Below are 55568 nucleotides of genomic sequence, written 5' to 3'. Positions count from 1 at the left end.
GTGGGCCACCTGGCTGATGCTGCTGATGCCGGTGATGGAGCTCGCCGACTGCGACCCGGGCAAGCTCCCGGCGCTGGAACGGCGGGCGCGGGAGTGGTTCGGACTGGGGCCGGAGGAGGGGCCGGTGCGGCCCGCGGCGGTGGCGCGGGTGGAGTCGGCGAGCGAGCGGCGCGGCCGGGAGCTGCTGGCCGGGCCCTCGCTCGACCCGGTGTGCCGGGAGCTGGTCGCGGGCATCCACGCGGGCGCCACCCCGGACCGCCCGGACCGGCTCTTCCCCGGGGACGTGGCCGGCTTCGCCGACGGCGGGACGGGCGTGTCGCACGGCGCGGCCGGGGTGCTGTACGCGCTGCACCGCGCCGGGGCCGACTGGCCGCAGGAGTACGCGGACTGGCTGGTCGCGGCGGTGCGCCGACGGGCCGACCGCCCGGCCGCCGGCGGGCTGTACGACGGCCCGCTCGGCATCGCGCTGGCGCTGGCCCGGATCGGCCGGACGGAGGCGGCCGAGGAGCTGGCCGGGCGCGCCCGTACGGCCCTCCCGGCGCGCGCGGCGGGCCTGTTCGGCGGCCGGGCCGGCGCGGCGCTGGCCCGGCTGCGGCTGGCGGACGCGCTGGACAGCCCCCGGGAGCTGGCCCACGCGCTGGACGACGCACGGGAGTTGGCCGCGGTGCTGGGCGGCGGGCCGGTGCCCGGGCTGGACGAGCCCGCGGCCGCCGGGCTGCTGTACGGGCTGGCGGGCGTCGCGCTGCTCCAGCTGCGGCTGTACCGGCGGACCGGGGAGCGGTGGCTGCTGGACTCCGGGCGGGTGGCGCTGGAGCGGGCGGTGGCGCGGTGCGTCCGGGTGCCCGACGGGTCCGCGCAGGTGCTGGAGTCCGGGCGCAGGCTGGCCTACCTGGACCGGGGCAGCAGCGGGATCGCACTGGTGCTGCGGGAGTACCTGGAGCACGGCGAACTGCCGGGCGGGGAGGCCTTCCTGGCCGACGTGCGGAAGGTCTGCGCGCCCGGGTTCATCCGGGAGCCGGGGCTGTTCCGGGGCCGGGTCGGGCTGACGCTGGCGCTGGACCGGCTGGGCGGGGCGCCGGCCCGGGAGGCGGTGCTCGGGCAGGTGGGCCGGCTCCAGTGGCACCTGGTGGCCCGGCCGGAGGGGCTGCTGGTGCCGGGGATGCGGCTGCGGCGCTTCTCGGCGGACCTGCACACGGGGGCGGCCGGGGTGCTGCTGGCGCTGTCCGGGCTGACGGAGGGGCGCGGGGCGGAGCGGGCGGACGTGCTGGACCTGCTGACCCTGGGGTGAGCGGGGCCCGGGGCTGTCACACGGGTTCCGGGGACCGCGCGGGCGCCGCGACGGCGGTCTGCGGTGCCCCGACGGCGGTCTGCACCGCCCGCTCCCGGGCGTGCAGATGGGTCAGCCGGGGCAGGGCGTACAGCGCGGCGTGGGCGGTGACCTCGCCGGTGGGGGAGGTGACCGCCCCGGTGTCGGTGAGCGCCTCCAGGGTGCGCAGGGCGAGCCGCTCGGGCCGGCCGAGGGCGGCGGCGGCCTCCGGGAGGGTGAAGAGCAGGGCGAGCGGCAGGGCGGCGAGCCGGGCCAGGGCGAGCCGGCCCTGGTCGGTGAGGTCGCGCCAGCCGGAGTCCAGCCGGGCCCGGACGGTGACGTCCCCGGCAACCAGTTCGTCCAGGGCGCCCGCCGGGTCCTCCAGCCGGGCCGCGTACTCGGCCAGCGGGAGGTGGCGCAGCACGGCCAGCCGGGTGCCCGCGACCCGTACGGCGAGCGGCAGCAGCCCGCAGGCGGCCGCGATCCGGGCGGCGGCCGCGCGGTCGGCGCCGGTGCGTCCGGTGCCGACGATGCGGCCGAGCAGGTCCAGGGCCTCGGCGGGGGCGAGCGGCGGGACGGCGATGCGGCGCACCGAGGCGAGGCCGGCCAGCTGGCCGCGGGAGGTGACCAGGACGGCGCTCGGGCCGAAGCCCGGCAGCAGCTCGCGGACCACGGCCTCGCCGGGGGCGTCGTCCAGGACCAGCAGCAGGCGGCGGCCGGCGAGCGAGGCGCGCCAGAGCGCGGCGGCCCGGGCGGTGTCGGCCCGGGCGGTGTCGGGCTGGGCCGGGTCGGCGGGGCCGGGGGCGGTCCGGTCGGCCCCGGCCGGTGCGGCGCCCGGGCGGCCGGTGAGGGCGGCGAGTTCGGCGAGCACCTCGGGCAGCGGGCGGGCGGCGCCGTCCTCGGTGCGCAGCCGGACCAGTACCCGGCCGTCCGGGAAGCGGTCGGCGAGCAGGTGGCCGGCGTGTACGGCGAGCGCGGTCTTGCCGCTGCCGGCCGGGCCGGTGAGCACCGCGACGCGTCCGCCGCCGGAGCCCAACTCGTCGACGAGCTGGCGTAGTTCGTCGGTTCTTCCGGTGAAGTCGGCGGTGTCGGCGGGCAGCAGGGAGCCGCCCGGGCCGGTGCCGCGGTCCGGGCGGGCGGCGGTGGGCAGGGAGCGGCCGCGGGCGAGCAGTTCGCGGTAGCGGGCGGTCAGCGCGGGGCTCGGCTCCAGGCCCAACTCGCGGGCGAGCAACTGGCGGTGGGTGTCGTAGACGGCGAGCGCCTCGGCCTGCCGGCCGGAGAGGTGGAGGGCGTTCATCCGGGCGGCCTGGAGGCGCTCGCGCAGCGGGTGGCGCTCGGCGAGTTCGGCCAGGTCCTCGGCGACGGCGCCGGCGTTGCCGAGCTCCAACTCGGTCTCCGCCCAGTCCTCGTGGACGCCCAGGCAGCGGGCCTCCAGCCGGTCGGCCTCCGCCGCGACGGCGGGGGAGCGGCGCAGGTCGGCGAGCGGCGGGCCCTGCCAGAGGTCGAGGGCCTGGCGCAGCAGCCGGGCGGCGGGGGCGAGCGCCCCGCCGTCGGCGGCGGCCCGGCCGGCCCGGGCGAGGGCCCGGAACCGGAGCAGGTCCAGCTCGGGCTCGGCGACCCGCAGCAGGTAGCCGGCGGCCGAGTGCGACAGCCGGTCGGGCCCCTCCTCGCGGCCGAGCAGGGTGCGCAGGGTGCAGATGTAGACCTGGAGGTTCTTCCGGGCGGTGCGCGGCGGCTCCTCGGGCCAGACCGCGTCGGTGAGCAGGTCGACCGGGACGGCGGTGTTGGCGCGGCTCAGCAGGACGGCCAGGACCAGCCGCTGCTTCAGCGGGCCGAGGGCCAGCGGGCGGCCGCCGGCCTCGCCGGTGAGCGGGCCGAGGACGGCGAAGCGCAGCCGGGTGGGGGTGGCGGGCTGGGCCAGGGGCATCGGCGTACCTCCGAGGCGTGGGCGGCGGCAGTGCGGCGGTGTAGCAGGTGGTGGGGGGCGTGCGGTGGTGGGCGCAGGCTACTTGACGGCCGATCGGCGCTGAAGGCCACGGAATCGACCGGCTTCGGTCACATCGGCCGCACAACCGGGGTGCCGGAAGCTGGGATCGACGGGGGGTTTCGTACGACTGTGCGGACGGCGTTCCGGCAGGTCGAGCCGGGTGGCGGGAGCCGGCCGGACCGGGCGGACGGACGCCGCGCGGGGCGCCGCCGGACGGGTGCGCGGGGCGGTGGGGAGGGGCGCGTTCCGGCGGTTCTCGACCGGGGCTCAGCGCCGCGGCGAGCGCGGCCCGAGCGGGCGGCGCGGTCGCGGGCGGCGGCCCGACGGCCGGTCAGGAGGCCGCGGGCGAGCGGACGGCAGGCGGTGGGCGAGCGGACAGGAGGTCCCGGTCGCGCGGTCGGGAGGTCCCGGTCGGGGGCCGGGAACTCGGGCCCAGCGGCCCCGGACGGGCGGGCCGAAGGGCCCTGGGGTGCGGAGGCGGCCTGTTCGGATCATGGAGCGCCACCCATTCGCACGACGTTCCGAAGGAGTGCGTCCTTGAGCGCCACCCAGGCACAGGGCGACCCCACCTCACCGCCGACGACCCTCCCCGCAGGGGCGGTCAGGGCCAGGAGGCCCGGTTCGGCCCTGGTCAGACTGCTGACCACCACCGACCACAAGACGATCGGCACCATGTACCTGGTGTCCTCGTTCGCGTTCTTCCTGATCGGCGGCATCCTCGCCCTGGTCATGCGCGCCGAACTCGCCCGGCCCGGAACGCAGATCCTCTCCAACGAGCAGTTCAACCAGGCGTTCACCATGCACGGCTCGGTGATGCTGCTGCTGTTCGCGATGCCGCTGTTCACCGGCTTCGCCAACTGGATCATGCCGCTCCAGCTCGGCGCGCCGGACGTCGCCTTCCCGCGGCTGAACATGCTGTCCTACTGGCTGTTCATGTTCGGCTCGCTGATCGCCGCGGCCGGCTTCGCGACCCCGCAGGGCGCCGCCGACTTCGGCTGGTTCCTCTACGCGCCGCTGTCCGACGCGATCCACTCGCCCGGCGTCGGCGCCGACATGTGGATCATGGGCGTGACGCTGTCCGGCTTCGGCAGCATCTTCGGCGCCGTCAACTTCATCACCACCATCATCTGCATGCGCGCGCCCGGCATGACCATGTTCCGGATGTCCATCTTCTGCTGGAACGTGCTGCTGACCTCGGTGCTGGTGCTGCTGGTCTTCCCGGTGCTGGCCGCCGCGCTGCTGGCGCTGGAGTGCGACCGCAAGTTCGGCTCGCACGTCTTCGACCCGGCCAACGGCGGGGCGATGCTCTGGCAACACCTGTTCTGGTTCTTCGGCCATCCCGAGGTGTACATCCTGGCGCTGCCGTTCTTCGGCATCGTCTCGGAGGTCATCCCGGTCTTCAGCCGCAAGCCGATGTTCGGCTACTCCGGCCTGATCGCGGCCACCATCGCGATCGCCGGCCTGTCGGTGACGGTGTGGGCGCACCACATGTACGTCACCGGACAGGTACTGCTGCCGTTCTTCTCCTTCATGACCTTCCTGATCGCCGTCCCGACCGGTGTGAAGTTCTTCAACTGGGTCGGCACCATGTGGAGGGGCTCACTGAGTTTCGAGACCCCGATGCTCTGGACGGTCGGCTTCCTGGTCACCTTCCTCTTCGGCGGCCTGACCGGCGTGCTGCTCGCGGCCCCGCCGATCGACTTCCACGTCTCCGACTCGTACTTCGTGGTCGCGCACTTCCACTACACGCTGTTCGGCACCGTGGTCTACGCGATGTTCGCCGGCTTCCACTTCTGGTGGCCGAAGATGACCGGCAAGAAGCTCGACGAGCGGCTCGGCCGGATCACCTTCTGGACCCTGACCGTCGGCTTCCACGCGACTTTCCTGGTCCAGCACTGGCTGGGCGCCCAGGGCATGCCGCGCCGCTACGCCGACTACCTGGCCTCGGACGGCTTCACCACCCTGAACACCGTCTCGACCATCGGCTCGTTCCTGCTCGGCCTGTCGATCCTGCCGTTCCTCTACAACGTCTGGAAGACCGCCAAGTACGGCGAGAAGGTCACCGAGGACGACCCGTGGGGCTGGGGCCGCTCGCTGGAGTGGGCGACCTCCTGCCCGCCGCCGCGGCACAACTTCGTCAAGCTGCCGCGGATCCGCTCCGAATCCCCGGCCTTCGACCTCCACCACCCGGACATCGCGGCCCGGGACGTCCTGGAGCACAGCGGCAAGCCCGCCACGCACCTGGGCGACGTGGAGCCGGCGAAGTACGACCGGCCGCTGAGCCGGGCCGACCGGGCGCGGGTGGCGTCCGCCTCCACCGACTCGCCCTCCTCGGACGGCTGAGTCCGCTCCCCCCGAACGCCGTCCCCGCCCGCGTCGCTGCCCCCGGGCGGGCGGGGACGGCCCCGTCCGCTCCGCTCCTCACCCTCCTCACCAACCCCTTCGTGACCAGGAAGGCCGGGTCGTGAACCACACCGTTCTCGCCATCGGCACCGCCGCCCTCACCGCGAGCGGCTGTGTCTGGTACCTGCCCGCCATCGCCGACCTCCAGGCCGGCGCCGACCGGCCCCGCTCCACCCGTACGGCCGCCGCGGCCTGCGTGCTCTGGTGGGCCGGGCTCGCGCTCGCGGGCGGGCTGCTGCTCGTCCTGTCGGACTGGCGGCCCGCCGCCCAGATCGCGCTCGCCGGACTGGTGGGCGGCGCGGCGCTGCGGGTGCGGGCCCTGGTGGACCGCCGCCGGGAGGTACGGGAGACGGCGGTCCGCTGGGCCGCCCTGGACGCGGGGCCCGCCCCGCGCTCCCAGCGGCCGCCGGCGCTGGCCCTGGCGGGCTGGCTGGTGGTCGGTGCGGCCGTCGCCCTGCTCGGAGCGGCGGCCATCCTGCTGTCCGGCGGCGGCGAGGTCGTGCCCCGGGTGGTGCTCGCGGCGGTCAGCGGCGCGGGCGTCGCGCTCGCCTTCCTGCTGATGGGGCTGGGGAACGTCCGGCGGCAGGGGCGCTGAGGGCGCCCGGACCGGCCCGGTCGAGGTCGGGGCCCGTACGGGCCCTGCGGCCCGGTCCGAATGGGGCCGTTGGGCCCTGGGCCCGCGGCCGGTCGCGGGGGGATGATGCCCTGGGCCCCGCTGGGAGTGTGCGGGGGTGACGAAGGTGGAGCCGCGTGATGGCGACCAAGACGGAGGGTGCCGAGGCTTCGGCACCGGTCCGGGTGTTCCTGCTGGACGACCACGAGGTGGTGCGCCGCGGGGTGCACGACCTGCTGGACGGCGAGCCGGACCTGGAGGTGGTCGGCGAGGCGGCGACGGCCGAGCAGGCGCTCGTCCGGGTGCCGGCCCTGCGGCCCGACGTGGCCGTGCTGGACGTCCGGCTGGGCGACGGCGACGGCGTCTCGGTCTGCCGTGAGCTGCGCTCGCGGATGCCCGGGCTGGCCTGCCTGATGCTGACCTCCTTCGACGACGAGGAGGCGCTGCTGGACGCCGTGATGGCGGGCGCCGCCGGGTACGTGCTCAAGCAGATCAGCGGGACCGACCTGGTCGCCGCCGTCCGCACCGTCGCCTCCGGGCGCTCGATGCTCGACCCCGGCGCCGCGACCCGCCTGCTGAACCGCCTGCGCAGCGACGCCGAGCCCGCCCAGCCGGTCACCACCGGACCGGGCCTGACCGTGCGCGAGCAGGAGGTCCTCGAACTCATCGGCGAGGGCCTGACCAACCGGCAGATCGGCGAGCGGCTCTACCTCGCCGAGAAGACCGTCAAGAACCACGTCTCGCGGCTGCTCGCCAAGCTCGGCGTCGAGCGCCGGGTGCAGGCGGCCCTGATCGCCACCGAGCTGCGCCAGGCCTCCGCCGCCCCGCAGCCCTCCGTGCTGCGCTCCGGCCGGTACTGACCCCGGGCCCTGCCCGGCGGGTCCTCCGGGTCCCGTCGGGCAGGGCCGTGGGCCGTGGGGCCCGGGGCCGACGGCCCGCCGGGCGGGGCCCTCGCCGGGCCCCGCCGGGACCATCGGCCCTCGCGGCCCGGCCCGGGCCCGGGCGAGCATCGCTCGCATGAACCGCGACCACGTCCCGTCTCCCCGGCCTGTCCCGTCCCCCCGGCCTGTTCCGTCTCCCCGGCCCGTCCCGCACGACCGCCCCGTCCCGGCCGACCGTCCCGACCTTCCGGAACTGCGCGAACTCGACCGGAAGCGGTCGCTGGAGCTGCTGGCCCGGGCCGAGGTCGGCCGGGTGGTCTACACCGTGGACGCCCTCCCGGCCGTCCTGCCGGTGCCGTTCCGGCTGGCCCCCGGCGGTGTGCTGCTCTCGGCCCCGGCCGGCTCCGAACTGGCCCGGGCGGTGGACGGCGCCGTGATCGCCTTCGAGGCCGACGAGGTGGACGGCCGGGACGGCTCCGGCTGGTTCGTCACCGTCCTCGGCCGCGCCCAGGTCCGCCCGGCCACCAGGGCGGCCGACCCGGGCGGCACGGTCCGCATCCGCATCCGCCCGGAACTCGTCATCGGCCGCCGCCTGGCCTGAAAGGGCCTACGGGCCCAGCAACGCCCCGGCGGTGCGCAGGAGTTCGGCGTCCGCCGCCGCGTCCGCGGTGCCGGCCAGGCCGGAGCGGAAGAGCGAGGCGCCCTCGATCAGCATCACGAACACCCGGGCGCGGGACCGCCGTTCCTCCTCCGTCAGGGCCGGGCGGCGTTCGGCGAGGAAGCAGGCGACCAGCTCCTGGTAGCGGTCGTAGAAGGCCCGGACGGCGGCGGCCACCGAGGGGTCGCGGGCGGCCAGCGCCCACAGTTCGGCGAACAGGCGGACCAGGCGCATGTCCTGCTGCTCGGCGAGCAGTTCGCGGAGCAGGGCGTCCTCGTCGCGGCCCGGGTCGAGCAGCGGCGTGAGCCGTTCCACCGAGCGGGCGAGGACGCGCTCCAGCACGGCGGCCACCAGCTCGGCGTGGGTCGGGAAGTAGTGCTGGAGGTGCCCGAGGCGGACGCCCGCGGCGGCGGCCACCGCCCGCATGGACAGCTCGCCGCTGCCCGTCGTGACCAGCAACTCCTCCGCCGTGTCCAGCAGTTGCTCCCGCTTCTGGGCACCCTTGCCGCTCAGGCCCCGGACGCTGCTCATGCCGCCGCCTCCGTGCCGCGCGCTCCGTCCGCCGCGGTGACCGTGACGGTGACGCCGAGGGCCGCCAGGTCCTCCAGTACCCGCCCGGGGCGCGGGGTCTGCTCCGGGAAGGCCACCCCGGCGGGCGGCGGGGCGCCGTCCGTGCCGAGCGCCCGGCGCAGCGCCAGCAGGGCGCCGACGGCGGTGAGTCTGGCCTGGCCGGCCCGGTCCTCGACGGTGGCGGTGAGGGTGCGTCCGCCGGAGGTGACGTCGGTGCGCAGCAGGGCGGTGCCGCCCTCGCCGGGGGAGTAGAGCAGGGCGCGGCGGGCCGGCTCCCAGCGGTCGCCGCGGCCCCAGCGGAAGAAGCCGGCGTGCCGGGCCGCGAGCAGGGCGGTGGTGGAGGAGCGCGAGCTGAAGCCGATCCGGGTGGCGGCGGTGGTGGTGCCCAGGGTGAGCGGGAGGGTGAACTGCTCGGGGGTGTCGATCCCGGCGACCAGCGTCGGGGCGTCGCCGATCCGGACGGTCCGCGGGCGGCTGAGCGGGACGACGGAGCGGCGCCGGCCGTCCTGCACCACCTCGTAGTCGAGCCCCAGGCGGTCCATGAACTCCACCGAGTCGGCGCCGGCCCGGTCCGCGAGGTCCCAGCGGATGGCGGTCTCGATCCGCTCGGCCCCGCCCAGCCGGTCCGCCAGGGCGGCGGCGACCAGGCTGGTCACCCCGCCCATCCAGGCCGAGGAGAGCAGCACCGGGGCGGTCGGGCGCAGCAGGGCGGCGAGCGTGGCGGCCCGCTGGAGCCGGGCGGTCCAGCGGGTGACGTCCACGTACGGGACGCCCGCGCGGACGGCGGCCCGCAGCACCCGGTCGTCCGGGTCGTTGACCACCCCGACCACCGCCCGTACGGCGGCGGTGAACGGCTCGGGGTCGGCGAGGTCCCAGCGGCGGGCGGTGGCGTCGTCCAGTTCGGCGGCGAGGGCGCCGCCGCGCTGCTCGGAGCGGCCGGTGAGCAGCAGCGGCCAGGAGGGGGAGGCGAGCCGGGCGAGTTCGGTGCCGACGGTGCCGTAGCCGCCGACCAGCAGGACGGGGCCGTCGGGGTTGTGACGGAGGCGGTCGGAGGGGAAGGTGGGGTGCACGGGGATGCCGCCGGAAACGGGTTCGGTGCTCATGGAGACAAATATAGGTCACACGACCTAAAATTGTCGTCATGACTGAATCCACTGTTACCGGTTCCACCGATGACCTGTGCTTCTTCGACAGCGGCCACGGCCGCCTCGCCTACCTCGACGCCGGTACGGGCGAGCCGCTGGTGCTGCTGCACGGCGGCCTGCTGGACCACCGGAGCTGGGCGGACCAGCTCCCCGCCCTGCTGCCCGCGTACCGGGTGATCGCGCTGGACACCCGCGGCCACGGCGCCTCCGACAACGCGAGCCGGCCGTTCCGGCCCGCCGACGACCTGGCGGCCCTGCTGCGCCACCTCGGCCTCGGCCCGCTGACGGTGATCGGGCTGTCCATGGGCGGGACGATCGCCCTCGACCTGGCGCTCGAACACCCGGAGCTGGTCCGCGCGTTGGTGATCAGCGGCAACGGCACCAGCGAGTCCGAGTTCACCGACCCGTGGCTGGGCGAACTCGCCGCCGACCAGACCGCGGCCCTCGCCGAGGGCGACGGCGAGGGCTGGATCGACTCCTTCACCCGGCTCGCCTCAGGGCCGCACCGCCGCCTGGACGAGGTCGACCCGGAGGTGGTGCGCAGGCTCAAGGAGATGACCCGGAACACCATTTCCAAGCACACCCCCGACGACCCCCAGTACCTGGTGCCGGTCACCGACACCTGGAAGCGGCTGACCGGGATCACCGTCCCGCTGCTGGCGATCAACGGCGGCATCGACTCGGCGGACCACGTCAACCTGGCCGAACGGGTCGTCCGCACCGTCGTCGACGGCCGCGCGGTGACCGTCGAGGGCACCGGGCACTACCCGAACATGGAGCGGCCGGCGGAGTTCAACGCCCACCTGCTCGCCTTCCTGGGCGCCCTGCGGGGCTGACCGCCCCGCGGCCGCCGCTGGCTCGGCCGCCGCGCGGCGAGGGAGGCCGCGCGGTCCGAGCAGGCCTCAGGACCCGACCGGGGCCTCCCACGCCAGCCGGGTGCCGCCGCCCTCGGCCGGGTCGACGGTGAACGAGCCGCCGACCCGGTCGGCGCGCTCGGCCAGGTTGCGCAGCCCGCTGCGCCGCCCGCCCTCGGGCACGCCGACGCCGTCGTCCGTCACGGTCAGGGCCACCCGCCCGGCCAGCGCGCGCAGCGTCACCTCGACCCGGGACGCCCCGGCGTGCCGGGCGGCGTTGCTGAGCGCCTCGGCGAGGACCGCGACCACGTGCCCGGCCAGCTCCTGCGGCACGTCGGTGTCCAGCAGGCCCTCCATGCTCAGCCGGGGCGCGAAGCCGAGCGGCCCCTGGGCCTCGGTGACCACCCGGGTGGCCCGGGCGCGCAGGCCGCGGTCCGGCTCGCTGTGGGCGCGCAGGCCGAAGATGGTCGAGCGGATGATCTTGATGGTCTCGTCCAGGTCGGCCACTGCCCGGGCCACCCGGTCCGCCGCGGCCTGGCTCTCGATCAGCCGGCCCGCGCTCTGCAGTGTCATCCCGGTCGCGAACAGCCGCTGGATGGCCAGGTCGTGCAGGTCCCGGGCGATCCGGTCACGATCCTCCAGCAGGTTCAACTGCTCGGCGTCGCGCCGCCGTTCGGCCAGCTCCAGGGCCAGCGCGGCCTGGTCGGCGAAGCCCAGCAGCGGGCCCGTCTCCTCCGGCCCGAAGGCCGGCTGCCCCTGCGCCCGGGCCAGCAGCAGCACGCCCCGCCCGTACCCGGCACCGGTGCCCAGCGGCACCGCCACCGCCGCGCCCAGCCCGTCGAAGCGGCCCGCCGGACCGGCCGGGAAACGGGTGTCGGAGGCCAGCTCGTCACTGGTGGCCGGCGAACCGGAGGCGTACGCGGCGCCGGACAGCGTGCCGTCCACCGGCACCGTCACGCCCAGCCGCGCGGAGGGATCGGCGCCGAGTGCGACCTCCACCGTCAGCTCCTCGGCCCGCTCCTCCGGGCCGGCCAGCGCCACCGAGACGTCCGCCAGCTCGGCACCAGAGATCTCCCGGGCCCGGCGGGCGATCAGCTCGACCACCTCCAGCCGCGGCGCCCCCGACAGCAGGCTGCGGGTGATCTCGGTGCTCGCCCGCAGCCAGCGCTGGCGCAGCTGCGCCTCCTCGTACAGCCGGGCGTTGTCGATCGCCACCCCGGCCGCGACCGCCAGGGTCGAGATCACCGCCTCGTCGTCCTCGTCGAAGTCCAGCCCGCCGCGCTTGTCGGTCAGGTAGAGGTTGCCGAACACCTCGCCGTGCACCCGCACCGGCACCCCCAGGAAGGTGTGCATCGGCGGGTGGTTCGCCGGGAAGCCGGCCGAGGCCGGGTGGTCGGACAGCACCGGGCAGCGCAGCGGCCGCGGCTCGCGGATCAGCTCGCCCAGGATGCCCCGGCCCGACGGCGGCGGGCCGATCTCGGCGATCTCCTCCTCGCTCAGGCCCACCGTCAGGAACTGCGACAGGGTGTGCCCGTCCGGCCCGATCACCCCGAGCGCCCCGTACCGGGCGTCCACCAGGTCGGCGGCGGCCTCCACGATCCGGTGCAGCGCCTGCGCCAGGTCCAGCTCACGCCCGACCGCCAGCACCGCCTCCAACAGGCTGTGCACCCGGTTCTGCGTGCCGCGCGCCGCGTCGATCCGCCACTGGAGCTCCTCCAGCAGCTCGTCCAGGCGCAGCCGTGGCATCCGCGCGCCGCCACCCGCCGCGCCGCCGTCCGCTCCGCCCACCGCTGTCCTCCTCGTCGTCCTGCCCTGACCAGCCCGTCCACCGTCCGGACGCACCCCGCCCACCGTCCGGACGGCCCCCGCCGCCCGACCCGACTCGGGTGCCGTCCGACCAGCGGGATTGCCGTGTTCACGGTAGTGCCCCGGTGTCGGTGGCCGGGACGGCGGGGTCGGCCGTAGGCTCCGTCGGGCGGGCCTTTCGTCCCGTCGCGGAGGGTCCTGCGGCCTCTGCCGCCGGGCCGTGTGCGGGTGCCAGGGTGGGGGAGGAGCGGACGGGGCGTCAGAGCGCACCGCGGCCCGCACCGAACCGCCGAGCGTCGACAGCGTGTCGACAGTGTGGAGGAAGAGACATGACGTCAACCGTGCTGGCCGGGGTCGACGGGTCGCCGCAGAGCACCGCGGCCGTTCACTGGGCCGCCGCCGAGGCGGTGCGCCGGGGCGCCTCGCTGCGCCTGGTGCACGCCTGGCCGTGGCTGACCGACGGGGTGTCCTCCTTCGCCGAGTCGGACGACCTGCCCGAGGCCGTCCGCCGCACCCTGGCCGAGGCCGCCGAGGACGTCCGCGGCCTGCACCCGGACCTGACCGTGGAGACCGACGCCGTCCTGGACGCGCCGGTGGACGGTCTGCTGGCCGCCGCCGCGGAGGCGGAGCTGCTGGTGCTCGGCTCGCGCGGCCGCGGCGGCTTCACCGGGCTGCTGCTGGGCTCGGTCAGCATCTCGGTGGCCGGGCGCAGCACCGTGCCGCTGGTCGTGGTGCGCGAGGCCGGAACGGCCGGCGAGAGCGGCAAGGGCGAGGTGGTGGTCGGCGTGGACGCCCACACCCCGGAGCCGGAGGTGCTCGACTTCGCCTTCCGCGCGGCGGCCCTGCGCGGCGCCCGGGTCCGGGCGGTGCACGGCTGGGACCTGCCGCCGGTGTTCGGCTACGCGGGCGGCGCCGTCCCGGCCGCCGAGCTCGGCCAGCTGGAGGCGCTGGAGGCCGAGCTGCTCTCGCTCGCCCTGGCCGGACCGCGCGAGCGGTACCCGGACGTCGAGGTGGTCGAGGACGTGCAGCTCGGGGCCGCCCGCGCCCTGGTCGAGGCCTCCGCGGGCGCCGCCCTGGTGGTGGTCGGCCGGGGCCGCCGCCCGATCGAGTTCGGCCCCCGGCTCGGCCGGGTCGCGCACGCCGTCCTGCACCACGCCGAGGCTCCCGTCGCGGTCGTCCCGCACGGGTGACGGACGCCCGTCCGGTGGATCCGCCCCCGTCCCGATCCACCGGACGGGCCTTTGCCCGCGACGGCCCCCGGCCCGGCCGTCGTGAGGACGGGCCCAAGGGCCCTGTCGTCCGCGCGGCCGGGCGCGCACGCTCGGAAGCAGCGGGACCTCCGGGCCCGTCCTGACCCCGCGGTTGATGCCGAAGCCCAGTGGCTGAAGGAGTGGATCGCCATGACGCTCGACCCGGCTCTCACCCAGATGCTCAGCGCGGCCGACCTGCGCCTGCTCGCCGCCGCCGGCGGCGCGGCGCCGTCGCTGCACAACAGCCAGCCCTGGCGGTTCGTGCCGACCCCGGACGGTCGCGGGCTCGCCGTGTACGCCGACACCGATCGTTCCGTACCGCTGGCCGACCCGGCAGGCGCCGCCGTGCACATCGCGGTCGGCGCGGCCGTGTTCAACCTGCGGGTGGCGGCCGGGCGGCTGGACCGGGAACCGCTGGTCCGGCTGCTGCCGGACGTCGCCGAGCCCGGGCTGCTCGCCGTGCTCGACCTCTCCCGCCCGGCCGTCGCGGAGGCGCCCTTCGGCCGCGACCTCTACCCCGCCATCGCCGCCCGGCACTCCAGCCGCGAGCCCTTCACCCAGCGCGACGTGCCCGAGGCGGTGATCGGCGAGTTGATGGCCGCCGCCCGGGAGGAGGGCGTCACCCTGGCCGCGCTGGAGGAGGAGGGCGTACGGCGGGTGCAGGAGCTCACCGCCGACGCCGAGCGCCGCAACGCCGCCGACCCGGCCAGGTCCGCCGAGTCCCGCGCCTGGCTGCGGCCCGACGACGGCACCGCCGAGGACGGCATCCCGCGGTCGGCGCTCGGCCCGCAGGACCACGACGCCCGGGTGCCGATGCGCGAGTTCGGCGGCCGCCCGCCGGAGGCCCCCGAGCAGCCGCCCTCGCAGCGCTTCGAGGCGCTGCCCCAGCTGTGCACCCTCACCACCCGCGGCGACGGCCCGGCGGACTGGCTGCGCACCGGGCAGGCGCTGGAGCGGGTCTGGCTGCTGGCCACGCTGCACGGCGTCCGGCTCACGGTCTGGCACCAGGCGATCGAGTGGCCGGACACCCGCTGGGCGCTGCGCGACCCGGCCGCTGGGCCGGGCCACGTCCAACTGGTCCTGCGGGCCGGCTACGGCCCGCCCGGGGCGGCCACCCCGCGCCGGGCGGTCGAGGAGACGCTCGGGGAGCGGCCTTCCTGAGCCGATGAGGTCAGGGCGTGTCCCGCGGATCCTTCCGGTCCGCGGGACACGCCCTGACGTTTTCAGCGCGCCCGTTCAGCGCGGCCGTTCGGCCGCCGGCAGCACCTGGGCGGCGAGCCGCAGCGGCGGGCTGTGCCGGAAGGTGAGGGTGAACTCCACCCACTGGCCGGCCCGCAGCGGCGGCGGGTCGGCGATCATCAGGTCCGCGTCCTCCGGGGTCATCCGCAGCTCGCCGCGGCCCGGCACCGGCAGCGCCGGGGCCGGCTCCCAGCGGCCCGCCGCGCCCTGGTGCAGGTGCCGCTTCAGGGTGATCCGGCCGCCGAACTCCCAGCTGGCACCGGTCAGTTCGTCCGGTATGTCGCCCGGGTTGCGGATCGTGAAGAAGGCCGCCGTGGCGGAGGCCGCGCCGGCCGTCGGCAGCAGCACCCAGCCCGGGCCGGCCTCCACCGGACGGTCGCGGCCGGCCCCGCCGAACGCCGTCCACCCGGTGAGCAGGACCAGGGCCAGCGCCGCCGCGCCGACCGGCGGGCCGACCGCCCCGAGACGCTGCCAGGCCTTCACCGTCGTCCTCCCTTGCGCTGTCCCTGTCCCTGTCCCCGCGCCTGTCCCTGTCCCTGCCCCTGTCCCTGGCCCCTGCGCTGTCCCCGCCCCGGTTCCCAGGTGCGCAGCCGCAGGCTGTTGCCCACCACGAGCAGCGAGCTGAGCGACATGGCGACCGCCGCCAGCATCGGGTTGAGCAGTCCGACCGCGGCCAGCGGGATCAGCACCAGGTTGTAGCCGAAGGCCCAGAGCAGGTTGGCCCGGATGGTCGCCAGGGTCTGCCGGGCCAGCCGTACGGCGTCCACCACCGCCTCGATGTCGCCGCGCACCAGGGTCAGCCCGGCCGCGCCGATCGCGGCGTCGCTGCCGGAGGCCAGCGCCACCCCGAGGTCCGCCGAGGCCAGGGCCACCGCGTCGTTGACGCCGTCGCCGACCACCGCGACCGTCCGTCCGGCGGCGCGCAGTTCGGCCACCACCTCGGCCTTGCGCTCGGGGGAGGCCGAGGAGTGCACCCGCTCGATGCCCAGCTCGGCGGCCACCGCCCGGGCGGCGCCGGGGCCGTCCCCGGTCAGCAGTACGGTCTCCAGGCCCAGTCCGCGCAGCCGGTGCAGGGCCCGCCAGCTCCCCGAGCGCACCGTGTCGCCGACCGCCAGGACGGCCGCCGGCCGCTCGTCCAGCTCGACCACGACGGCCGTGCGGCCCGCCTCCCCGGCCTGCGCCACCGCCTCGGCCAGGGCCGGCGGCAGCGCGGCGTCGTCCGGCCGCCCGACCCGGACGGCCCGGCCCTCGACCGTCCCGGACACCCCGAGCCCGGTGGCGGCCGCGAAGCCGGTCACGGCCGGCAGCGGCCCGCAGCGCTCGCGGGCCGCCGCCGCGACGGCCCGGCCGATCGGGTGTTCGGAGCGGTGCTCGACCGCGCCGGCCAATCGCAGGGCCTCGTCCTGCGTGGGACCGTCCGCGGTGATGACGGCGGTCAGTTCCATCCGGCCGGTGGTCAGCGTCCCGGTCTTGTCCATCACCACCGTGTCCACCCGGCGCAGGCTCTCCAGCACCTCCGGGCCGCGCACCAGCACGCCCAGCTCCGCGCCCCGCCCGGTCGCCGCCAGCAGCGCCGTCGGCGTGGCCAGCCCGAGCGCGCACGGGCAGGCCACCACCAGCACCGCGACCGCCGCCGTCACCGCCGCCTGCGGGGCCGCGCCCGCGCCCAGCCAGAAGCCCAGCACGCTCGCCGCGACCGCCAGCACGCAGGGCACGAACACCCCGGCCACCGCGTCCGCCAGCCGCTGCGCCCGCGCCTTGCCGGCCTGGGCCTCCGCCACCAGCGCGGTGATCCGGGCCAGTTGGGTGTCCGCGCCGACCGCCGTGGCCCGCACCACCAGGGCGCCGCCCACGTTCACCGTCGCGCCCGCCACCCGGTCCCCGGGGCCGACCTCGACCGGCACGCTCTCCCCGGTCAGCAGGCTCAGGTCGAGCGCCGAACCCCCGTCGACCACCACCCCGTCGGTGGCCACCCGTTCGCCCGGCCGCACCACGAACTCCTGCCCGGGCAGCAGCAGTTCGATCGGCACTAGGCGCTCCTCGCCGTCCGCCCCCCGCAGGCACACCTGCTTGGCGCCCAGCTCGGCCAGCGACCGCAGCGCGGACCCGCTGCGCCGCCGCACCCGGCCCTCCAGCAGCCGCCCGGCCAGCACGAACAGCGGCACGCCGACCGCCGCCTCCAGGTACACGTGCGCGGTGCCGCCGCCGTCGGCGGTCAGCGAGAACGGCATCCGCATGTCCGGATCGCCCGCCCCGCCGAGGAACAGCGCGTACGCGGACCAGCCGAAGGAGGCCACCACACCCAGGCTGACCAGGGTGTCCATGGTCGCCGCCGCGTGCCGCAGCCCCCGCAGGGCGCGGAGGTGGAACCCGGCCGACCCCCAGGTCACCACGGGGACGGCGAGCGCGAAGCAGACCCACTGCCAGGCGGTGAACTGCGCCGACGGCACCATCGACAGCACCAGCACCGGGACGGCCAGCAGGGCGGTGACCAGCAGCCGCCACCGCTCGTCCGGCTCCTCCGCCGCCACCCCGACCGGCGCCCCCGCGGGCAGCGGCTCGGCGGTGTAGCCCGCCCGCTCGACCGCCGCCACCAGCTCCGCGACCGGCACCCCGGCCGGGTGCAGCACCCGGGCCCGTCCGGTCGCCAGGTTCACCCCGGCCGTCACCCCGTCGATCCGGGCCAGCCGCTTCTCCACCCGGCCCACGCACGCCGCGCAGGTCATCCCGCCGACCGCCAGATCGGTGGCGACCACGGGCTCGGCGACGGCGCTCACCGCATCCCGCCCATGCCGTGCCCGTCCATCCCGGGCGACGCGCCGCCCCCGCTACCGGGCCGCAACCCGGGCGCGACCGGGCCGACCTGGCGCCCCACCCCGTAGGCCACCACGAACACCACCACCAGCAGCAGGACGAACCCCGCCAGCACACTCAACGGCCGGACTCCCGGCGACTTCGCACTCACCCCCCAGCAGTCGGACGGGCGACGCGGTTGGTTCCCGTACGTTCCGGAACCGGTTCCCGTACGTTCCCGAACCGGCGGTGCCAGGCCGCTCCGCCGGGGCGGCGCCCCGGCGGGTGTCCCTTGTCAGTGGGGCGTCGTAGGTTTGCTCCGCACGCCGAACACCGGGCGTGCGGACCGAGGAACACCGAAGGGGGAACCAGCGATGAAGCGTACGGGGAAGCACGGCTTCGCGGCGGTGGCCGGGGCGGTGGGGGCGGTGCTCGCCCTCGCCGGGACGGCGGTGGCGCAGCCGGCCGGGAGCGGGGCCGAGGCGCCCGCCGCGGTTCCCGGCCAGCCGGGGACGGGCGAGATCCTGCCGCACCCGGGGCCGGAGGGGCTGATCTGGATACCGGACTGGATCGGCGACGGCGGCGCCGTGACGGCCTCGGTGAACCCGTCGCAGCCGTTCACGTTCACGCTCGGCTGCCGGGGCGGCGGCTCGGTGGACGTGCACATCGGCGGCGCGGCGCCGGTCGACTTCACGGTCCAGTGCCCGGTCGACTCCACCGGCGTCGGCTCGGTGGAGGTCCCCGCCCGCCCGGGCCGGGACCTGCTGTTCACCGCGCACACCTCGGACCCGTCGATCCACTGGGGCATGTACGCCACCCAGGCCGACTAGACATATCGCAGGGCTACGGCCGAACGCTGCGCGGCCCGATGGCGGTGGCACCCGACACGCCGACCCGGGCCCGCAGTTCGCGGTCGGCGGTGGCGACCAGGCAGGTGCGGGCGGGGTCTCGGGTCTTCTCGGCCCGGACCAGCTCCACGATCCGGTCGTCGCCGCTGCCGCTCGCCGCCACCACCCGTACTCCGGGCACGCCGTCCACCCCCCGGGCCGCGCCCTCGACGACCAGCACCACCTCCAACGGGCCGGGGTGCTCCGGCACGCCCCGTTCGGCGACGGCCACCAGCGCGTCCCGCAGCCGCTCGGCGGCGCCCCGCCGGTCGCGCCACCAGCCGTCCGGCACCGATCCGACCACGTTCGCGCCGTCCACCACCAGCAGCGGGAGCGGCCCGGCCTCGTTCTCGTCCATGGCCGCCAGCCTGCCACGCCGCCAGGCCGGGTTCCGCGGCGGCCGGTCGGAGCCGCGCCGCTCGGCCGAACCGGCGACGCGGGCGGCATGTCCGGTGCCGCCTGAGCGCCGGCCCCCGGCAGCTCGGGTAGGCAACGGGCCCATGGACACACGCATCGACGAGATCGCCGAACGCATCTACCGGATCTCGACCTTCGTCCCGGAGATCGCCCCGCCCGCCGGGTTCACCTTCAACCAGTTCCTGGTCGACGCCGAGGAGCCGCTGATCTTCCACACCGGGATGCGCTCGCTGTTCCCGGCGGTGTCCGAGGCGGTCGGCCGGGTGCTGCCGGTGGAGCGGCTGCGGTGGGTGACCTTCGGCCACGTCGAGGCGGACGAGTGCGGGGCGATGAACGAGTTCCTCGCCGCGGCCCCGCACGCGCGGGTCGCGCACAACACGCTCGGCTGCCTGGTCTCGCTGAACGACCTGGCCGACCGCCCGCCGGTGCCGATGGACGACGGCGAGGTGCTGGACCTCGGCGGGCGCCAGGTGCGCCGCCGGGTGCGCAACATCAACACCGCGCACGTGCCGCACGGCTGGGAGGCGCGGGTGCTGTTCGAGGAGCAGACCCGCACCCTGTTCTGCGGCGACCTGTTCACCCACCTCGGCAACGGGCCCGCCGTCACCGACGCCGACCTGGTCGAATCGGCCCTGGAATCCGAGGGGCTGTTCCGCCAGACCTCCTGCCTGACGGCCGCCGCGACCGCGCTGCGCTCCCTCGCCGAGCTGCGCCCGCGCACCCTGGCGGTGATGCACGGCTCGTCCTTCCACGGCGACGGCGCGGCCGCGCTGACCGCCCTGGCGGACGGGCTGGAGGAGCGGTTCGGGCCGGAGTCGGGGTTCGTCGGGCTGCCCAGCGCACTGGCGGGCCCGCACCCGTAGCCCGGTCCGTCGGCGCTCGGTCCGTCAGCGCTCAGTCCGTCAGCGTGATCCGGATGCCGACGGTGCCGCGCTCGCCGCGGCGCAGCCGGCTGCCGAGCAGGGTGAGCACGCCGAGCAGGCCGTACTTCTGGCGCAGCAGGGTGCGGTAGGCGGCGGTGCGCTCGGGGCCGAGGAGCTCGGCGGTGGCGGGGTACTGCTCGCCGGTCGGGCGGCCCTTGACGTCGCACGGGCCGACCAGCACGTCGGCGCGGTTGCGGATCCGCTTGACCTTCCAGGAGTCCGCGACGGTCCAGACCCCGAGCGCCTCCCCGTCGCGCACCACCCACACCGGGGTCGGCACGGCGGTGCCGTCCTTCCTGTACGTGGTGACGAGCAGGTAGCTCCCGGAGGAGAGCTGGACGATCCGGGCGAGCCGGTCCGCGGCGGAGGGGTCGGGCGTGGTCATGGCCGGAAGTCTAGGGGGCACGTCACCAGAACCTGGCCAGCGCGCTCTCCTTGAACGGTGCCGGCGAGACGCTGAGCTCCCCGGCGAAGGGCCGGTCCAGCACCAGGACGAGCAGCAGGCTGAACCCGATCAGGGCGGCCACCGAGCCGACGAACAGCATCCGCACCTTCAGGCTGCGGATGCCGTACAGCAGGGTCAGCGCGATGATCACCAGCGCGCCGCCCACGATCAGGACCTGGAGCAGTACGGGCAGTTCCTCGCGGCTGGCGTTGATCCGGTCCCGGCGCTGGCCGACCGCGTCGTTGAGGCTGCTCAGGGCCTCGGTGTAGAAGGCCTGCTCGGACTGGGACTGCGGCTCGTACGTGCGCAGCGCCTGGTAGATCGCGTCCACTTTCGAGGCCGTCACCGAGAAGTCGCCGTGGCCGGCCCGCATCAGCGGCCACTGCTTCTCGACGACGGCGTGCACGTAGCCGCGGACCGAGGCGTCGACGGCGGCCTGGACGTCGGGCGGGAAGGCGCCGGCGTCGCGGGCGATCTGGGAGACCGCCGTCGCCTCGGTGGAGACGATCTTCTGGGTGTCCTGGAGCTCGGTCCACAGGTTGACGATGACGAAGGCGAGGATGATCCCGTAGATCGCCCCGAACATGCCGAGCACCACGCCGACCATGTCGTTGTTCTCGCCTCCGACGAGGGCGGGGAAGCGCCGGGTGGTGACGAGGCTGGCGGTCACCGCGAGGACGACGAAGCCGCCGACCACCAGGAGGGCGAGCAGGGCGGTGGAGAAGTGGTTCAGCAGCCAGAGTTCCACGGGAACGCCCTGTCCTGTCAGCGGGGCCCGCGGGTCCGGGCGGTGCGGAGCAGGGTGCGGGCGCGGCGGGTGAGGCGGTGCCGGCCGTGGCCGCCGACGCCGGTGGCGCCGGTGGCGCCCCCGACGGCGGTCGCCCCGCCCCCGTCGTACGCCGGGGCGGACGCGGCGGACGCGGTGCGGCGGCGGGCGGTGACGCGGGCGGTGGCCCAGGCGGCGAGGGCGGTGGCGAGGACGGCGGCGGTCCAGACGGCGGGGGCGAGGCCCGAGCCGGAGCCGCTGGTCAGCGGCGGACGGGACCAGGGCGGCAACTGCTCGCCGGCCTCGGCCCCGCCAGCGGCGGCGGACGGCCCGGCGGGGGCGGGGGCGGCGGTGTCGTCGACCAGCTTGCCGACCGGCTGGACCTTCCCGGCGGCCGCGAAGCCCCAGTCGAGCAGGCTGGCGGCCTCGTCGTAGACCCTGCCCTGCGCGTCCGGGTGCATCACCGTCACCAGCAGGGTGCGGCCGTCGCGTTCGGCGGCGCCGGTGAAGGTGGCGCCCGCGTTGGTGGTGTAGCCGTTCTTGACGCCGATCAGGCCGGGGTACTTGCCGAGCAGCCGGTCGGTGTTGGCGATGTCGAAGCTGGTGCGCTGGCCGGTGAGCTTGTCCAGTCCGCCGGGGAAGCGCGCGGTGCGGGTGGCGCAGTAGGAGCGGAAGTCGGCGTTGCGCAGGCCGGCCCGGGCGAAGAGCGTGAGGTCGTAGGCGGAGGAGACCTGGCCGTCCATGTCGTAGCCGTCCGGGGAGACGACCTTGGTGTCGCGGGCCTGGAGCGCCCGGGCGCGCTCCTGCATCTCGGTGACGGTCTGCTGGATGCCGCCGTTCATGTGGGCGAGGACGTGGACGGCGTCGTTGCCGGAGCTGAGGAAGACGCCCCGCCAGAGGTCCTCGACCCGGTACGGCAGGTTCTCCTTGACGCCGACCAGGCTGCTGCCGGCGCCGAGGCTGGCGAGCTCGGTCGTGGTGACCTTGTGCTCGGTGGTGCGGTCGAGCTTGGGCAGCACGGTGTCCGCGAACAGCATCTTGAGGGTGCTGGCCGGGGGCAGCGGCAGGTGGGCGTCGCGGGCGGCGAGCACCTCGCCGGTGGCCGCGTCGGCGACCAGCCAGGAGCGGCCGGTCAGGTCGGACGGCAGCGCGGGCGCCCCGGCCAGCGGCGCGACCTGGACGGCCGGGCGGCCGAGCCGCTCCCCGCCGACGGCGGGGACGGAGTCCTGGGCGAGGGAGACCGGGGCGGTGACGGCGAGGACCAGGACGGCGCAGGCGGCGGCTCCGGCCGCGGTCACGGCGGCGGAGGGCGACTTCAGGGGTGTGCGGGTGGGGAACACACGGCGAACGTACCCGCGCCGCCGCCGGGCCGCCGGGCCTGCTGCTCCGTCCGGAGCCGGGCTGAGCCGTCCGGAGCCGTCCGGAGTCGGGCTGAGCCGTCCGGAGTCGGGCCGGGCGGTGAGGAACCGTCCGGAGCCGGGTCGGAGCCGCGCGGAAGGGACGACTTTGGTGGCGTCGGCCCGCACCGAAAGTCGGATGTCCGGCGGAGGGCCGGATTCCTAGGCTCGGGAGCATGAAGACCCTGCTCGGCTACCTCGGCTCCGTGTTGATCGTCGGCGGCGCCTCCGGCCTGCTGTCCACCTGGATCGAGGGCTTCCGGCTGTTCGGCTTCGTCCGGGTCCTGGTGCCGGCCAGCCACGAGATCGCCGGGTACTCCACCCTGGTGGTGCTGGGTGTCCTGCTGGCGCTCCCCGCGGCCCGGCACGGTTAGGGGATGCGCGGCACGGCTGGAACGCGCCCGGCACGGTCAGCGCACGCCCTGATCGTCTGAGGGCGCCCCCGCCGCGATGCCGTCGAGCAGGACGGCGAGCCCGGCGCGGAAGGCCTCCCGGTGTCCGTCTTCGGGGGCGCCGCCGCCGGTGCTCTGCAGGGCGACGAGCAGGGGGAAGCGTTCCGCGAAGTCCGGTGCCAGCTCGGCGAGTCGGGCGGAGCGGGTGGCCCACCAGTCCTCGTCGGCGATCCCGGTGGCGGCGGCCGCGCCGCGCGCGTCGGCGGTGGTGGCGGCCAGGCCGCGGACGAACTGCCAGAGCGCGGCGACCGCCCCGCGCAGCCGCGCCGGCGCCAGGCCGGCCGGCCGCAGTGCGCGCAACAGCGCCTCCATCGCGGCGAGTTCGGCGGGGCCGAGGACCGGGCGGGCCTGCGAGACCTGGAGCACCCAGGGGTGGCGCAGGTAGCAGGCGTACAGGGCCTCGGCCCAGGCGGTGACGGCTTCCCGCCAGGTGCCGGCCACCGGGAGTCCGCCGGGGAATTCGGCGGGAACTCCCGAGGGGGGTTCGGTGGCGAGTTCGGCGAGCGCCCGGTCGTGCATCAGGTCGAGCAGTTCGGCCTTGCCGGGCACATAGGTGTAGAGCGCCATCGCGGTGCGGCCGAGCCGTTCGCCCACGGCGCGCATCGACAGCGCGGCCATGCCCTCGGCGTCGGCCACCGCGATTCCGGCGGACACGATCGCGTCGACGCTCAGACCCGGCTTGGGGCCGCTGCGCCCGGCGCGCGGCTCCTCGGGCGCGCCCCAGAGCAGGGCGAGCGCGCGGTGGGCGTCGCCCTGTCCGGCGTAGACGGTCATCCGACATCTCCTTATGGCGTAAAGTATCGATCCGACGGCAACTCTTTATGCCGTAAGGTTACCAACCGAAGGGGTTTCGCGATGACATTGCCCGTCACCTTCGTCGAGGTCGTCGAGGTCCGCCGGATCACACCGCGCACCGCCCGGATCACCTTCGCCGCCGAGGAACTCCCCGACGCCGTCGGGACCGCCCCGGACCAGCAGCTGAAGCTCTGCTTCCCGCGCCCCGGGCAGCGCGAGCCGGTGCTGCCCGTCCGGCAGGACGACCCGATGGGCTGGTACCAGGCCTACCTGGCGATCCCGGAGGCCGAGCGCCCGCTGCTGCGCAGCTTCACCCTGCGCGGCCGGCGGCCCGGCACCCGGCTGGTCGAGATCGACTTCGTGCTGCACGGGGACTCCGGCCCGGCCGCCGCCTGGGCGGAGCGGGCCGCGCCGGGGGACCGGCTCGGGATGGTCGGCCCCTCCGCGCTGTACGCCCCGCGGGTCCCCTTCGTCGAGGCCGCCACGGAGGCCGACTGGGTGCTGCTGGCGGGCGACGAGACCGCGCTGCCGGCGCTCGCGACGCTGCTCGGGGTGTTGCCCGAGGGGGTCCGGGCGTACGTGTGGATCGAGGTCGCCGACCAGGCGGAACGCCAGGAGCTGGAGAGCCGCGCCGAGCTGGAGGTGGAGTGGCTGTACCGCGACGGCGCGGCCCCGGGCACCGTGCTGACCGAGGCGTTCCGGGACGGCGTGCTGCCCGGGGGTGAGCCCTTCGTCTGGCTGGCCGGGGAGGCGGGGGCGGTCCGGGAGGTCCGCCGGCTCCTGATCGAGGAGCAGGGGGTGCCGAAGGAGGACATCGACTTCACCGGCTACTGGCGCCACCGGCTGACCCAGGACGACGCGCCCACCGCCGACGACCTGGCGGACGCTCAGGAGCGCCTGGCCGGCACCTGAGACCGGGCCGGGCGTCCCGCCGCGGCTCCCGCCGCGGGACGTCCGGGCGCCGTGGCGGCCGTTTCGTCGGGCGGCGGCGTGGGAAGGGAGTCCGCCGGGGCTCTCCCGTGCCGGCCGTCCGGATCCGGCAAGGGCCGATCGGCTGAAAGATGCGGATTCGACCCGATTTCCTCTCCGAATTTTACTGATTGATGGTCAACTTTACTTTCTGATGGGGATTTACCCCCTTGTCGTGATCCTCTCAGGTGCGTTGGAATGCGTCAGCTGTCCATCTGACGAGAGGATTTATATGATCGGCTGGCGGAAAACCCAGCTAGCGGCCGCCGTCACGGTGACCGCCGCGTCCATGGTCCTGAGCCTCGGGACCATCGCGACCGCGGCCCCGGCCCCCGAACCGCAGAACGCCCAGGCGGCGTCCACGGACGGGTCCCCGGTGCCGGTGATCGTCATCATGAAGGACCAGATCGCGGACGCCCCGGCCGACCACGGCCACCTCGGCGCCCGGCAGCAGAAGACCGCCGACGCACAGGCGCCGCTGCTGAACAAGGTCAAGGCCGGCGGCGGCACCGATATCAAGAGCTTCGTGGTCGGCAACGCCTTCTCGGCCACGGTCAGCCCAGCCCTGCGGGCCCAGCTCCAGGCCGACCCGGCCGTCTCCTCCGTGGTGGCGGACGCCCAGGTCCAGGTCGCCCCGCCGGCCGCCGCCAAGGCGAAGGCGGCCAAGGACACCGCCGCCGCCAAGGCGCCCAAGGCCGACGCCGCTCCGCAGGCCGTTTCGGGCAGTAACGGCCAGGGGGCGGAGGAGAACGCGACCAACACGGTCTGCCCCGCCGACCCGGCCAAGCCGCTGTTGGAGCCCGAGGGCCTCTACTCGACCCGGGCCGTCACCGGCAACGGCAAGCCCGGCGTTGAGGACCTCGCCACCGGCAAGGGCGTCAAGGTCGCCTACATCGCGGACGGCCTCGACCCGAACAACCCGGACTTCATCCGGGCCGACGGCTCGCACGCCGTGGTCGACTACCAGGACTTCGCGGGCGACGGCTGGGACGCGCCGACCGGCGCGGCCGAGGCCTTCGGCGACGCCTCGGCGGTCATCGCCCAGGGCCGCCAGGTCTACGACGTCTCCAAGTTCGTCAACTCCTCGCACCCGCTGCCGGCCGGCTGCAACATCCGCATCCGCGGCCTCGCCCCGGACGCCGACCTGGTCGCGCTGAAGGCCGGCGGCGAGATGATGTCCAACTCGTCGATCCTCCAGTCGATCGACTACGCGGTGCGGGTCGCCCACGTGGACGTGCTGAACGAGTCCTTCGGCGGCAACGTCACCCCGGACAGCGGCGCGCACGACACCATCTCGCTCTTCAACGAGCAGGCCGTCAAGGCCGGTGTCACCGTCGCGGTCTCCACCGGTGACGCCGGCCTCAGCGGCACGATCGGCACCCCGGCCACCGACCCGTCCGTGATCGCGGTCGGCGCCTCGACGGACAACCAGAACTACCAGCAGACCGGTTACGCGGCCTCCCAGTTCTCCAACAAGACCTGGAGCAACAGCCGCATCTCCGCGCTCTCCTCGGGCGGCTTCACCCAGGCCGGCCGGACCGTCGACCTGGTCGCGCCGGGCGAGTCGGACTGGGCGCTGTGCACGCCCGACACCAGCAAGTACACGGACTGCACGGGCTACAACGGGCAGCCCTCGCCGATCCAGCCGTTCGGCGGCACCAGCCAGTCGGCCCCGTTCGTCACCGGCGCCGCGGCCCTGGTCATCCAGGCCTACCGCGACACCCACGGCGGCGACTCGCCCGCCCCGGCGCTGGTGAAGAAGTTCCTCACCGGCACCGCCACCGACCTCGGCGTGCCGGCCGAGGAGCAGGGCGCCGGCCTGCTGAACGTCCGCGCCGCCGTCGAGGCCGCCCGCGGCTACGACGACGGGGACGGCACCGACGGTGCGAAGACCGTCGTGGTCAACACCGGCCAGGTCGACATCGCCGGCGCCCCCGGCTCGACCCACACCGCCGACGTGTCCGTCACCAACACCAGTGACAGCACCCAGACGGTGAGCGCCACGACGCGCGGCTTCGCGCCGCAGTCGAGCAACCGGCAGACCGTCCAGCTGGACCCGTCCTCGAAGGACACCTTCAAGTACGCGACCAACGGCGCGGACTGGGTGCAGAAGCAGGTCAAGTTCACCGTCCCGGCCGGCGCCGACCGCCTCGCGGCCTCGATCGCCTGGCAGGGCGCGCCCAACCCGGTCACCAACGGGCCGGTGGTCCGGATGACGCTGCTCGACCCCTCGGGCCGCTTCGAGACCAACACCCGTCCGCAGGGCGGCGCCACCCCGGCGAACTTCGGCCTGGTGGACGTCCCGCACCCGGTGGCCGGCGAGTGGACCGCCGTCCTCTACACCCCGGCCGGCCAGGCCGGCTACAACGGCGCCGTCGAGCTCGGCACCGCCACCCAGCGCGCGGTGCCGGCCGGCGCCGTGAGCCCCGGCACCACCGACCTGAAGCCGGGCCAGACCAAGACCCTCAAGGTCCAGCTCACCACCCCGGCCACCAGCGGCGACTCCAGCGAGGCCGTCCTGGTCTCCGGCTCCAACGGCAACACCACCAGCGTCCCGGTCGTGCTGCGCAGCCTCGTCCCGGTCAACCAGGGCAAGGGCACCTTCACCGGCACCATCACCGGCGGCAACGGCCGCAGCGCCTCGCCGACGCAGAGCTTCTCGTACGCCTTCGACGTCCCGAAGGGCCAGAAGGACCTGCGGGTCGGCCTGACCGTCGGCAAGGACCCGAAGCTGCTCATGCAGGGCGCGCTGATCAGCCCGAACGGCACCCCGGTCGACATCGAGGGCAACGGGCAGTTCGACGCCCAGGGCAACCTGGCGGGCACCGGCAACGGCGTCTCGGCCACCGCCGTCAACCCGGCCGCCGGCCGCTGGCGGTTCGTCCTGAACGTGCTCGGCCCGGTCAGCGGCCAGGAGCTCGCCCAGGACTTCACCGGCACCATCGCGTTCAACCAGAACCAGGCCACCGCGGCCGGTCTGCCGAACGACGCCCGCACGAAGCTGGCGGTCGGCAAGCCGGTCACCGTCCAGGTGAACTACACCAACAACACCGTCGCGACCCAGCGGATCGCGGCCGACGGCCGGCTGGACCGCCGGGTGGACCTGCCGCTGGTGCCGCAGGGCACCTCGGCGACCGTCACCCTGCCGCTGAGCCTCAGCTCCGCGGTGCCGTCCTTCCTGGTGCCGCCGGGCACCGACCGGCTCAAGGCCGTGGCGGCGTCCTCGACGCCGGCGCAGATCGAGCTGAGCGCGACCACCGGCTCGCCGGACCTGTTCGGCGACCTGAAGAAGGCCCAGGACGGCTCCACCGTCTCGGTCGTCACCGACAACGGCACCGCCGAGCAGCCGGTCGTCCCCGGCACCTGGAGCACCTTCGTCCAGCAGATCGGCCCGTTCGGCACCGGCGGCGCGCCGGCCGGCACCTCCACCATCACGGCCACCGCGCACACCCAGGCCTTCGACCCGGCGCTGACCTCCAGCACCGGTGACCCGTACGCCGCCTCGGTGAACGCCTCGGCCGCGGCCGCCACCCCGGTGACCGTCGCCCCCGGCGCCACCGGCACGCTCCAGGTGACGCTGACCCCGACCGGCCCGAAGGGCAGCACCGTCAAGGGCGTGCTGTACCTGGTGTCCGGCCCGACCGGCGTGGCCACCGCCAACAACGCCCTGAACACCACCGGTTCGGTGCTCGCGGCGATCCCGTACAGCTACACCGTGAACTGACGCCACGTCAGCCGACGTCAGGCCGAGGCCGTCCCGGGGTTCCGGGGCGGCCTCGGCCGCGTTCGGCGGCCGGGGTTCCGGGGGCGGCCGACTGGGCAGGGTCGGGAGTGAACGGATGTTGTCACCGGATGTTGTCACCGGATGGGGAGTTGCGAGTTGAACGACGCGATCAAGCACGGCGAGGTCGTGGTGAACGGTGTGCGGCTGCACTACGCGGAGCAGGGCGAGGGGCCGCTGGTCCTGCTGCTGCACGGCTTCCCGGAGAGCTGGTACTCCTGGCGCCACCAGTTCGCGCCGCTCGCCGAGGCCGGCTTCCGGGTCGTCGCGCCGGACCAGCGCGGGTACGCCCGCAGCGAGCAGCCCGAGCGGATCGACGCCTACACCCTGCTGCACCTGGTCGGCGACGTGACGGCGCTGATCGCCGCGCTCGGCGAGGAGAAGGCCGTCGTGGTCGGGCACGACTGGGGCGCGCCGGTGGCCTGGGCCGCCGCGGCGCTGCGGCCGGACCTGGTGCGCGGAGTGGCCGGGCTGAGCGTGCCGCCGCTGCCGGCCGGGCCCGGCACCCTGTCCGCGGCCCGGGAGAACTTCGGTGAGGGCTTCTACCAGATCTACTTCCAGGAGCCGGGCCGGGCCGACGCCGAGCTGGCGGCCGACGTCAAGTCCAGCCTGCGCCGCATCCTCTGCGGCATCCAGCCCGACGGCGAGCCGCGACCGTGGATCGTCCCCGAGGGAAAGAAGCTGCTGGACACCGTCCCGGAGCCGGAGAGCCTGCCGGACTGGCTCACCGACGAGGACCTCGACGTGTTCGCCGCCGACTACGCCCGGCACGGCGAGCACGCCTTCACCGGGGGCCTCAACTGGTACCGCAACATCGACCGGAACAGCGAGCTGATGACGGCGTTCGTCGGCCAGCGGATCGACGTGCCCGCGCTGTTCGTGGTCGGCGAGCGGGACCTGGTGAACGCGATGATCGCGCCGGAGGCGGTCCAGTACCTGCTGACGCACCTGACGCCCCGGCTGCACCGGCACGTCCGGCTGCCGGACACCGGCCACTGGACGCAGCAGGAGCGCCCGGCCGAGGTCACCGAGGCGCTGCTGGACTTCCTGGCGCACCTGGACAAGTAGCCGGCCGGGGCACCGGGCGCGGCCTCGGGGGCCGCGCCCGGTGTCAGACCGGTAGCAGGCGGGCGATCAGCTCGCCGAGGCGGCGGGCGTTGCGGCAGGAGTGCATCTCCACCACGCCCGCGTAGACGAGGGCGGCGGAGTCGCCGGTCGGCCAGAGCGAGGGCTGCTCGGGGTTGAGCCAGAACACCCGGCGGGCCCGGGCGGCGATCCGGCGCAGCGCGTCCGGGTTGGGGTCGCGGTGGTTGTTCCTGGCGTCGCCGAGGACCAGCACGCAGGTGCGCGGGCCGACGGCGTCCAGGTGCCGTTCGGCGAACTCCCCGAGTGCGGAGCCGTAGTCGCTGTTGCCGTGGTAGCCCGTGACCTCGGCCTCGGCGAGGATCCGGGCGGCCAGGCGTGCCGGGTCGTCGCCGCCGCGCAGTAGGCCGGTCACCTCGGCGGTGCGGTTGACGAAGGCGAACACCCGGATCTTGCTGAACTGTTCGCCCATCGCCTGCACCAGCAGCATGGTGAAGTCGGCGAAGCCCGCCACCGAGCCGGAGACGTCGCACAGCAGTACCAGCTCCGGGCGGGCCGGACGGCGCCGCCGGTACGCGGGGCGCAGCGGCACCCCGCCGGTGCCCAGCGAGCGGCGCAGGGTGCGGCGCAGGTCGATCTCGCCGCGGGCGGCGCGCCGGCGCCGGGTGGCCAGCCGGGTGGCCAGCTTGCGGGCCAACGGGTGGACGGTGCGGCGCAGTTCGGCGAGCTGGTCGCGGCCGGCGTAGAGGAAGTCGACCCGGTCGGCGGTGGGGGCGACGGCGCGTTCGGCGATCCGCTCGGGGCCGCGCAGCTCGGAGACCCGGCGGCGGGCCTCGCCGGCGGCCATCGCGCGGAAGTCCCGGATGCGGCGGCGGATCTCGTCGGCGAGCACCCGGTCGGAGAGGTCCCGGTCGGCGGGGCCCTGGTCGCCGGGCCGCTCGCGCAGGGCGGCGAGGACGCGGGCGAGCAGCGTCTCGGGGGCGAGCCGGCCGAGCGCCTGCTGGGCGGACCAGCCGCCGGAGCCGGGGGAGCCCCCGCTGCCGGGGGAGCCTCCGGCGCCGTACCGGCCGAAGGCCTCGATCAGCTCGCCGGCCAGCCGGGCCTGGGCGGCGTGGTCGTCGGCGGCCAGCGCGGCGGCGAGGCGCTCGCGCAGCTGCTCGCGCAGCGGGTCGGGGCGGCCGAAGCGCGGCGGCTCGGGGTCGTCGGGGACGGGCGGCGGGTCGGCCCGGACGGCCTCCGGGGTGCCGACGCCGAGCGGGAAGAACAGGTCGAAGGCGGCGTCGTAGACGGTCCGTTGGGCCTCCGAGCGGAGCAGGGCGGCGGCCAGGCCGGCCCGCATCTGCTCGCGGTCGGCGAAGCCGAGGACGTCCAGGACGGCGGCGGCGTCCACCGTCTCGGCCGGGCCGATCCGCAGGCCGTGCCCGCGCAGGGCACGGACCAGGCCGGTGAGGCGGGCGGCGGTGTCGGCCTCCCGGGGCGTCGTCATGCGAGGGTGAGCTTCTGGGCGGCCTTGCGGACGTCGTCCTGGTGCTTGAGGATCACCCCGAGGGTGTCCCGGACGACCGTCTCGTCCAGGGTGGCGGCGCCGAGCGCCAGCAGGGTGCGGGCCCAGTCGATGGTCTCGGCGACGGACGGGGCCTTGCGCAGCTCCATCGCGCGCAGCGCGCCGACCACCCGGACCAGCGACTCGGCCAGCGTCTCGTCCAGTCCGGGCACCTTGAGCCGGACGATGCGGCGCTCCAACTCGGCCTCGGGGTAGTCGAGGTGGAGGAAGAGGCAGCGGCGGCGCAGAGCCTCGGAGAGCTCGCGGGTGGCGTTCGAGGTGAGCAGCACGAAGGGGCGGCGCTCGGCGGTGATGGTGCCCAGCTCGGGGACGGTGACCTGGAAGTCGCTGAGCACCTCCAGCAGCAGCGCCTCCACCTCGACGTCGGCCTTGTCCATCTCGTCGATCAGCAGCACGGTCGGCTCCTCGCCGCGGATCGCGGTGAGCAGCGGGCGGGCGAGCAGGAACTCCTCGCCGAAGATGTCGGTGCGGGCCTCCTGCCAGCCCTCGTCGCGGCCGGCGGTGATCCGCAGCAGCTGCTTGGCGTGGTTCCACTCGTAGAGCGCGCGGGCCTCGTCGATGCCCTCGTAGCACTGGAGCCGGACCAGCCGGGCGCGGCCGATCGCGGCCACCGCCTTGGCGAGTTCGGTCTTGCCGACCCCGGCCGGGCCCTCGACCAGCAGCGGCTTGCCGAGCCGGTCGGCGAGGAAGACGGTGGTGGCCACGGACGTGGAGGCCAGGTAGCCGGTGGCGGCCAACTGCTCGGCGGCGTCCGCCACCGAGGTGAAGAAGCCCGTGCCGTGCCCGCCGTCGTCGCTCATCCGCCTGCCCCGTTCCGGTTCGCCGTCTCCGTGCGGCGCCACCCTACCGGCCGGTCACTTCGCTGTCTCGGGGGCGGGCGTCCGGGGTCGGGGGCAGGCGTTCCGGTCCGGGGACGGGTCCGGCGCAGCGGCGTACGGCCCGGTGAGGGTGCCGTACGCCGCCGTCGTCAGGACGGGCCGTGGGGGCCCCGGCGTCAGTTGACGAAGAGCGCCGGGCTGCCGGCGACGGAGCTGTCGAGGACCGGGCCGTAGGTGGCGCTGAAGTAGCCCGTCGAGAAGCACAGGCTCGGCCCGGACACCAGGGCGAACGGCTGGCCGGCGAAGCCGATGGTGTTGCCGGTGTTCGAGGTGGTGCCGTTGATCCCGGTGCTGTTCTGGTAGTTGCAGCTGATGCTGCCCAGGATGGTGTTGAGCACCACGGTGGTGCCCATCACGCCGGCCGCGCCGGGGGTGAGCTTGACCGGGTTGCCAGGGGCGTCGCTGACCGTGTTGGTGAACGGCAGGCTGGTGACCGTGACGCTCTTGACGCCCGTGACACCGATGACGTTGGAGGTGCAGGAGCCGAAGGTCTGGGTGTCGAGCCGCTCGACGGCGCTGCCCGGCGCGGCCGGGTTGGCGGTGACGGTCGCCGAGAAGGAGGAGGCGGCACACTTGACGCCGGTCGACCCGGTGGCGCTGTTGTTGAAGTTCGCGGTGGTGCCGGAGACCAGGTTGGCGGTCAGCACGTCGCCGACGGCGACGTCCGGGCCACTCGGACTTCCGGTGGTCAGGACCGCGCCGGCGGCCTGGGCGGGGGTCACGGCCGCGCCGGTGAGGGCGAGTGCGGCCAGGGCGGCGGTGGCGAGGGTGCGGCTGATGCGCATGAGGGTACCTCTCTCCGTCCGGTGGACGGGGGTGGGGGAAACCCGGCGTGCGGGTGTGGTGGTGTGCACGACGGGGGAGGGGCGTGACGGGTGCCGGAGGCTTCGCACCGGAGACGTCGGACCGGAGACTTCGTACCGTTCCCCGGGTCGTTCTCCGGGCCGCGCTCCGGTCTTCACACCGGATGCCTCGGCCCATGCCGAGGGCGGGCGGGCCCGGCGCCACGGGCCCGTCCGTGCGGTACGGCGGTGCGGACGTACGCGAGGGTGGGCGTACGGCGGTGCGGTGGAACTGCGGTGGTACGGCGGTGCGGTGGAGCTGCGGTGCGGCCTTGCGTGTGGCCTTGCGTACGGACGGCGGCGTGGAACACCGCGGCACCGCGCCGTTCGGTCGGGGACGTGCGGTGCCGTCGGGGCCCTCGACGACTGCCACCGTCGCGGTCCCGTCCCCGCCGTGGTCCCGTGGCCCGGGCTTTCGCCCCGGTCCGCGGAGCCCCCGGAGGTCCGGCCGGTGGGCGCCTGCTGGCCCGCCGGTTGGAAACCTGTCAGTGTTGTAAACCCGGTGTTCCATCAATGTCAATACAGGACACAGGAGTTGGTGATGGATCGGAAACACCTCCGCGGAGCCGACGTGGTCCTGCTGCCGGGTGCCCGGACCGGCCGCGATCCGGCCCGCTCGATCAAGCCGGGCCCGCGCCGACTGCCCGCCGGCGTGGTCGCCGCGACCCAGCGCGATCGACTCCTGGACGGGCTGGTGCGGACCGTCGCCGAGCGCGGCTACCAGCACGCGACGATCAGCGACATCTGCCGCGCGGCGGGCGTGACCAGGCCGGTCTTCTACGAGCTGTTCAACGGCAAGGAGGACGCCTTCCTGGCCGCGCACCGGCACGGCACCGGCGTGGTGATCCGGCGGATGGCGGCCGCCTTCGCGGCCGAATCCGACTGGTGCCGGGGCATCCGGAAGGCGCTCGGCGCGATGCTGCAACTGCTCGCGGGGACACCGGCTTTCGCCACGATGGCGGTGATCGAGATCGAGGCGGTCGGTCCGGCCGGCCGCCGGGAGCGGGCCCAACTTCTGACCAGGTTCCGCTCGTTCTTCGCCGAGGTGCCCCAACTTCCGGGCGGGGTCGGGTCGAAGGAGATGGTGGACGCCGTGGTCGGCGGCGTCTACAGCGCGATCTACCGGCGGATCGACTCCGGCCGGACCGAACAACTATTGGAGCTCCTGCCGCTGTTGAGCCTGTTCTGCCTTTCGCCCTTCCTCGGCCCGGCGGAAGCGGCCGAGCGGCTGGGGGTGCGGGACTGGCCGAAGCGGGTCGCGGATTGGTGAAGATCCTTCGTGCACCTGTATTGACCCGGCCAATACCGGGCAGTAGCTTCCCAGTTACCTACCGGCGCCGACCGGTCCGCCCCGCTGCCGAGGGGCGGACAGCCCGGTCGGGCCGGGGAACGCTGTCCGCGCCAGGACAACGTGCCAAGTGCCTGCACACCCATTCCACCCACAGGGAGCACACACATGGCCATGTCCGAGGACGCCGCCACGGCGGCCGAGACCCCGCAGACGCCGAGCGGGCCGAGAAGAGGACGGGTCCGGCTGAAGCGCAGCGCCCTGATGGCCGTACCGGCCATCGCGGCCGGTGGCGTCCTGATGGCGCTCACCGCCCAGGGCGTGCTCGCCGCCCAGTTCTCCATCTCCGGCATGCCGTTCACCATCACCGCCGACAAGCTGGACGGCGAGGGCTTCGCCCAGTTCGGCTCGCTGGACTCGATGATCCCCGACAGCCCCAACGCGGGCTCCACCGGCGGCCAGGTGCTGGTCGCGGTGTCGGCGATCAAGAAGGCCGAGATCACCAACCTGTGCCAGAGCGTCGACCTCGGCGGCATCAACCTGGTGATCCACGCGGGCGACGGCGGCACCCCCGTCACCGCCTCCGACCTCACCACCGACTCCGACATGCTGTCGGGCGACGCGGAGTTCAAGAACATCGAGATCGGCGGCGACGCCAGCACGTACACCAAGGCCGGCCCGGTCGGCAAGGGCAACCCCGGCGTGTTCGGCCAGCAGGCCGACCACGTCACGCTGACCCACCTGAACCAGCACAACTACGCGAGCACCGCCGTCGGGTTCAAACTGCCGAACCTGCGGCTGAGCTTCAGCTCCACGGGCTGCTGAGCATGGCGGAGTCCGTACCGGAGCCGGCCGGCACCGGCGAGGGCACCGCGGCACGGGCCGAGGGGGTGGCCGCCGAGGGGACGGCGGCCGCGCCCGCCCAGGCCGTGGCGGCCCCCGTCGCCGAGCCCGCCGCACGCCCGGTCACACGCGACTGGCGGGGCCGGCGACCGTTCTGGGGCGGGCTGCTGGTGACACTCGGCGGCGCCGAGGTCCTGTTCACCCTGAAGGCCCCGCTGCCCGTCATCCTGCACATCGGGATGCAGGGGCTGGCCGGGTACCTGGTGCCCGCGGTGATGCTGCTGTGCGGCCTGCTGATCCTGTTCAACCCGGCGCAGCGGCTGTTCTACTCCATCCTCGCCGTGCTGGCCTCGCTGGCCAGCTGGGTCACCTCCAACCTGGGCGGCTTCGTGATCGGGATGCTGCTCGGGGTGGTCGGTGCCTGTCTCACCTTCGGGTGGCTGCCCGACCAGCCGCTGCGCCAGGGCCGGCAGCGGCGGCTGGAGCGCCGGGAGGCGCGCCGGGCAGGAGTCTGACGACGGCGGTGCCCCGGGTCCTGGTGGTAGGAGAGCACCGGGGCGCGGGGCACCCTTCCGTCCTGCCCGCCGGTTCCGGGGGTGCGTGCGCGCGGTGGGGGGTCCGTGCGCGGTGGGGGTGCGTGCGCGGTGGGGGTGCGTGCGCGCGGTGGCCGAAAAGCGTCCCGGTCCGGACGTACCACCGCAAGGGGTCGTTGGTCCCGGGTCTCTCCGGGGCGATCGGCCCTTCTCGTGTCCGGCGGCCCGGCAGTTCACTGGGCGGGACATGGACAACAGCAGCAGCATGAGCACTGGCACCGCCACCGCCACCGCCACCGCCGAGTACGACCGCCTGATCGCCCGCCATCACGCGATGCGCCTGCGGCGCCAACTCCTCGCCCCCTCCACCTCGGCCGGCGGCGACCTCGGGTGCAACGCGTACGGGGAGGAGGGCGGCTACGACGGCGCCGCGGACCAGCACGTCATCCGGCGCGACCTCGACCTGATCTCCCCGCTCGCGGACCTGATCGACCACCTCTACGCGGTGATGTTCAGCCACCGCCCGTACCTGCGACCGCTCTTCCCCGCCTCGATGGAGTTCCAGCAGCTCCACCTGGAACGGATCTTCCACCATCTGATCGACCACCTCGACCGGCCGGCCGAACTGGAGCAGACGCTCCGCCAACTCGGCCGCGACCACCGGAAACTGGGCGTCCGTCCGGTGCACTACGAGGCCTTCGAGGAGGCCCTGTGCGCGGCCGTCCGGCACCGGGCCGGCGAGCGCTGGACGGAGGAGCTGGAGGGCGCCTGGGTGCGGATGCTGCGCTTCGCCGTCGGCGCGATGGTGGCCGGCGCCGACTCCGCGCTCACCGAACCCCCGTACTGGCACGCCGTGGTGACCGGCCACGAGCTCCGCCGCCCCGACCTCGCCGTGCTGCGGGTGCGCACCGGCGAACCGTACCCGTACCGGGCCGGGCAGTACGGCACCGTCGAGCACCCGGCGCTGCCGCACACCTGGCGGCAGTACTCGATGGGCTGCGCCCCGCGCGCCGACAACGAGCTGGAGTTCCACGTCCGCCGCACCGCCCCCGGCGGGGTCAGCGCCGCCCTGGTCGAGCACACCGGCGTCGGCGACCGGCTGCGCCTCGGCCCGCCGCGCGGCAGCCTGCTGCCCGACGGCGACGCCCGCGACCTGCTGCTGGTCGCGGGCGGCACCGGCCTCGCCCCGATGAAGGCGATCATCGAGCAGCAGACCGCCCACCGGCCGACCGGCCGCCGGGTCCACCTGTTCGTCGGCGCCCGGGACCGCCGGGACCTCTACGACTGGCAGTCGCTGTCCGAACTCGGCCTGCACAAGCCGTGGTTGACCGTCACCCCGGTCACCGTCGGCGAACTCGCCGACGCCGTCGCGACGGCCGGGGACTGGCGCGAGCACCTGGCCTGCGTCACCGGGCCGGCCGGCATGGTCGGCTCCGTCCGCACCCGGCTGACGGCGGCGGGGCTGCCGTCGGCGCAGGTGCGGTTCGACCAGGCGCTGTTCCGGTGACGCCCGCCTGACCGGTGACGCCTGCCCGTCCGGTCGGGTCGGCTCAGCTGGTGAGGACCGCTCAGCGGAAGCAGTAGGAGTCGGAGGAGGCGTCGCCGCCCGCCAGGTGGGTCTGGTGGACGCGCAGGCCCCGGAAGTCGGCGCCGTGTGGGAAGAAGCGCTCGTCGACGCTCAGCCCGCCGGCCTCCGGGTCGGCGTCCAGCTTGACCATCCAGGGCTCGATGCCGTCCGGGTAGAACTGGTCGTCCCAGGCGCCGTAGAGCGAGTTGGTGAGGTAGACCCGCCGGCCGTCCCGGCTGATCTCCACCATCTGCGGCGCCCCGCTCAGCGGACGGCCGGGCTCGGCCGGGTGCGGAGTGCGGGCGGTGATCCCGCCGAGCCGCACCGAGCCGGCCAGCCGGGGGTGGAACGGGTCCGAGACGTCGTACTGGAACAGCTCGCCGGTGCCCCAGGCCGACACGTACAGCCAGCGGTCGTCCACCGACAGGTTGATGTCGGTGACCAGCGGCGGCACCGCACCGAACGGCCGCAGCGCGGGCGGCAGGTCCTCGGCCGCGGCCGGCTCGGCGGGGATCTCGATCACCTTGCGCGCGGTGAACGCCGGCCCGTCCCGGTACCAGAGCCAGACCGAGGAGGACAGGTCCTCGACGTTGGTGACCACCCCGGCGAACCCCCACTCCGCCTGCGGGTCGTGCGCCGGGCGCAGCTCCAGCACCATCTGGTACTGGTCGCCGAGGTCCACCCGCTGGAGGTGGCGGCCGGAGTCCAGCTCCCAGAAGTGCAGCGCGTGGCCGTACTTGCGCCCGAGCAGGAGCTCCGGCACCACCCCGCCCTCGACCATCGACGGGGTGCCCCACTCGCTGGTGATGCCCACGTTGGTGCCCAGGTGCCACCAGACGTCGTAGGCGAAGTGCTGCGGCCCGCGCTCGGTCTCCCAGGCGCGCAGCACCTCGAAGGTGGTGTGGTCGAGCAGCGCCACCCCGCCCGGGCCGTCGTTGCCCTCGGCGCCGCCCAGGCAGGACAGGAAGACGCCGTCGGGGCCGCAGTGCAGGGTGTGCGGGCGCGAGTAGCCCGCCTTGGCGGCGAGCTCCTTCGCCTCCACCGTCTTGACCAGCCGCGGGCGGACCGGGTCGGGGTAGGTGTCCATGACGTGCAGCCGGGAGGAGCGCAGCCCCGGCAGCAGCAGGTAGCGCCGCTCCGGGTTCTCGTGGCAGGCGTGGGCGAGGGCGCTTGAGCAGGCGTTCCAGCCGAAGTGGTGCAACTCGTCGCCGAGCGTGGGGAGTTCGGCGAAGTTCAGGACCTTCCCGTAGCTCGCCGAGTCCGGATCGGTGTCGACGCTCAGCAACGCGTCCGGCCGCCGCCCCGACCGGTCGAACCCGGCCACGTACGCCAGCCTCTCCGGCGGGGCGGCGATCGCCTCGGCGGCCGAACGGTAGAGCGACGGATCGGTGTGCCCGTGCTGCATGCAAACTCCCCAACTCGCCTGGTCTGTCCCGGAAGCGTTCCACAGAACCACCGGCGCACAGCAGGCGCACGAGGGGCGGGCGACTACGCTCACGGGGTGCACAACAGCATTCGCGGGGGGACGTTCCACGCCCCGGTCGTCCAGGCGGACACGGCGCACGTCACGGTCACCGCGCGCCCGCCCACGATCGCGGGGCTGCCGCCGGTCACCTCCGCCTTCACCGGACGCGACCAGGACCTCGCCGAACTCCGCGCCCTGCTGGCCCCGGACGGCCCGTCGACGGTGACGGTCACCGGCCTCGGCGGCATCGGCAAGACCACCCTCGCGCTCGCCGCCGGCCACGCGCTGCTCGGCGAGGGCCACTACTCCGCCGCCCTCTTCGTCGACCTCCGCGGCTACGACGAGACCCCGGTCGAGGCCGGACAGGCCCTCGACACCCTGCTCCGGGCCCTCGGCGTCCCCGCCGAACACATCCCACCGGAGCGGGAGAGCCGCGCCACCCTCTACCGCGCCCGACTGGAGCAGCACGGCGGCGGCGTCCTGGTCATCGCCGACAACGCCTCCGCCGCCGACCAGGTCCGCCCCCTCCAGCCACCGCCCGCCACCCGCCACCGCCTCCTGGTCACCTCCCGCGAAACCCTCCCCGGCCTCGGCGCCCGCCTCCACCGCCTCGGCGTCCTCGACGCCGAGGCGGCCGTCACCCTCCTCGACACCGCCGTCCGCGCGGCCCGACCAGCGGACGGGCGCGTCGCCATCGACGCGGAGGGCGGCCGGCGCACCGCGAGACTCTGCGGCCACCTCCCTCTGGCACTGAGGCTCGCCGCCGCCCAACTGATCCTCGACCAGCACCTCGGGGCGGCCGAACTCGCCGACGACCTGGCCGGGGGGACGGGCCGCCTCGACCTCCTGCACGACGGCGAGACCGGCATCCGCCTCACCCTGGACCGCTCCTACCGTCGCCTCACCCCCGCGCAGGCCGAGCTCTTCCGGTTCCTCCCGGTCTGCGTCGGAAGCGACGTCTCGACCGAAGCCGGGGCGGCGCTCATCGGAAGGACGGTCCGCGAGACCCGGCCCCTGTTCGCCCAACTGGTCGGCGCCGCACTGATCGAGCAGAGCCCGTCGAAGGGCCGGTGGTACCTGCACGACCTGGTCCGGCTCTACGCCCTGGAACAGTTAGGGAAGGACCCGGAGCTGGGGGCGCGCGGGCTGAGCCGGTTGACGGAGTACTACGTGACGACCGCCCACGCCGCCAACCGGCGGGCCGCGTCATCGCCCGGGCGCTCGGACGCCGGCCCATTCCCGGAACGGGCCGCCGCACTGGCCTGGCTGGACCGCGAGCGCGCCAACATGGTGGCCATGATCCTGGGGCTGGCAGAGGTCGGAATCCACCGAGGGGTCGCGCGCCTCTCGCCCCGTGGTGGTGCCGGGGCTGATCCACGGCGGCAGGGCCGATCTGGCGATCGCCGTCACGGAGGCGGCACTGAGGGCGGCCGACTCCATGGGGACCAGCGACGTCGAAGCGGAGGTCTGGAACAACCACGGGATCTCGCTCGGCCTCGCGAGCCGTTGCGAGGAGGCGGTGGAAGCCCATCGACGTGCCCTCGCCGTCGCGCGCAGCCGTCGTGACCGGGAGGGTGAGACGATCGCGCTGCTCAACCTCGGCGAGCGGCTGAGGGTCATGGGCCGCCTCGATGAAGCACTCGAGTTCCTCGAACGCGCCTGTGTGCTCTGCGAGGAGTGCGACGACCGGTTCTGCCAGGCCAGGGCCTGGGAGAGCACGGGATCGGCTCTCCGGGCACTGGACCGGAACGACGAGGCGGCCCGGGCGCAGGGGCAGGCCCGCGGGATCTTCCGGGCCCTCGGGGTGGAGCGGGCGGACGCCAGGTGGCTGCGGCCCCCGACACCACCCGGGCCGCCGCAGTGTGGATCCACACATGACGGCCCACCGCCGAGCGGCCCGCGGCTACCGGCCGGTATGGTCGGGGAAGGAACAGGCGGCCACCTGCCGATACAGGCAGACAGAGCAGAGGACGGGTGCGGCGAGCAGATGGAGTTCCGTGAAGACATCCTGGGTGCCCCCTACGAGGCCGCCGAGCTGACGCTGCGGCCGGACGACGAGGGGCCGGTGTGCGCGACCCTCGTCCGGCGGCCGGTGCCAGGGGCGGAGCGCGCCGTGCTCTACATCCACGGGTACAACGACTACTTCTTCCAGACCAACCTCGCCGACCACTACGCCGCGCTCGGCTTCTCCTTCTACGCCCTCGACCTGCGCAAGTACGGCCGCTCCCTGCGCCCGCACCAGTCGCCGAACTTCGTCCGCGACCTCGCCGAGTACGACGAGGAGATCGACGAGGCGGTCCGGATCATCCGCGAGGTGGACGGGCACCGGCAGCTGCTGCTGAACGGGCACTCCACCGGCGGGCTGATCGGCGCGCTGTGGGCCGCCCGGCGCGCCGGGCGCGGCCTGGTGGACGGCCTGTTCCTCAACTCGCCGTTCCTGTCGATGCCGGCCGGGCCCGCCGTCCGCACCCTCGGCGGCCCCGCCGTCACGGCGCTCGGGCGGCTGGCGCCGACCCGCGTCCTGCCGTCCGCGCTCAACCCGCACTACACCCACAGCCTGCACAAGGACCACCAGGGCGAGTGGGACTTCGACCTCACCCTCAAGCGCCCCGAGAGCTTCCCGCTGTACGCGGGCTGGCTGTCCGCGATCCACCAGGGCCACCGGCGGCTGCACCGGGGACTGGGCATCGACGTGCCGGTGCTGCTGATGGCCTCGACCCGCTCCATCTCCACCACCAAGTGGCACAGCGCGCTGCACCACGCCGACGCCGTGCTGCGCGCCGACGACATCGCCGCGCAGGGGCCGCGGCTGGGCCGGCACGTCACCATCGTGCGGATCAAGGGCGGCATGCACGACCTGGTGCTCTCCGGGGAGGCCGCGCGCACCGAGGTGTTCGCCGAGCTGGACCACTGGCTCGCCGCGTACCTCGACGTCGAGCCCGTCGGAGAGCACGCGTGACCTCCGAGCACGATTCGCGGGACGAGCACGACGAACCGGTGCCGGTCGGCCGCCGGACCGACCTGGGCTTCGCCAAGCTCATGCCCGACCTCGACCGGGACGGCGGCTGGCTGCTCACCCTGGAGGGCACCCCGCAGTCCTACGTCGACCTCGCCGACCCCACCCACCTGGAGTTCGAGTACACCCGGCGCCTCGGCCACCTCGCCGACGCCCTCGCCCCCGCCGGGCAGCCACTGGACGCGCTGCACCTCGGCGGCGGCGCGCTCACCCTGCCCCGCTACCTGGCCGCCACCCGGCCCGGCTCGCGGCAGCGGGTGGTGGAGGTCGACGGGCCGCTGCTGGAACTGGTCGCCGAACACCTGCCCTGGCAGGGCCCCGGCGCGGACATCACCGCGACCGTCGGCGACGCCCGGGCAGCCCTCGCCGAGACCCCGGCCGGCTCGCAGGACCTGGTGATCGCCGACGTCTTCCACGGCTCGCGCACCCCGGCCCACCTCACCTCGGTGGAGTTCCTGCGCCTGGCGGCCGCCGCGCTGCGCCCCGGCGGCTGCTACGCGGCGAACCTGGCGGACGGCCCGCCGCTGGCCTTCGCCAAGGCGCAGGCGGCGACGGTGCGCGCGGTGTTCCCGTACGTCTGCCTGGTGGCGGAGGCACCGGTGCTGCGCGGCCGCCGGTACGGCAACATCCTGCTGGCCGGCTCGACCGCGCCGCTGCCGGTGGCCGAGCTGACCCGGCTGCTCGCGGGCGACATCTTCCCGGCCCGGCTCACCGACGGGGACGACCTGGCCGCCCTGGTCGGCCGGACCGCCCCGGTCACCGACGCCGAGGCCACCGACTCCCCGCCCCCGCCGGACGGCGCCTTCAGCATCGGCTGAGCCTCGGCCCCCTCGCGGCCCCTGGCGCGGAAATCCGCTGGTCCGTCCCCGTCCCCGCCGGTAGCCTGCGGGGACGATCAAGGGAGGTGAACCGGTGCGGCCGCTGCTCCTGCTGGACGTCGACGGACCGCTCAACCCGTGCGCGGCGAAGCCCTACCGGCGACCCGAGGGCTACCGGACCCACCGGCTGACGACACCACGCTGGGAAGTGGCCGAGCGCCGCCGACTCACCGCCTGGGGGCTTCCCCACAAGGCCCCGAAGCCCCTGCGGGTCTGGCTCAACCCGGCCCACGGCCCGGCCCTCGCCGCGCTGCCCTTCGACCTGGCATGGGCGACGACGTGGCAGGAGGAGGCCAACACCTTCATCGCCCCCCTGCTCGGGCTGCCCGCCCTGCCGTACATCCCCTGGTCCGAGCCACGGCCCGAGCCGGACGACGGCGTGTTCTGGAAGACCCCACAGATCGTCACCTGGGCACAGGGCCGCCCGTTCGCCTGGGTCGACGACCTGATCACGGACGCCGACCGCACCTGGGTCGAAGCCCACCACCCGGCCCCGGCACTCCTCCACCACATCGACCCGAAAGCCGGCCTGACGGCGGAGGACTTCGCCCTCCTGGCGGACTGGGCGAACGGGCTGGGCTGACCGCCGGCCCCGCTACGTCCTCCTGGCGCAGAACGGGGACAGGGGCAGCCGCAGGGGGCGGTCAGGGGCGGTCGAGCAGCAGCTCCACCCCGAGTGCGGCCTGCGTGGACTCGATGTTGTGCTGTGCGGGCAACGGACTTCCCTTGCTGAGGAGTTGGCTGGCCGGGTGCCCTTGCCCACGATACGAGGCAGGGGCACCCTGATGTCCGGTCAGTGGCTGTCGGGGACCTTGTCGTCGCACGGGGAGCAGTTCGCCCCGTCGATCGCCCACAGCTCCTCGTCGGCGTCGAACCCGTTGCCGCGCAGGAACTCGGCGGTACGGATCACGGTGCCGTCGCTACGTCGCTGGATCAGCGGGGCGTGGTGCTTGTACCGGCCGGCGTTGTACGCCTCGCAGACGGCGAAGTGCACCGGCGTGTCCAGCAGGAGCTGGTGCACCCCGATGTCCACGATCTTGCCGACGCCCAGGTGCACCTGCGGGTGTTCCATGGCGGTGATCGTGTACGCGATGGCGTTGTCGAGGATGCGCTCGGCCATGTTGCGGACCATGGTGTTGTCGCGGAGCAGGAGCGCGATCTCGCGGTCGTACAGGTCGCCGGTGTTGCCGGGGCCCTCGAACACGTTGTACGTCAGCTCCTTGACGTACGGCCGGACCGCGTTGAGGAGCGCGCGGGGATCGCGGAACTTGGTGTCCGCGGGCGCTTCCAGCGCAACGGTCATGGTTCGTTCCTCTCTTCTCGGTGGCGCACTGACTTGCATGACCGCCCGGAAGAACGGGGCCTGTGTGGCCCCACCCTGTGCGGTTCTGATGTCGCGCACGGGGTGGGGCCGCTCCGGAGGGTGTCAGAACTGGATTTCGCGGCCGGGCATGGGGGTACATCTCGCCATGGTCTGTCCTCCTTCACCGGGACGGTGGGGGTGCGAGAACGACCGTAGGGAGGCGACTGCAGGCGGCGCCACCCGGTTGCACGGGGTTGCAGAGGTTCACCCGAGGGCGCTGCGGGCCTTGGCAATTCGACTACGGGCGTCGACTCCGTGAACGGCGATCTTGGCCAGTTCGGCAAAGGCACGAAGGTAGGTCCGGATCTCGCCTGGAGCCGTGACGTTGATCTCTGCGGTCAGCGTCTCGACGGCCACCAGGCTCTCGTCGAAGGCGTAGAACGCTTCGAGGGGCCAGACAGTTCGGCGAGCTCGAAGCGGGATGATGCCGACGGAGACGTTCGGCAGGGAGGAGACCCCTAGCAAGTGGTCAAGCTGGCCGGCGAGTGCTTCGTCACCGCAGACGCCGTAGTAGAGAACGGCCTCTTCCAGGACCAGGGCGAACTGGTGGCTGGCGTCGTTCAGGACACGAGATCGGTTGAGACGGGCTTTCACCGCCTGTTCCACGTCGTCCGGGGTGCCCTGGAAGGTTGTGATCGACCGGAGAAGTCCGGCCGCGTACGGGGCTGTCTGTGTCATCCCAGGCATGACGTTGGAGGCGTATACCTTGAACCTTCGTGTCCGCTGGTACAGCGGCAGAGTCTTCTGGTGCACCCGCTTCATGCCGTCGCGGTGGAGGTCTTGCCACTGCGTGTACATGGATTCGGCAGTACGCGACGCTGCGATCAGATCCGGCGCCTTCTCGGCAGACCCGCAGGCCGTGCACCATGCGCGGATGTCACTGTCGGAGGGAACTGTCAGACCGCGGGCGATGCGGGACGACTTGGACTTGTGCCATCCGCACAGTACGGCCAGTTCAAGCCCTGAAAGTCCGGCGTCCCGCCGGATCTGGTCGAGCTGATCGGCGAGAGCCTTCCGTGCGGCTTGAGCACTGGAGAGCGGAGACGAGGACATGAACTGGCCGACTGTGGTGACTACTCGGCGATGCCGTAAGCCTCGTGAGGGATGGCGCGCCCCCACACGGCGTCGAAGGCTGCCGCGCAGAGCTGTGCAACAGCGGGATCGTCACTTTGATCCGTGTGCACCCATCGGCCATTCCCATCAAAGATGTTGAACTGGACGATCCTGCTCTCGAACAGCCAGAAGTCATTTCCGGGCATCCGAGGCGAGCAGCTGCCGGACGGCGGCCGCGGCCTGGTGCTCATGGCGGTGGCGGGAGGCGAAGGGCGCAGCGTAGGGGGCGCGCATCCCAAGCAGGCGGGGGAGCCACCGCGACGAGGACACCTCCGGGCCGGAAGCTGGGGGCGTGACCCGGCAAAGGCCCACAAGGCAGGCCCTCTCAGGGGGCGGACCGGGCCCCGTCGCCGTGGAGGCGGCCCGAGCGCGCCAGCCGCCCCGGGGCCCGGGGCACAATGGCATGGTCCGGCAGGGGGGAGGGGCCCATGGGGAAGGCGGACGGACCGCGGGACCGGCGCCCGCGGCGCGGGTCGACGGCGGGTCAGGTGCTGCGCGGCCTGATCGCCGTGCTGGGGCTGGCGATCGTGGCGCTCGGCTTCGTCCGCTACCACGACGCCTACGGCGAGGGCGGGGCCTACCTCGACGCACCCGTCTGCGGTGCCACGGCCGACGGGGCGGCACAGGCGGACTGCCTGCGTCCCGAGAGCGGCCGGGTGACGAAGAGGTGGGTGGACGCCAACAGTGACTCGACCTCGTACCGCCTCGCCGTTCTCCGGGAGAACGCGCCGGGCCGCACCTACACGGTCGACCAGTCGTTCTACGACGCGGTGGACGTCGGCTCGGCCGTGGAACTGCGATTCTGGCGGGGCCGGGTGGCCGAGATCATCCACCAGGGGCACCGAACCGACCCGCAGACCACCCCGTGGGCCCTGATGTTCCGGATCGGGCTGCTGGTCGTGGCGGGCACGGCGCTGCTGGCCGGCGGCCTGGCCGGGGCGTTCCTGGGGGCGTGGAGGATGCAGGCGGTGATCCTGGTCCCGCTGTTCCTCCTCACCTGGGGCGTCGGTGCGCGACTGCTGGCCTGGCGCTGGCCACAGGCCCTCACCATGGGCCTGTCGGCGCTGGCCTGGCTGACCGCCGCCGCCCTGGCGACGGCCGTGGCCGTGGTGGCGGCGGAGGACTGAGCGGCCGGGACCGGCTCTGGGCGCAGCTGCGGGTGGGCATCGCGCTGGCCGAGCAGGCCTGGGCCGGCCCCGCTACGGCCTCCTGGCGCAGAACGGGGACAGGGTCAGCGGCAGGGGGTGGTCAGGGGCGGTCGAGCAGCAGCTCCACCCTGTCGAGTGCGGCCTGCGTGGACTCGATCAACTCGCTGTCCCCCTTGGCGATCCGCAGCCGCAGTGCCTCCTGTAGATGGGTCCGGGCCTGCGTGAGGTCACCGCGTTCCATCAGGTGTTTGCCGGTGTGCTGGAGTGCGAAGTCGAGGAGTTCCGGGTGCCGGGTTCGCGCGGTGTCCAGCGCGCTGCGGTAGAGCGCGTCCGCGGTCCGCACGTCACCGGCGTAGCGGTGCGCGTCGGCGAGGTTGAGTCCGGTGGCGACGACGGCCCGGGTGTTGCCCGTCTCCGTGGCGAGGTCGAGCGACTGGCGGAGGAGTGTACGGGCCTCCTCGTGGTGGCCCAGGCACAGGTGGCCGATGCCGATCCACCTGGTCAGGAGGCGGGCACGGGCGGGGTCGGTCCCCTCGGGCAGGGTGCGCAGTTCCCCGTGGAGCCGGCCGACCGCGGTGGTCAGCTCGTTCCGGTCGGTGGGGACCATCCGCAGGTCGTGGTCGTGAGTGATGAGGTGCTGGAGCACGTGGCCCTCCGTCGTTCGGTTCTCCACCCCGTGGGGTGAGAAGTGCCCACGCAGGAGAACGAGTTCGCGCGCTCCAGGTCGCCTGGAAGGCCCGGTCGATGGTTGGCGCCGTAGAGCTCCACGGGTCGGTGAGTCGGCGCGTCGGCGGGAGGGGAGGTGCGGACGGGGTGTCAGAATCGGCGGGTTCATGCCCATGACGGGAACACGGCGGGAACGCGACGGAACGCGACGGAACGCGACGGAACGCGTCGGGCCGCGACGGGACCACGTCCGAAGGAGCGAGCGATGAGTGGCGGCGGGGAGCGGCCGGAGCTGGGGCAGGTACCGGAGACGGCGCTGTGGACGCTGTGGCACCGGGCGGTGGAGGCGCGGCGGCCGGACACCGTGCTGCCGGACCCGAAGGCGGTCGAGCTGGTGGAGCGGATCGACTACCCGTTCGCGGCGCGGTTCGGGGAGAACGCTCTGGTGAGCCAGCTCCAGGCGCTGCGGGCCGCCTGCTTCGACCGCGAGGTGGCGGACTTCCTGACCCGCTGCCCGCGCGGCACCGTGGTCGGGCTCGGGGACGGCCTGGAGACCCAGGCCTGGCGTGTCGACAACGGGCGGGCGAGCTGGCTGTCGGTGGACCTGCCGGAGACGGTCGCGCTGCGGCGGCGGCTGCTGCCGCCGGACGAGCGGCACCGGATCGTCGCCCACTCGGCCACCGACCCGGGCTGGATGGACGAGGTGGACCCGTCGAACGGGGTGCTGATCAGCACCGAGGGCCTGCTGATGTACCTGCGGCCGCAGGAGGTCCGCGCGCTGATCGCGGCCTGCGCCGAGCGCTTCCCGGGCGGTGCGATGGTGCTGGACGCGGTGCCGCGCTGGTTCAGCCGGCGGGCCGTCGAGGGCAAGCTGCGGGACCGGTACTACCAGGCGCCGCCGATGCCGTTCGGGATGGACGCGGACGAACGCGGCGAGCTGGCCACCGCGCACCCGGGGGTCACCGACGTGCGCGAGGTGTACCCGGAGGGCGGGCGGTGGCCGGTGAGCGCCCTGCTGCCGTTCGCGCGCCGGATCAAGCAGCGCCCGTCCGTGGTCGCACTGCTTTTTGCCGAATCTTGAAGAAACGGTGGTCGAGCTGGAACCATGGCGCGGGGGCGTACGTCGTAACCACGGGTGATCGGCCGGGGGGACAGGCCGCCCGGCACGTTAGGCTCGTTTCCGGGGGAGCGGCCTGGGTGCCGCCATCGGACGAACTGCCGGGACGGGCACGCGGCTCCAGGGGGAGCGCGGCCGGTCCCGTCCTGCCACGGAGGGACTGGCCTTGCACATCGACGCCTGGATCGAGGGGATTCCGCCGACAGCGGTGTACGCCGTGGTCGGTCTGATCATCGGGCTGGAGTCGCTGGGCATTCCGCTGCCCGGCGAGATCGCCCTGGTCACGGCGTCCCTGATGGCGGTCAAGGGTGTGGTGAGCCCGTGGGGCGTCGCCATCTGCGCGATCGCCGGCGCGATCATCGGCGACTCGATCGGCTACTCGATCGGGCGCAAGGGAGGCAAGCCGCTCTTCGAGAAGCTGGGACGCAAGTTCCCCAAGCACTTCGGGCCCTCCCACCTGGCCACCGCCGAGCGCTCCTTCCAGAAGTGGGGCATGTGGGCGGTCTTCTTCGGCCGGTTCATCGCCCTGCTGCGCATCTTCGCCGGTCCGCTCGCGGGCGCGCTGAAGATGCCGTACTGGAAGTTCCTGATCGCCAACGTGCTGGGCGGTGTGGTCTGGGCCGGCGGCACGACGCTGCTGGTCTACAAGGTCGGCAAGAGCATCGAGCCCTGGCTGGCCCGGTTCTCCTGGGCGGGCCTGGGGGCGGCCCTGGTGATCGGCCTGCTCTCGGCCTGGATCATGAAGCGCCGCGCCGCCAAGACGCACGCCAAGATCGAGGCGGAAGAGGCCGCCAAGGCCGCCGCCGCGGCCAAGGAGCCGGTCGCCGACTGACCTCCCGTACGGCCGGTCGTCCGACCGGCCGTCCACAACCACCGTCGTGGTGCCCTCGGGCCCTCGGAGTAGCATCGGCCGGGTAGCTGCCGATCTTGCACTCTGGAGGGCCCGATGTCTTCGCAGCCGACCTGGGACGCCGTGGACGCCTACTTCTCCGAGCAGCTGGTCGGGCACGACCCGGTGCTGGAGGGCGCCACCGCCGCCGCCGACGCGGCCGGGCTGCCGAAGATCGCGGTCGCCCCCAACCAGGGCAAGCTGCTCCACCTGCTGGCAGTGACCCAGGGCGCGAAGCGGATCCTGGAGGTCGGCACGCTCGGCGGCTACAGCGCGATCTGGCTGGCCCGGGCGCTGCCCGCGGACGGCACCCTGCTCACCCTGGAGCTGGACCCCCGGCACGCCGAGGTCGCCCGGGGCAACCTGGCGGCCGCCGGGCTGGCCGGGGTCGCCGAGGTACGGGTCGGCCGGGCCGCCGACTCGCTGGCCGAGCTGGTCGAGCAGGGCGTGGAGCCCTTCGACCTGGTCTTCATCGACGCCGACAAGCCGAGCAACCCGGAGTACTTCCGCCGGGCGCTCCAGCTGACCAGGCCCGGCTCGCTGATCATCGTCGACAACGTGGTGCGCGGCGGCGCGGTCGCCGACGCGGACAGCACCGACCCGGCGGTGGTCGGCACCCGGGCGCTGCACGAGCTGATCGCGGCCGAGCCGACGGTCACCGCGACCTCGGTGCAGACGGTCGGCAGCAAGGGCTACGACGGCTTCACCCTGGCTCGCGTCCGGGGCTGACCCAGGGCGCGCGCCGCGAATCACGCGCCGCGAGCACGCGGCGGCGTCGCGACGGAACACGAACGCGACGGAACACGGGCGTTGCGACAGAACACGGACGTCGCGACGGAACACGAAGGAAACGGAGACATCGTGCGGATCGGACTGCTGGGAACCGGCCCCTGGGCGGAGCGGGTGCACGCGCCCGTCCTGGCCGAGCACCCCGGGCTGGAGTTCACCGGCGTCTGGGGCCGCCGACCGGAGGCGGCCGAGGCGCTGGGCGCCGCGCACGGCGTGCCCGGGTACGCGGACCTGGACCGGCTGCTGGCCGAGGTGGACGCGGTCTCCATCGCGCTGCCCCCGACCGTCCAGGCGGGCCTCGCCGTGCGGGCCGCCGAGGCGGGCTGCCACCTGCTGCTGGACAAGCCGGTCGCGCTGACGGTGCCGGACGCCGAGGCCGTGGCCGAGGCAGTGCGCGAGCACAAGGTCGCCTCGGTGGTCTTCTTCACCGTGCGCTTCGGCGGCGAGCAGATCCCGTGGATCGAGCGGCAGGCGGAGCTCGGCGGCTGGTTCACCGGCCGCTCGGACTGGCTCGGCTCGGTGTTCGCGCCCGGCAGCACCAGCCCGTACGCGGCCTCGCCGTGGAGGGTCGAGAAGGGCGCGCTGTGGGACGTCGGTCCGCACGCGCTGTCCGTCCTGCTGCCGATCCTGGGCGACGCGACGCACGTGACGGCGGCGGCCGGCCCGCTGGACACCGTCCACCTGGTGGTACGGCACGCCGGCGGCGCCTCCAGCACACTCGCGCTCAGCCTGACCGCGCCGCTCGCGGCCGGCGGGACGGGCATGGAGCTGCGCGGCGAGCACGGCGTGGTGCAGCTGCCCCCGCGCGGCGAGGGACCGGTCGCGGCGCTGCACCGGGCGCTGGACGCCCTGCGGGCCTCGGCGGCCTCCGGCGAGCCGCACCCGTGCGGGGCGGACTTCGGCCTGCGGGTGGTGGAGATCCTGGTCGGCGCCGAGCGTTCGCTGGCGACCGGCGCCACGGTGGCCGTCTGAGGCCCGCTGTCGGGCAGGGCCCTGACAGTCCCTGACAGTAGGGAAGGACGCCGGGCGGGGCACCCAGGTGCCCCGCCCGGCGTCGTCCGTCAGATGCCGAACGGCGCGGCGTACCGGACGGTGCCCGCGGGCAGCGGGTGGCCGGCGTCCAGGGCGAGGGCCATCAGCGCCTCGTCCGGGACCTCGATGCTCAGGCCGATGCCGTGGGCGGAGGCGCGGGTGAAGCCGAACCGCGGGTAGTAGTCCGGGTGTCCCAGGACGACGACGTGGCGCTCGCCCAGGTCCCGTGCCGCGTCCAGTGCGGCGCGGACGGCGGCGGAGCCGGCGCCGGTGCGCTGGTACGCGGGGAGCACGGCGCACGGGGCCAGGCACAGGGCCGGGACGTCGCCGATGTGGCAGCGGGTCAGCAGGGCGTGGCCGACGGCGGTGCCGTGCTCACCAGTGCCCTGCTCGTCGGTGCCGTGCTCGGTGGTGGCGACGAGGGACAGGCCCTCGATCCAGGAGGCGTCGGCGCGCAGCGCGTCGACGAGGTCGGCCTCGGCGGGAGTTCCGAAGGCGGCGAGGTTGATGTCGCGGATGGTCGGGATGTCGGTGCCGGTCTCGGCACGCGTGATCCAGTTGCGCATGGTGGACGGAGATCCGTTCCTGAGGAGTGTTCGTGCGGGCCCCGCGGGCTCACGCCCCCGGCGAGGCGGGACAGGAGGAGGTCAGGCCGCGGCCCGGGACGTGAGGGAGACCCGGACGCTGCGCATGGCGGCCTTGAGCGCGGTCATCAACCCCACCTCCCTCTTCTTCCTCTGCTCCTGCGTGCTCCTGAACGGCACGTACTGCGGACGAGTGTACCCGGTCCGCCCGGGTCGGTCCCGTCCGCCCGGTCCGCCCGGTCCGCCCGGTCCGCCCGGTCCGCCCGGTCGGTCTGGTCCCCTCGCTCAGGCGGGCGGCAGCGGCGGCAGCGGTGTCCCCGGTGGCGGGGTCGAGGACGGGCGGCGGTCGGTGGGGCGGCTCGGCGGGATGACAGGGGCGCGGAAGTCGCGCGGGCCGGTCCACAGCGCCGGGACGGCGTCGCTGCGCCGGGCCAGTTCGTACGCCAGCGCCTCGTAGTTGACCCGCCAGCCGTGGAAGTGCGCCCAGGCGTCCTCGACCGGGCGCTCGCGCGGGAACCCGGCCGCGGTGATCATCGCGACGGCGCCCAGGTACTCGGCGTAGGTCAGCCGGATCGGGATGTCCGGGTCCGGGTCCGCTTCGAAGTCGATCCGCAGCGAGCGGCCGATGTCGCGCATCGCGGTGAAGCCGGCCCGGATCACCAGCCGGGCCTCGGGCGGGGCCGAGCGCGGGCAGAGCGCCAGGTGCAGGGCGGCGGCGTCCATCACGGCGATCAGTCCGACCACCCAGCTGCGGTGGGGCTGCGGGGAGCGGAAGGAGAGCAGCACCGGGTAGTTGGAGTGGCTCTCGCCGATGTCGGCGGCCAGCCGCTCCCAGTCCCGGTAGAGCTGGGGGAGCGCCGTCTCGGTGTCCACCAGGGACTGGCGGGCCAGCAGCTCGGGGCCCCAGGCGGGCTCGCCGGCCCGGGACTGCAGCAGGGTCACCTCGGTCTCGCGGCGCTGGTAGGCGGCGTAGAGGGTCGGCAGGTAGGCGATCTGGAGGGCGATGACCAGCGGGCCGCTGGCGGCGGCCAGGAAGTCGATCGCGGAGAGGTGGAGCCGCTCGCCGCTCGCGAAGCCGAGGGTGAACAGGCTGGACCCGGCCTCGCGCACGGAGACCGACCAGCTCAGCTCGGAGGTGCCGTGCAGCAGCAGGGTGTAGGCGGTCAGCATGCAGCTGAGCCAGACGCCGAGCATGCCGAGGAGCACCAGCGGCGCCAGCCAGGTGAGCGCCCGGTCCTGCGCGAGGTAGCCGCGGTTCGGCCCGGCGGACAGCCGCAGCAGCGTGCGCAGCACCCGCCAGAGCCGCATCACCAGCGCCGAGTAGAGGCCGCGCGGAACGACCAGCGTGCGCAGGATGCTGCCGATGATCAGCAGGAGCAGCAGCGTGCCGAGCGCGGTCTGGATCATCCTCATGGCGCCATTCTGGCGGCACGCCGGGGCTGCCGCGGACCGGGTTCCGCGCGGGCGGGCGTCCGCGGGCTGTTCGTCCACGGTCCGCGGCCCGCCCGTCGGACGCTCACGTCCCACCCGTCGAGCGCAGTATGACCATGATCACACCAAAGCCAGGCATACGTACTGATGTTCTCATCACGTCTATGTGTACGGAGGGTCAGCCCACGAGCGAATCGGAGACCGGACTGTGCGTGCTCAGCAAGACGGCGGGGCCGAAGACGTGGCCGAAGACGGGGCCGGGGAGACGGCCGAGGGCGTGGCCGAGGAGACCGCCGAGAAGACCGCCGGCGAGACCGCCGAGAAGGAGACGCCCGGGCGCCGACGCCGACGTTTCCTGCCGCGCCCGCGCCCCCGGCCGTTACGCGGGTCGCGTCCGTTCCGGGGCCGGCGCCCGTCCCTGCGGATCGACTACCCGCGCCGCGGCCGGCGCGGCGTCCGCCGCTGGCTCCCGTCCTGGCGGCAGCTGCTGCTGGTGGCCGGGACGGGCGCGGCCGGGCTGAGCGGCTGGCTGCTCTGGTTCTACGCGCACACCGCCGTCCCGGAGGACCTGAACTCCTTCGCCACCCAGCAGAACAACGTCTACTACTGGGCGGACGGCAGCGAGATGGCGCGGATCGGTCCGACCAACCGGCAGGAGGTGCCGCTCGGCCAGGTGCCGGAGCCGGTGCAGTGGGCGGTGCTGGCCGCCGAGAACGAGACCTTCTACGACGACCCGGGCATCTCCGTCACCGGCATCGGGCGCGCCGTCGTCCAGATGGTCACCGGCGGTGAGACCCAGGGCGGATCCACCATCACCCAGCAGTACGTCAAGAACATCTACCTGAACCAGCGCCAGGACATGTCCCGCAAACTCAGCGAGATCGTCATCGCGATCAAGCTGGACGACCGGATGAGCAAGCAGGACATCCTGGCCGGCTACCTCAACACCAGCTGGTTCGGGCGCGGCAGTTACGGCATCGAGCGCGCCGCGGCGGCGTACTACGGCAAGGACGTCTCCCAGCTCGACCCGAGCGAAGGCGCCTTCCTGGCCGCGCTGTTGAAGGGCGCCGGGCAGTACGACCCGGCGGTCAGCGCGGAGAACCGGGAGCGCGCCGAGGAGCGCTGGTCGTGGATCCTGGACCGGATGGTGGAGGTCGGCAAGCTGTCCGCCGCCGAGCGCGCCAAGTACACCGTGTTCCCCGAGCCCAGGCCGCAGCCGAAGTCGGCGGGGCTGAGCGGCCAGACCGGGTACCTGGTGGACATGGCCCGCGCCTACGTGGAGAGCCACAGCGACATCACCCCGGCCCAGTTCGACCTCGGCGGCCACCAGATCCGCACCACCTTCGAGAAGCCGAGGGTCGACGCCCTGGCCGCCGCCGTACGGGAGGGCACCGCGGGGATCGACCCGGAGAACCGGGAGGCCGACAAGCTCCTGAAGGTCGGCGCCGCCTCGGTGGCCCCGGACGGCCGGATCGTCGCGCTCTATGGCGGCACCGACTACCTCAAGCAGGGCTTCAACAGCGCCAACACCACCACGGTGCCGATCGGTTCGGCCTTCACACCGGTGGTGTACGCCGCCGGGCTCGGCCAGGGAGTGCAGCGCCAACGGGGCGGCGACCGCACCCCGGTGACGCCCGCCACCCCCTACAACGGCGACGACGGGGTGAACGTGATGACCCCGGAAGGGCCGTACTGGGGACGGGACGGGAAGATCGTCAAGACCGCCAACGACGGCAGGCGGAACTGGGGCACGGTCACCCTGCGGAACGCGGTCGAACAGTCCGTCAACGGGCCGCTGATGCAGCTCGGCATGGACGTCGGCCTGGACCGGGTGCAGAAGACCGCCACCGACCTCGGCCTGCTCCCCAACAGCCTGGGCGAACTCGTCCCCGCCCTCGGCGTCGGCAACTCCACCCCCAGCGCCGTCCGCACCGCCGACGCGTACGCCGCCTTCGCGGCCGGCGGCAGCCACACCGACCCGTACTCCGTCCTCAGGATCTCCCGCAACGGCGCCCAGCTCCCCCTGCGCCTGCCCGCCGCCACCCAGGCACTGACCCCGTCGGTCGCGGCCGAGGTGGACGCGGCACTCAAGGGTTCCGTCCGCGACGGAGCCGCCAAACCGGCAGCGGAGGCCGGCCCCGGCCTGGCCGCCAAACCCGGCACCACCGCGGACCGTACGGCAGGGTGGTTCGTCGGCTACAACGGGCAGCTGTCGACGGCGGTCACCATCTTCCGCGCGGACCTGAAGGACATGAAGCTGCTCTCCCTCGAAGGCCTCGGCGGCGCCACCCCGGACACCTCCGACGCCGCCCTCCCGACCCGCATCTGGAGCACCTACATGAAGACGGCGGCACAGTAGGCCGGTCGGCTGCCGGGCCCGAGACCCTCGCGGGCCCGGCAGCCACGCCTTGCCGTCGTGTCGTTCCGGCCGGCGGCCGAGGTGCCGCCGCGAGCCGGGCGCAAGACAATTCCGGGGACCGGGCGCGGGGGACCACCTACCCTCCGGGCAACGGAGCGAAAGGGGTGGGGAGTTGTACGGCGAGCTGGTCTGTGACGAGGGGCCCATCAGCGTCGTTGTGACCGATCCGGGCCCGCACGTCCTGGAGGTCGCGAAGGCCGTCAGGCGACGGACCGGGCTCAGCCTGTGGCACGGCAAGCTCCTCCTCGGGAGGCTTCCCGCGACCATCCTCGACGACGTGACCTCGGACCTCGCCGAGGCCGTAGCGGGCGAGCTGCGCGCGGCCGGGGCCAGCGTCGAGGTGCGGCGCTGAAGGAGGGCAGGTCGTCGCCGTCCGCCGTCGTTGGCTACACACGGCCCGCGGACACAACCTGGTCCGTGAGGGCAGCACACAGTAGGTCGCGAAGCCAGGCTGTGGATCCGCGCTGAGGCTTTGCCCCGTGTCCTTCCACCCGTCTGCCCCAGGCCGACCGATGCCCGAGGTAGATCGGCATCACGACTCGCCCGTCCATCTGCTTGTCGGACTGATCTGACAAGATCATGGATGGGACAGGTCGTGCCGAAGGGGGAACCGTGGGAAGTTCGTTGCACGTGGGCAGTGTGCTCAGGTACGCGGCTACGAAGGACGCGACGCCGGCGACCGTCGACGGATTCGACAACTTCTACTTCGTCACTGAAAGCCCC

At 74.3% G+C, this 55568-nt stretch carries 52 protein-coding genes (2 of these 52 only partly in view); 30 read left to right on the top strand and 22 right to left on the bottom strand.

Features of this window, described 5'->3' with window-relative positions; translation table 11 throughout:
• A protein-coding gene (gene lanKC / locus ACFVU7_RS17125) for a class III lanthionine synthetase LanKC (RefSeq protein WP_388045738.1) crosses the window boundary here: on the top strand, positions 1 to 1288 show its 3' portion. It extends 1259 nt beyond the left edge of the window; only the last 1288 of its 2547 coding nucleotides appear in the window; the start codon falls outside the window, past its left edge; its stop codon occupies positions 1286 to 1288.
• A gap of 16 nt (positions 1289 to 1304) precedes the next feature.
• Here lanKC and ACFVU7_RS17120 read toward each other — a convergent pair whose 3' ends face one another.
• Positions 1305 to 3233, bottom strand: coding sequence for a BTAD domain-containing putative transcriptional regulator (locus ACFVU7_RS17120; protein ID WP_388045735.1), 1929 nt, complete (start codon positions 3231 to 3233; stop codon positions 1305 to 1307).
• Between the two features lie 597 nt (positions 3234 to 3830).
• On the opposite strand from ACFVU7_RS17120, the gene ctaD reads away from it, so the two are divergent.
• The 4 genes from ctaD (at position 3831) to ACFVU7_RS17100 (ending at position 7791) form a co-directional block, all read left to right on the top strand.
• Positions 3831 to 5636 (top strand): cytochrome c oxidase subunit I, encoded by a 1806-nt coding sequence (ctaD, locus tag ACFVU7_RS17115; protein WP_079272337.1) that lies wholly within the window; start codon positions 3831 to 3833, stop codon positions 5634 to 5636.
• 121 nt (positions 5637 to 5757) lie between these two features.
• Positions 5758 to 6291: a hypothetical protein gene (locus ACFVU7_RS17110; RefSeq protein ID WP_388045733.1), complete on the top strand. Its 534-nt coding sequence runs from the start codon at positions 5758 to 5760 to the stop codon at positions 6289 to 6291.
• A 158-nt stretch (positions 6292 to 6449) separates the two neighbouring features.
• Positions 6450 to 7169, top strand: coding sequence for a response regulator transcription factor (locus ACFVU7_RS17105; protein ID WP_074003716.1), 720 nt, complete (start codon positions 6450 to 6452; stop codon positions 7167 to 7169).
• Positions 7170 to 7326: 157 nt separating this feature from the next.
• Positions 7327 to 7791, top strand: a complete 465-nt coding sequence (locus tag ACFVU7_RS17100) for a pyridoxamine 5'-phosphate oxidase family protein (RefSeq protein WP_388045731.1) — start codon at positions 7327 to 7329, stop codon at positions 7789 to 7791.
• Positions 7792 to 7797: 6 nt separating this feature from the next.
• Here ACFVU7_RS17100 and ACFVU7_RS17095 read toward each other — a convergent pair whose 3' ends face one another.
• Together ACFVU7_RS17095 and ACFVU7_RS17090 are read right to left on the bottom strand one after the other, a co-directional pair.
• Positions 7798 to 8379 (bottom strand): TetR/AcrR family transcriptional regulator, encoded by a 582-nt coding sequence (locus tag ACFVU7_RS17095; RefSeq protein ID WP_388045729.1) that lies wholly within the window; start codon positions 8377 to 8379, stop codon positions 7798 to 7800.
• A complete protein-coding gene (locus ACFVU7_RS17090) occupies positions 8376 to 9521 on the bottom strand; it encodes a saccharopine dehydrogenase (protein WP_049659242.1) in 1146 nt (381 codons plus the stop codon). Before ACFVU7_RS17090 ends, ACFVU7_RS17095 begins: the two co-directional genes overlap by 4 nt.
• Before the next feature lie 38 nt (positions 9522 to 9559).
• On the opposite strand from ACFVU7_RS17090, the gene ACFVU7_RS17085 reads away from it, so the two are divergent.
• Positions 9560 to 10399, top strand: a complete 840-nt coding sequence (locus tag ACFVU7_RS17085; RefSeq protein WP_049659241.1) for an alpha/beta fold hydrolase — start codon at positions 9560 to 9562, stop codon at positions 10397 to 10399.
• Between the two features lie 66 nt (positions 10400 to 10465).
• Here ACFVU7_RS17085 and ACFVU7_RS17080 read toward each other — a convergent pair whose 3' ends face one another.
• Positions 10466 to 12163, bottom strand: a complete 1698-nt coding sequence (locus tag ACFVU7_RS17080) for a GAF domain-containing protein (protein WP_074003842.1) — start codon at positions 12161 to 12163, stop codon at positions 10466 to 10468.
• A 389-nt stretch (positions 12164 to 12552) separates the two neighbouring features.
• On the opposite strand from ACFVU7_RS17080, the gene ACFVU7_RS17075 reads away from it, so the two are divergent.
• A complete protein-coding gene (locus tag ACFVU7_RS17075) occupies positions 12553 to 13413 on the top strand; it encodes a universal stress protein (protein WP_375873659.1) in 861 nt (286 codons plus the stop codon).
• Between the two features lie 210 nt (positions 13414 to 13623).
• Positions 13624 to 14634 carry an Acg family FMN-binding oxidoreductase gene (locus ACFVU7_RS17070; protein WP_388045727.1) on the top strand — a complete coding sequence of 337 codons (1011 nt, stop codon included), beginning with the start codon at positions 13624 to 13626 and terminating at the stop codon, positions 14632 to 14634.
• 75 nt (positions 14635 to 14709) lie between these two features.
• Here the strand turns inward: ACFVU7_RS17070 and ACFVU7_RS17065 are convergent, their stop codons facing one another.
• The 3 genes from ACFVU7_RS17065 to ACFVU7_RS17055 are packed head-to-tail and all read right to left on the bottom strand — an operon-like array spanning position 14710 to position 17647.
• Entirely contained in the window at positions 14710 to 15195 is a 486-nt protein-coding gene (locus tag ACFVU7_RS17065) for a copper chaperone PCu(A)C (protein WP_380781124.1), read from the bottom strand.
• Entirely contained in the window at positions 15192 to 17489 is a 2298-nt protein-coding gene (locus tag ACFVU7_RS17060; RefSeq protein WP_388045725.1) for a heavy metal translocating P-type ATPase, read from the bottom strand. Before ACFVU7_RS17060 ends, ACFVU7_RS17065 begins: the two co-directional genes overlap by 4 nt.
• Positions 17486 to 17647 carry a hypothetical protein gene (locus ACFVU7_RS17055; RefSeq protein WP_158077736.1) on the bottom strand — a complete coding sequence of 54 codons (162 nt, stop codon included), beginning with the start codon at positions 17645 to 17647 and terminating at the stop codon, positions 17486 to 17488. The genes ACFVU7_RS17060 and ACFVU7_RS17055 overlap by 4 nt, the downstream gene beginning before the upstream one ends.
• A 232-nt stretch (positions 17648 to 17879) precedes the next feature.
• Here ACFVU7_RS17055 and ACFVU7_RS17050 point away from each other — a divergent pair, with 232 nt between their 5' ends.
• Entirely contained in the window at positions 17880 to 18335 is a 456-nt protein-coding gene (locus tag ACFVU7_RS17050) for a hypothetical protein (RefSeq protein ID WP_074003709.1), read from the top strand.
• A 13-nt stretch (positions 18336 to 18348) separates the two neighbouring features.
• On the opposite strand, the gene ACFVU7_RS17045 is transcribed toward ACFVU7_RS17050, so the two are convergent.
• Positions 18349 to 18750, bottom strand: a complete 402-nt coding sequence (locus ACFVU7_RS17045) for an NTP pyrophosphohydrolase (RefSeq protein ID WP_117486644.1) — start codon at positions 18748 to 18750, stop codon at positions 18349 to 18351.
• Positions 18751 to 18892: 142 nt separating this feature from the next.
• Between ACFVU7_RS17045 and ACFVU7_RS17040 the strand changes: the two genes are divergently transcribed.
• On the top strand, positions 18893 to 19672 hold the full coding sequence (locus ACFVU7_RS17040; protein ID WP_375873666.1) for an MBL fold metallo-hydrolase: 780 nt from the start codon (positions 18893 to 18895) through the stop codon (positions 19670 to 19672).
• Positions 19673 to 19703: 31 nt separating this feature from the next.
• Here ACFVU7_RS17040 and ACFVU7_RS17035 read toward each other — a convergent pair whose 3' ends face one another.
• The 3 genes from ACFVU7_RS17035 to ACFVU7_RS17025 are packed head-to-tail and all read right to left on the bottom strand — an operon-like array spanning position 19704 to position 22283.
• On the bottom strand, positions 19704 to 20117 hold the full coding sequence (locus ACFVU7_RS17035) for a PPOX class F420-dependent oxidoreductase (protein ID WP_117486643.1): 414 nt from the start codon (positions 20115 to 20117) through the stop codon (positions 19704 to 19706).
• A gap of 22 nt (positions 20118 to 20139) precedes the next feature.
• Positions 20140 to 20925, bottom strand: coding sequence for a DUF4239 domain-containing protein (locus ACFVU7_RS17030; protein ID WP_388045723.1), 786 nt, complete (start codon positions 20923 to 20925; stop codon positions 20140 to 20142).
• A 17-nt stretch (positions 20926 to 20942) separates the two neighbouring features.
• Complete coding sequence (locus tag ACFVU7_RS17025; protein WP_388045722.1) at positions 20943 to 22283, bottom strand: D-alanyl-D-alanine carboxypeptidase family protein; 1341 nt, start codon at positions 22281 to 22283, stop codon at positions 20943 to 20945.
• A gap of 233 nt (positions 22284 to 22516) precedes the next feature.
• Between ACFVU7_RS17025 and ACFVU7_RS17020 the strand changes: the two genes are divergently transcribed.
• The gene (locus ACFVU7_RS17020; RefSeq protein WP_388045721.1) at positions 22517 to 22714 is read left to right on the top strand and encodes a hypothetical protein; all 198 of its coding nucleotides are present in this window, start codon (positions 22517 to 22519) and stop codon (positions 22712 to 22714) included.
• Between the two features lie 36 nt (positions 22715 to 22750).
• Here the strand turns inward: ACFVU7_RS17020 and ACFVU7_RS17015 are convergent, their stop codons facing one another.
• On the bottom strand, positions 22751 to 23566 hold the full coding sequence (locus tag ACFVU7_RS17015; RefSeq protein ID WP_388045720.1) for a TetR/AcrR family transcriptional regulator: 816 nt from the start codon (positions 23564 to 23566) through the stop codon (positions 22751 to 22753).
• A gap of 81 nt (positions 23567 to 23647) precedes the next feature.
• Between ACFVU7_RS17015 and ACFVU7_RS17010 the strand changes: the two genes are divergently transcribed.
• The 3 genes from ACFVU7_RS17010 to ACFVU7_RS17000 all read left to right on the top strand — a co-directional run bounded on the left by ACFVU7_RS17010 (position 23648) and on the right by ACFVU7_RS17000 (position 29405).
• Entirely contained in the window at positions 23648 to 24499 is an 852-nt protein-coding gene (locus tag ACFVU7_RS17010; protein ID WP_388045718.1) for a siderophore-interacting protein, read from the top strand.
• A gap of 289 nt (positions 24500 to 24788) precedes the next feature.
• Positions 24789 to 28280, top strand: coding sequence for a S8 family serine peptidase (locus ACFVU7_RS17005; RefSeq protein WP_388045716.1), 3492 nt, complete (start codon positions 24789 to 24791; stop codon positions 28278 to 28280).
• A 156-nt stretch (positions 28281 to 28436) separates the two neighbouring features.
• A complete protein-coding gene (locus ACFVU7_RS17000; RefSeq protein ID WP_388045714.1) occupies positions 28437 to 29405 on the top strand; it encodes an alpha/beta fold hydrolase in 969 nt (322 codons plus the stop codon).
• A gap of 43 nt (positions 29406 to 29448) precedes the next feature.
• On the opposite strand, the gene ACFVU7_RS16995 is transcribed toward ACFVU7_RS17000, so the two are convergent.
• The 3 genes from ACFVU7_RS16995 to ACFVU7_RS16985 form a co-directional block, all read right to left on the bottom strand.
• Complete coding sequence (locus tag ACFVU7_RS16995; RefSeq protein WP_388045713.1) at positions 29449 to 30906, bottom strand: VWA domain-containing protein; 1458 nt, start codon at positions 30904 to 30906, stop codon at positions 29449 to 29451.
• On the bottom strand, positions 30903 to 31784 hold the full coding sequence (locus ACFVU7_RS16990; RefSeq protein WP_380739452.1) for an AAA family ATPase: 882 nt from the start codon (positions 31782 to 31784) through the stop codon (positions 30903 to 30905). The genes ACFVU7_RS16995 and ACFVU7_RS16990 overlap by 4 nt, the downstream gene beginning before the upstream one ends.
• Before the next feature lie 194 nt (positions 31785 to 31978).
• A complete protein-coding gene (locus ACFVU7_RS16985; RefSeq protein ID WP_049650670.1) occupies positions 31979 to 32647 on the bottom strand; it encodes a hypothetical protein in 669 nt (222 codons plus the stop codon).
• A 598-nt stretch (positions 32648 to 33245) separates the two neighbouring features.
• Here ACFVU7_RS16985 and ACFVU7_RS16980 point away from each other — a divergent pair.
• From ACFVU7_RS16980 to ACFVU7_RS16965, 4 genes are all read left to right on the top strand, one after another.
• Positions 33246 to 33974 carry a TetR/AcrR family transcriptional regulator gene (locus tag ACFVU7_RS16980; protein WP_074003698.1) on the top strand — a complete coding sequence of 243 codons (729 nt, stop codon included), beginning with the start codon at positions 33246 to 33248 and terminating at the stop codon, positions 33972 to 33974.
• 186 nt (positions 33975 to 34160) lie between these two features.
• Entirely contained in the window at positions 34161 to 34817 is a 657-nt protein-coding gene (locus ACFVU7_RS16975) for a DUF6230 family protein (RefSeq protein WP_049650672.1), read from the top strand.
• 2 nt (positions 34818 to 34819) lie between these two features.
• Positions 34820 to 35350 (top strand): DUF6114 domain-containing protein, encoded by a 531-nt coding sequence (locus tag ACFVU7_RS16970; RefSeq protein ID WP_241852985.1) that lies wholly within the window; start codon positions 34820 to 34822, stop codon positions 35348 to 35350.
• Positions 35351 to 35633: 283 nt separating this feature from the next.
• Positions 35634 to 36875, top strand: coding sequence for a globin domain-containing protein (locus tag ACFVU7_RS16965; RefSeq protein WP_388045711.1), 1242 nt, complete (start codon positions 35634 to 35636; stop codon positions 36873 to 36875).
• Between the two features lie 61 nt (positions 36876 to 36936).
• Here ACFVU7_RS16965 and ACFVU7_RS16960 read toward each other — a convergent pair whose 3' ends face one another.
• A complete protein-coding gene (locus ACFVU7_RS16960) occupies positions 36937 to 38340 on the bottom strand; it encodes a selenium-binding protein SBP56-related protein (protein WP_049650674.1) in 1404 nt (467 codons plus the stop codon).
• A gap of 96 nt (positions 38341 to 38436) precedes the next feature.
• On the opposite strand from ACFVU7_RS16960, the gene ACFVU7_RS16955 reads away from it, so the two are divergent.
• The 4 genes from ACFVU7_RS16955 (at position 38437) to ACFVU7_RS16940 (ending at position 42877) form a co-directional block, all read left to right on the top strand.
• Entirely contained in the window at positions 38437 to 39966 is a 1530-nt protein-coding gene (locus ACFVU7_RS16955) for an NB-ARC domain-containing protein (RefSeq protein ID WP_388045709.1), read from the top strand.
• Positions 39920 to 41359 (top strand): alpha/beta fold hydrolase, encoded by a 1440-nt coding sequence (locus tag ACFVU7_RS16950; protein WP_388045707.1) that lies wholly within the window; start codon positions 39920 to 39922, stop codon positions 41357 to 41359. The genes ACFVU7_RS16955 and ACFVU7_RS16950 overlap by 47 nt, the downstream gene beginning before the upstream one ends.
• Before the next feature lie 80 nt (positions 41360 to 41439).
• Positions 41440 to 42234, top strand: coding sequence for a spermidine synthase (locus ACFVU7_RS16945; protein WP_388045902.1), 795 nt, complete (start codon positions 41440 to 41442; stop codon positions 42232 to 42234).
• 103 nt (positions 42235 to 42337) lie between these two features.
• Positions 42338 to 42877 carry a hypothetical protein gene (locus ACFVU7_RS16940; RefSeq protein WP_388045901.1) on the top strand — a complete coding sequence of 180 codons (540 nt, stop codon included), beginning with the start codon at positions 42338 to 42340 and terminating at the stop codon, positions 42875 to 42877.
• Positions 42878 to 43087: 210 nt separating this feature from the next.
• On the opposite strand, the gene ACFVU7_RS16935 is transcribed toward ACFVU7_RS16940, so the two are convergent.
• The 3 genes from ACFVU7_RS16935 to ACFVU7_RS16925 all read right to left on the bottom strand — a co-directional run bounded on the left by ACFVU7_RS16935 (position 43088) and on the right by ACFVU7_RS16925 (position 44916).
• Positions 43088 to 43597, bottom strand: a complete 510-nt coding sequence (locus ACFVU7_RS16935; RefSeq protein WP_388045705.1) for a hypothetical protein — start codon at positions 43595 to 43597, stop codon at positions 43088 to 43090.
• A gap of 264 nt (positions 43598 to 43861) precedes the next feature.
• Positions 43862 to 44710 (bottom strand): helix-turn-helix domain-containing protein, encoded by an 849-nt coding sequence (locus ACFVU7_RS16930; protein ID WP_388045704.1) that lies wholly within the window; start codon positions 44708 to 44710, stop codon positions 43862 to 43864.
• Between the two features lie 20 nt (positions 44711 to 44730).
• Positions 44731 to 44916 carry a DUF6879 family protein gene (locus ACFVU7_RS16925; protein ID WP_388045702.1) on the bottom strand — a complete coding sequence of 62 codons (186 nt, stop codon included), beginning with the start codon at positions 44914 to 44916 and terminating at the stop codon, positions 44731 to 44733.
• 282 nt (positions 44917 to 45198) lie between these two features.
• Here ACFVU7_RS16925 and ACFVU7_RS16920 point away from each other — a divergent pair, with 282 nt between their 5' ends.
• Entirely contained in the window at positions 45199 to 45897 is a 699-nt protein-coding gene (locus ACFVU7_RS16920; protein ID WP_388045699.1) for a hypothetical protein, read from the top strand.
• Positions 45898 to 46018: 121 nt separating this feature from the next.
• Here the strand turns inward: ACFVU7_RS16920 and ACFVU7_RS16915 are convergent, their stop codons facing one another.
• Positions 46019 to 46564: a tetratricopeptide repeat protein gene (locus ACFVU7_RS16915; protein WP_388045697.1), complete on the bottom strand. Its 546-nt coding sequence runs from the start codon at positions 46562 to 46564 to the stop codon at positions 46019 to 46021.
• Between the two features lie 285 nt (positions 46565 to 46849).
• On the opposite strand from ACFVU7_RS16915, the gene ACFVU7_RS16910 reads away from it, so the two are divergent.
• The 4 genes from ACFVU7_RS16910 to ACFVU7_RS16895 all read left to right on the top strand — a co-directional run bounded on the left by ACFVU7_RS16910 (position 46850) and on the right by ACFVU7_RS16895 (position 50351).
• Positions 46850 to 47665 (top strand): class I SAM-dependent methyltransferase, encoded by an 816-nt coding sequence (locus ACFVU7_RS16910; RefSeq protein ID WP_074003691.1) that lies wholly within the window; start codon positions 46850 to 46852, stop codon positions 47663 to 47665.
• Between the two features lie 202 nt (positions 47666 to 47867).
• Entirely contained in the window at positions 47868 to 48533 is a 666-nt protein-coding gene (locus ACFVU7_RS16905; RefSeq protein WP_117486626.1) for a DedA family protein, read from the top strand.
• A 114-nt stretch (positions 48534 to 48647) separates the two neighbouring features.
• Positions 48648 to 49319, top strand: coding sequence for an O-methyltransferase (locus ACFVU7_RS16900; RefSeq protein ID WP_074003690.1), 672 nt, complete (start codon positions 48648 to 48650; stop codon positions 49317 to 49319).
• 132 nt (positions 49320 to 49451) lie between these two features.
• Complete coding sequence (locus ACFVU7_RS16895; protein ID WP_388045695.1) at positions 49452 to 50351, top strand: Gfo/Idh/MocA family protein; 900 nt, start codon at positions 49452 to 49454, stop codon at positions 50349 to 50351.
• Between the two features lie 89 nt (positions 50352 to 50440).
• Here ACFVU7_RS16895 and ACFVU7_RS16890 read toward each other — a convergent pair whose 3' ends face one another.
• Positions 50441 to 50977, bottom strand: coding sequence for a GNAT family N-acetyltransferase (locus ACFVU7_RS16890; RefSeq protein ID WP_074003688.1), 537 nt, complete (start codon positions 50975 to 50977; stop codon positions 50441 to 50443).
• A 303-nt stretch (positions 50978 to 51280) separates the two neighbouring features.
• Positions 51281 to 52408, bottom strand: a complete 1128-nt coding sequence (locus ACFVU7_RS16885; protein WP_074003687.1) for a hypothetical protein — start codon at positions 52406 to 52408, stop codon at positions 51281 to 51283.
• 226 nt (positions 52409 to 52634) lie between these two features.
• Here ACFVU7_RS16885 and ACFVU7_RS16880 point away from each other — a divergent pair, with 226 nt between their 5' ends.
• From ACFVU7_RS16880 to ACFVU7_RS16870, 3 genes are all read left to right on the top strand, one after another.
• On the top strand, positions 52635 to 54785 hold the full coding sequence (locus tag ACFVU7_RS16880) for a transglycosylase domain-containing protein (protein WP_388045693.1): 2151 nt from the start codon (positions 52635 to 52637) through the stop codon (positions 54783 to 54785).
• Between the two features lie 217 nt (positions 54786 to 55002).
• A complete protein-coding gene (locus tag ACFVU7_RS16875) occupies positions 55003 to 55197 on the top strand; it encodes a ribosomal protein L7/L12 (protein WP_388045691.1) in 195 nt (64 codons plus the stop codon).
• Between the two features lie 278 nt (positions 55198 to 55475).
• A protein-coding gene (locus tag ACFVU7_RS16870) for a restriction endonuclease (protein ID WP_388045689.1) crosses the window boundary here: on the top strand, positions 55476 to 55568 show its 5' portion. Its footprint extends 1191 nt past the window's final position; the window shows 93 of its 1284 coding nt (coding positions 1–93); it begins with the start codon at positions 55476 to 55478; its stop codon lies beyond the right edge, outside the window.

It is taken from the genome of Kitasatospora sp. NPDC058046 (assembly GCF_042885595.1).
Classification (GTDB): domain Bacteria; phylum Actinomycetota; class Actinomycetes; order Streptomycetales; family Streptomycetaceae; genus Kitasatospora.
Note: the sequence above shows the minus strand (reverse complement) of the source record. Positions and strands in the feature narration are given on the sequence as shown.

Excerpts from the sequence above, each read along its gene's own strand:
- ACFVU7_RS16890 (WP_074003688.1), bottom strand. The coding sequence starts at position 50,977 with ATGCGCAACTGGATCACGCGTGCCGAGACCGGCACCGACATCCCGACC.
- ACFVU7_RS16995 (WP_388045713.1), bottom strand. The coding sequence starts at position 30,906 with ATGACGACGCCCCGGGAGGCCGACACCGCCGCCCGCCTCACCGGCCTG.
- ACFVU7_RS17040 (WP_375873666.1), top strand. The coding sequence starts at position 18,893 with ATGGACACACGCATCGACGAGATCGCCGAACGCATCTACCGGATCTCG.
- ACFVU7_RS17050 (WP_074003709.1), top strand. The coding sequence starts at position 17,880 with ATGAAGCGTACGGGGAAGCACGGCTTCGCGGCGGTGGCCGGGGCGGTG.
- ACFVU7_RS16910 (WP_074003691.1), top strand. The coding sequence starts at position 46,850 with ATGAGTGGCGGCGGGGAGCGGCCGGAGCTGGGGCAGGTACCGGAGACG.
- ACFVU7_RS17070 (WP_388045727.1), top strand. The coding sequence starts at position 13,624 with ATGACGCTCGACCCGGCTCTCACCCAGATGCTCAGCGCGGCCGACCTG.
- ACFVU7_RS17090 (WP_049659242.1), bottom strand. The coding sequence starts at position 9,521 with ATGAGCACCGAACCCGTTTCCGGCGGCATCCCCGTGCACCCCACCTTC.
- ACFVU7_RS17035 (WP_117486643.1), bottom strand. The coding sequence starts at position 20,117 with ATGACCACGCCCGACCCCTCCGCCGCGGACCGGCTCGCCCGGATCGTC.
- ACFVU7_RS17005 (WP_388045716.1), top strand. The coding sequence starts at position 24,789 with ATGATCGGCTGGCGGAAAACCCAGCTAGCGGCCGCCGTCACGGTGACC.
- ACFVU7_RS16965 (WP_388045711.1), top strand. The coding sequence starts at position 35,634 with ATGAGCACTGGCACCGCCACCGCCACCGCCACCGCCGAGTACGACCGC.
- ACFVU7_RS17085 (WP_049659241.1), top strand. The coding sequence starts at position 9,560 with ATGACTGAATCCACTGTTACCGGTTCCACCGATGACCTGTGCTTCTTC.
- ACFVU7_RS17095 (WP_388045729.1), bottom strand. The coding sequence starts at position 8,379 with ATGAGCAGCGTCCGGGGCCTGAGCGGCAAGGGTGCCCAGAAGCGGGAG.
- ACFVU7_RS16885 (WP_074003687.1), bottom strand. The coding sequence starts at position 52,408 with ATGAGGATGATCCAGACCGCGCTCGGCACGCTGCTGCTCCTGCTGATC.
- ACFVU7_RS16990 (WP_380739452.1), bottom strand. The coding sequence starts at position 31,784 with ATGAGCGACGACGGCGGGCACGGCACGGGCTTCTTCACCTCGGTGGCG.
- ACFVU7_RS16985 (WP_049650670.1), bottom strand. The coding sequence starts at position 32,647 with ATGCGCATCAGCCGCACCCTCGCCACCGCCGCCCTGGCCGCACTCGCC.
- ACFVU7_RS16945 (WP_388045902.1), top strand. The coding sequence starts at position 41,440 with ATGCCCGACCTCGACCGGGACGGCGGCTGGCTGCTCACCCTGGAGGGC.
- ACFVU7_RS17105 (WP_074003716.1), top strand. The coding sequence starts at position 6,450 with ATGGCGACCAAGACGGAGGGTGCCGAGGCTTCGGCACCGGTCCGGGTG.
- ACFVU7_RS16935 (WP_388045705.1), bottom strand. The coding sequence starts at position 43,597 with ATGACCGTTGCGCTGGAAGCGCCCGCGGACACCAAGTTCCGCGATCCC.
- ACFVU7_RS16960 (WP_049650674.1), bottom strand. The coding sequence starts at position 38,340 with ATGCAGCACGGGCACACCGATCCGTCGCTCTACCGTTCGGCCGCCGAG.
- ACFVU7_RS16970 (WP_241852985.1), top strand. The coding sequence starts at position 34,820 with ATGGCGGAGTCCGTACCGGAGCCGGCCGGCACCGGCGAGGGCACCGCG.
- ACFVU7_RS17080 (WP_074003842.1), bottom strand. The coding sequence starts at position 12,163 with ATGCCACGGCTGCGCCTGGACGAGCTGCTGGAGGAGCTCCAGTGGCGG.
- ACFVU7_RS17075 (WP_375873659.1), top strand. The coding sequence starts at position 12,553 with ATGACGTCAACCGTGCTGGCCGGGGTCGACGGGTCGCCGCAGAGCACC.
- ACFVU7_RS16980 (WP_074003698.1), top strand. The coding sequence starts at position 33,246 with ATGGATCGGAAACACCTCCGCGGAGCCGACGTGGTCCTGCTGCCGGGT.
- ACFVU7_RS17015 (WP_388045720.1), bottom strand. The coding sequence starts at position 23,566 with ATGACCGTCTACGCCGGACAGGGCGACGCCCACCGCGCGCTCGCCCTG.
- ACFVU7_RS17020 (WP_388045721.1), top strand. The coding sequence starts at position 22,517 with ATGAAGACCCTGCTCGGCTACCTCGGCTCCGTGTTGATCGTCGGCGGC.
- ACFVU7_RS17120 (WP_388045735.1), bottom strand. The coding sequence starts at position 3,233 with ATGCCCCTGGCCCAGCCCGCCACCCCCACCCGGCTGCGCTTCGCCGTC.
- ACFVU7_RS17010 (WP_388045718.1), top strand. The coding sequence starts at position 23,648 with ATGACATTGCCCGTCACCTTCGTCGAGGTCGTCGAGGTCCGCCGGATC.
- ACFVU7_RS16975 (WP_049650672.1), top strand. The coding sequence starts at position 34,161 with ATGGCCATGTCCGAGGACGCCGCCACGGCGGCCGAGACCCCGCAGACG.
- ACFVU7_RS16900 (WP_074003690.1), top strand. The coding sequence starts at position 48,648 with ATGTCTTCGCAGCCGACCTGGGACGCCGTGGACGCCTACTTCTCCGAG.
- ACFVU7_RS17045 (WP_117486644.1), bottom strand. The coding sequence starts at position 18,750 with ATGGACGAGAACGAGGCCGGGCCGCTCCCGCTGCTGGTGGTGGACGGC.
- ACFVU7_RS16930 (WP_388045704.1), bottom strand. The coding sequence starts at position 44,710 with ATGTCCTCGTCTCCGCTCTCCAGTGCTCAAGCCGCACGGAAGGCTCTC.
- ACFVU7_RS16925 (WP_388045702.1), bottom strand. The coding sequence starts at position 44,916 with ATGCCCGGAAATGACTTCTGGCTGTTCGAGAGCAGGATCGTCCAGTTC.
- ACFVU7_RS17100 (WP_388045731.1), top strand. The coding sequence starts at position 7,327 with ATGAACCGCGACCACGTCCCGTCTCCCCGGCCTGTCCCGTCCCCCCGG.
- ACFVU7_RS16920 (WP_388045699.1), top strand. The coding sequence starts at position 45,199 with ATGGGGAAGGCGGACGGACCGCGGGACCGGCGCCCGCGGCGCGGGTCG.